Annotated in this window: 51 protein-coding genes and 1 pseudogene (1 of these 52 only partly in view); 25 read left to right on the top strand and 27 right to left on the bottom strand. The window is 71.1% G+C overall.

All coding sequences use genetic code 11. The annotated features are described in order from the left end of the window. A protein-coding gene (locus tag BIU91_RS06220) for an ROK family transcriptional regulator (RefSeq protein ID WP_071404678.1) crosses the window boundary here: on the bottom strand, window positions 1-325 show its start. Its footprint begins 983 nt before the window's first position; only the first 325 of its 1308 coding nucleotides appear in the window; the start codon lies at window positions 323-325; the stop codon falls past the left edge of the window. A gap of 69 nt (window positions 326-394) precedes the next feature. Next, window positions 395-1447 carry a LacI family DNA-binding transcriptional regulator gene (locus BIU91_RS06215; RefSeq protein ID WP_084740744.1) on the bottom strand — a complete coding sequence of 351 codons (1053 nt, stop codon included), beginning with the start codon at window positions 1445-1447 and terminating at the stop codon, window positions 395-397. A 195-nt stretch (window positions 1448-1642) separates the two neighbouring features. Here BIU91_RS06215 and BIU91_RS06210 point away from each other — a divergent pair, with 195 nt between their 5' ends. From BIU91_RS06210 to BIU91_RS06175, 8 genes are all read left to right on the top strand, one after another. Then, window positions 1643-2545: a polysaccharide deacetylase gene (locus BIU91_RS06210; protein ID WP_071404677.1), complete on the top strand. Its 903-nt coding sequence runs from the start codon at window positions 1643-1645 to the stop codon at window positions 2543-2545. Further along, window positions 2545-2919: a hypothetical protein gene (locus BIU91_RS06205; protein ID WP_071404676.1), complete on the top strand. Its 375-nt coding sequence runs from the start codon at window positions 2545-2547 to the stop codon at window positions 2917-2919. Before BIU91_RS06210 ends, BIU91_RS06205 begins: the two co-directional genes overlap by 1 nt. Continuing rightward, window positions 2916-3944: an asparaginase gene (locus BIU91_RS06200; protein WP_071404675.1), complete on the top strand. Its 1029-nt coding sequence runs from the start codon at window positions 2916-2918 to the stop codon at window positions 3942-3944. Before BIU91_RS06205 ends, BIU91_RS06200 begins: the two co-directional genes overlap by 4 nt. 82 nt (window positions 3945-4026) lie before the next feature. After that, entirely contained in the window at window positions 4027-5376 is a 1350-nt protein-coding gene (locus BIU91_RS06195; protein WP_171907790.1) for an MFS transporter, read from the top strand. Continuing rightward, entirely contained in the window at window positions 5373-6170 is a 798-nt protein-coding gene (locus BIU91_RS06190) for an SDR family NAD(P)-dependent oxidoreductase (RefSeq protein ID WP_253183697.1), read from the top strand. Before BIU91_RS06195 ends, BIU91_RS06190 begins: the two co-directional genes overlap by 4 nt. Continuing rightward, the gene (locus tag BIU91_RS06185; RefSeq protein ID WP_071404673.1) at window positions 6170-6919 is read left to right on the top strand and encodes an SDR family NAD(P)-dependent oxidoreductase; all 750 of its coding nucleotides are present in this window, start codon (window positions 6170-6172) and stop codon (window positions 6917-6919) included. The genes BIU91_RS06190 and BIU91_RS06185 overlap by 1 nt, the downstream gene beginning before the upstream one ends. 104 nt (window positions 6920-7023) lie before the next feature. Then, window positions 7024-7479, top strand: a complete 456-nt coding sequence (locus tag BIU91_RS06180) for a GNAT family N-acetyltransferase (protein WP_027466669.1) — start codon at window positions 7024-7026, stop codon at window positions 7477-7479. A gap of 30 nt (window positions 7480-7509) precedes the next feature. Continuing rightward, window positions 7510-7848 (top strand): MGMT family protein, encoded by a 339-nt coding sequence (locus BIU91_RS06175; RefSeq protein WP_071404672.1) that lies wholly within the window; start codon window positions 7510-7512, stop codon window positions 7846-7848. Between the two features lie 50 nt (window positions 7849-7898). Here the strand turns inward: BIU91_RS06175 and BIU91_RS06170 are convergent, their stop codons facing one another. From BIU91_RS06170 to sucC, 8 genes are all read right to left on the bottom strand, one after another. After that, window positions 7899-8327, bottom strand: coding sequence for a DUF805 domain-containing protein (locus BIU91_RS06170; protein WP_071404671.1), 429 nt, complete (start codon window positions 8325-8327; stop codon window positions 7899-7901). Window positions 8328-8364: 37 nt separating this feature from the next. Then, window positions 8365-10164 (bottom strand): ABC transporter ATP-binding protein, encoded by a 1800-nt coding sequence (locus tag BIU91_RS06165; RefSeq protein WP_110863292.1) that lies wholly within the window; start codon window positions 10162-10164, stop codon window positions 8365-8367. Between the two features lie 101 nt (window positions 10165-10265). Continuing rightward, window positions 10266-12074 (bottom strand): ABC transporter ATP-binding protein, encoded by a 1809-nt coding sequence (locus BIU91_RS06160; RefSeq protein WP_027466673.1) that lies wholly within the window; start codon window positions 12072-12074, stop codon window positions 10266-10268. Between the two features lie 576 nt (window positions 12075-12650). After that, window positions 12651-14285 (bottom strand): bifunctional phosphoribosylaminoimidazolecarboxamide formyltransferase/IMP cyclohydrolase, encoded by a 1635-nt coding sequence (gene purH / locus BIU91_RS06155; protein WP_071404670.1) that lies wholly within the window; start codon window positions 14283-14285, stop codon window positions 12651-12653. Then, a complete protein-coding gene (purN, locus tag BIU91_RS06150) occupies window positions 14282-14875 on the bottom strand; it encodes a phosphoribosylglycinamide formyltransferase (protein WP_071404669.1) in 594 nt (197 codons plus the stop codon). Before purN ends, purH begins: the two co-directional genes overlap by 4 nt. 41 nt (window positions 14876-14916) lie before the next feature. After that, a complete protein-coding gene (locus BIU91_RS06145) occupies window positions 14917-16995 on the bottom strand; it encodes a DUF6350 family protein (protein ID WP_071404668.1) in 2079 nt (692 codons plus the stop codon). Between the two features lie 141 nt (window positions 16996-17136). After that, the gene (sucD, locus tag BIU91_RS06140; protein ID WP_071404667.1) at window positions 17137-18024 is read right to left on the bottom strand and encodes a succinate--CoA ligase subunit alpha; all 888 of its coding nucleotides are present in this window, start codon (window positions 18022-18024) and stop codon (window positions 17137-17139) included. Window positions 18025-18035: 11 nt separating this feature from the next. After that, window positions 18036-19205 (bottom strand): ADP-forming succinate--CoA ligase subunit beta, encoded by a 1170-nt coding sequence (sucC, locus tag BIU91_RS06135; RefSeq protein WP_071404666.1) that lies wholly within the window; start codon window positions 19203-19205, stop codon window positions 18036-18038. A gap of 223 nt (window positions 19206-19428) precedes the next feature. Between sucC and BIU91_RS06130 the strand changes: the two genes are divergently transcribed. The 6 genes from BIU91_RS06130 (at window position 19429) to BIU91_RS06105 (ending at window position 24077) form a co-directional block, all read left to right on the top strand. After that, window positions 19429-21060, top strand: a complete 1632-nt coding sequence (locus BIU91_RS06130) for a RecQ family ATP-dependent DNA helicase (RefSeq protein WP_071404665.1) — start codon at window positions 19429-19431, stop codon at window positions 21058-21060. Between the two features lie 233 nt (window positions 21061-21293). Further along, a complete protein-coding gene (locus BIU91_RS06125; RefSeq protein WP_035809242.1) occupies window positions 21294-21593 on the top strand; it encodes a hypothetical protein in 300 nt (99 codons plus the stop codon). Window positions 21594-21650: 57 nt separating this feature from the next. Beyond that, window positions 21651-22016, top strand: a complete 366-nt coding sequence (locus BIU91_RS06120; RefSeq protein WP_139196640.1) for a hypothetical protein — start codon at window positions 21651-21653, stop codon at window positions 22014-22016. Continuing rightward, window positions 22013-22852 (top strand): oxygenase MpaB family protein, encoded by an 840-nt coding sequence (locus BIU91_RS06115; RefSeq protein ID WP_084740742.1) that lies wholly within the window; start codon window positions 22013-22015, stop codon window positions 22850-22852. The genes BIU91_RS06120 and BIU91_RS06115 overlap by 4 nt, the downstream gene beginning before the upstream one ends. A gap of 5 nt (window positions 22853-22857) precedes the next feature. Then, window positions 22858-23466 (top strand): hypothetical protein, encoded by a 609-nt coding sequence (locus BIU91_RS06110; RefSeq protein WP_071404663.1) that lies wholly within the window; start codon window positions 22858-22860, stop codon window positions 23464-23466. Then, complete coding sequence (locus tag BIU91_RS06105; protein ID WP_071404662.1) at window positions 23466-24077, top strand: FHA domain-containing protein; 612 nt, start codon at window positions 23466-23468, stop codon at window positions 24075-24077. Before BIU91_RS06110 ends, BIU91_RS06105 begins: the two co-directional genes overlap by 1 nt. Before the next feature lie 78 nt (window positions 24078-24155). Here BIU91_RS06105 and BIU91_RS06100 read toward each other — a convergent pair whose 3' ends face one another. Beyond that, on the bottom strand, window positions 24156-28571 hold the full coding sequence (locus tag BIU91_RS06100) for an FtsK/SpoIIIE domain-containing protein (protein WP_071404661.1): 4416 nt from the start codon (window positions 28569-28571) through the stop codon (window positions 24156-24158). Window positions 28572-28678: 107 nt separating this feature from the next. Between BIU91_RS06100 and BIU91_RS06095 the strand changes: the two genes are divergently transcribed. The 7 genes from BIU91_RS06095 (at window position 28679) to BIU91_RS06065 (ending at window position 33704) form a co-directional block, all read left to right on the top strand. Beyond that, entirely contained in the window at window positions 28679-28975 is a 297-nt protein-coding gene (locus BIU91_RS06095; RefSeq protein ID WP_071404660.1) for a WXG100 family type VII secretion target, read from the top strand. A gap of 107 nt (window positions 28976-29082) precedes the next feature. Continuing rightward, window positions 29083-29412 carry a hypothetical protein gene (locus BIU91_RS06090; protein WP_128780490.1) on the top strand — a complete coding sequence of 110 codons (330 nt, stop codon included), beginning with the start codon at window positions 29083-29085 and terminating at the stop codon, window positions 29410-29412. Window positions 29413-29414: 2 nt separating this feature from the next. Further along, window positions 29415-31169: a putative T7SS-secreted protein gene (locus tag BIU91_RS06085; protein ID WP_366556895.1), complete on the top strand. Its 1755-nt coding sequence runs from the start codon at window positions 29415-29417 to the stop codon at window positions 31167-31169. 13 nt (window positions 31170-31182) lie between these two features. Further along, complete coding sequence (locus BIU91_RS06080; protein WP_071404657.1) at window positions 31183-31878, top strand: enhanced serine sensitivity protein SseB C-terminal domain-containing protein; 696 nt, start codon at window positions 31183-31185, stop codon at window positions 31876-31878. A gap of 2 nt (window positions 31879-31880) precedes the next feature. After that, window positions 31881-32465 (top strand): hypothetical protein, encoded by a 585-nt coding sequence (locus tag BIU91_RS06075; protein ID WP_139196642.1) that lies wholly within the window; start codon window positions 31881-31883, stop codon window positions 32463-32465. 121 nt (window positions 32466-32586) lie between these two features. Then, window positions 32587-32997, top strand: coding sequence for a hypothetical protein (locus BIU91_RS06070; protein ID WP_071414712.1), 411 nt, complete (start codon window positions 32587-32589; stop codon window positions 32995-32997). 68 nt (window positions 32998-33065) lie between these two features. After that, the gene (locus BIU91_RS06065) at window positions 33066-33704 is read left to right on the top strand and encodes a pyridoxal 5'-phosphate synthase (RefSeq protein ID WP_071404654.1); all 639 of its coding nucleotides are present in this window, start codon (window positions 33066-33068) and stop codon (window positions 33702-33704) included. Between the two features lie 16 nt (window positions 33705-33720). On the opposite strand, the gene BIU91_RS06060 is transcribed toward BIU91_RS06065, so the two are convergent. The 7 genes and pseudogenes from BIU91_RS06060 to BIU91_RS06035 form a co-directional block, all read right to left on the bottom strand. Continuing rightward, window positions 33721-34311 carry a hypothetical protein gene (locus BIU91_RS06060; RefSeq protein WP_139196643.1) on the bottom strand — a complete coding sequence of 197 codons (591 nt, stop codon included), beginning with the start codon at window positions 34309-34311 and terminating at the stop codon, window positions 33721-33723. An 11-nt stretch (window positions 34312-34322) separates the two neighbouring features. Continuing rightward, window positions 34323-36734: a GNAT family N-acetyltransferase gene (locus BIU91_RS06055; protein ID WP_071404652.1), complete on the bottom strand. Its 2412-nt coding sequence runs from the start codon at window positions 36732-36734 to the stop codon at window positions 34323-34325. After that, window positions 36731-38155 (bottom strand): SidA/IucD/PvdA family monooxygenase, encoded by a 1425-nt coding sequence (locus tag BIU91_RS06050; RefSeq protein ID WP_071404651.1) that lies wholly within the window; start codon window positions 38153-38155, stop codon window positions 36731-36733. Before BIU91_RS06050 ends, BIU91_RS06055 begins: the two co-directional genes overlap by 4 nt. Further along, window positions 38152-39576, bottom strand: a complete 1425-nt coding sequence (locus BIU91_RS06045) for a pyridoxal-dependent decarboxylase (RefSeq protein WP_071404650.1) — start codon at window positions 39574-39576, stop codon at window positions 38152-38154. Before BIU91_RS06045 ends, BIU91_RS06050 begins: the two co-directional genes overlap by 4 nt. A gap of 141 nt (window positions 39577-39717) precedes the next feature. Next, the gene (locus tag BIU91_RS19515; RefSeq protein ID WP_366556894.1) at window positions 39718-40479 is read right to left on the bottom strand and encodes a LamG-like jellyroll fold domain-containing protein; all 762 of its coding nucleotides are present in this window, start codon (window positions 40477-40479) and stop codon (window positions 39718-39720) included. 484 nt (window positions 40480-40963) lie between these two features. After that, window positions 40964-41347, bottom strand: a pseudogene (locus BIU91_RS19510) (metallophosphoesterase); the annotation flags it as partial. Window positions 41348-41797: 450 nt separating this feature from the next. Next, the gene (locus BIU91_RS06035; RefSeq protein ID WP_071404649.1) at window positions 41798-44248 is read right to left on the bottom strand and encodes an ATP-dependent helicase; all 2451 of its coding nucleotides are present in this window, start codon (window positions 44246-44248) and stop codon (window positions 41798-41800) included. A 57-nt stretch (window positions 44249-44305) separates the two neighbouring features. Between BIU91_RS06035 and BIU91_RS06030 the strand changes: the two genes are divergently transcribed. Beyond that, entirely contained in the window at window positions 44306-44977 is a 672-nt protein-coding gene (locus BIU91_RS06030) for a hypothetical protein (RefSeq protein ID WP_071404648.1), read from the top strand. Here the strand turns inward: BIU91_RS06030 and BIU91_RS06025 are convergent. Continuing rightward, window positions 44942-45964 carry a glycerophosphodiester phosphodiesterase family protein gene (locus BIU91_RS06025; protein ID WP_071404647.1) on the bottom strand — a complete coding sequence of 341 codons (1023 nt, stop codon included), beginning with the start codon at window positions 45962-45964 and terminating at the stop codon, window positions 44942-44944. The two genes, BIU91_RS06030 and BIU91_RS06025, sit on opposite strands and share 36 nt — an antisense overlap. 106 nt (window positions 45965-46070) lie before the next feature. Here BIU91_RS06025 and BIU91_RS06020 point away from each other — a divergent pair, with 106 nt between their 5' ends. Continuing rightward, complete coding sequence (locus BIU91_RS06020) at window positions 46071-47102, top strand: DUF817 domain-containing protein (RefSeq protein ID WP_071404646.1); 1032 nt, start codon at window positions 46071-46073, stop codon at window positions 47100-47102. Window positions 47103-47133: 31 nt separating this feature from the next. Then, window positions 47134-47997 carry a Bax inhibitor-1/YccA family protein gene (locus tag BIU91_RS06015; protein WP_071404645.1) on the top strand — a complete coding sequence of 288 codons (864 nt, stop codon included), beginning with the start codon at window positions 47134-47136 and terminating at the stop codon, window positions 47995-47997. Between the two features lie 442 nt (window positions 47998-48439). Here the strand turns inward: BIU91_RS06015 and guaA are convergent, their stop codons facing one another. The 5 genes from guaA to BIU91_RS05990 are packed head-to-tail and all read right to left on the bottom strand — an operon-like array spanning window position 48440 to window position 53241. Further along, the gene (gene guaA / locus BIU91_RS06010) at window positions 48440-50020 is read right to left on the bottom strand and encodes a glutamine-hydrolyzing GMP synthase (protein ID WP_071404644.1); all 1581 of its coding nucleotides are present in this window, start codon (window positions 50018-50020) and stop codon (window positions 48440-48442) included. Continuing rightward, window positions 50017-50463, bottom strand: a complete 447-nt coding sequence (locus BIU91_RS06005; protein WP_017885467.1) for a DUF3817 domain-containing protein — start codon at window positions 50461-50463, stop codon at window positions 50017-50019. The genes guaA and BIU91_RS06005 overlap by 4 nt, the downstream gene beginning before the upstream one ends. Before the next feature lie 10 nt (window positions 50464-50473). Next, window positions 50474-51208, bottom strand: a complete 735-nt coding sequence (locus BIU91_RS06000) for an SURF1 family protein (RefSeq protein ID WP_171907789.1) — start codon at window positions 51206-51208, stop codon at window positions 50474-50476. Window positions 51209-51255: 47 nt separating this feature from the next. After that, a complete protein-coding gene (locus BIU91_RS05995; protein ID WP_071404642.1) occupies window positions 51256-52707 on the bottom strand; it encodes a cation:proton antiporter in 1452 nt (483 codons plus the stop codon). 3 nt (window positions 52708-52710) lie between these two features. Continuing rightward, a complete protein-coding gene (locus tag BIU91_RS05990; RefSeq protein WP_017885470.1) occupies window positions 52711-53241 on the bottom strand; it encodes a TrkA C-terminal domain-containing protein in 531 nt (176 codons plus the stop codon). A gap of 75 nt (window positions 53242-53316) precedes the next feature. Between BIU91_RS05990 and BIU91_RS05985 the strand changes: the two genes are divergently transcribed. Further along, on the top strand, window positions 53317-53820 hold the full coding sequence (locus tag BIU91_RS05985) for a hypothetical protein (protein WP_071404641.1): 504 nt from the start codon (window positions 53317-53319) through the stop codon (window positions 53818-53820). Window positions 53821-54058: 238 nt separating this feature from the next. Here the strand turns inward: BIU91_RS05985 and BIU91_RS05980 are convergent, their stop codons facing one another. The 3 genes from BIU91_RS05980 to BIU91_RS18460 all read right to left on the bottom strand — a co-directional run bounded on the left by BIU91_RS05980 (window position 54059) and on the right by BIU91_RS18460 (window position 57517). After that, entirely contained in the window at window positions 54059-55945 is a 1887-nt protein-coding gene (locus BIU91_RS05980; protein ID WP_071404640.1) for a glycerol-3-phosphate dehydrogenase/oxidase, read from the bottom strand. Window positions 55946-56007: 62 nt separating this feature from the next. After that, window positions 56008-57126 (bottom strand): GuaB3 family IMP dehydrogenase-related protein, encoded by a 1119-nt coding sequence (locus BIU91_RS05975; protein ID WP_027466694.1) that lies wholly within the window; start codon window positions 57124-57126, stop codon window positions 56008-56010. Between the two features lie 199 nt (window positions 57127-57325). Further along, on the bottom strand, window positions 57326-57517 hold the full coding sequence (locus BIU91_RS18460) for a hypothetical protein (protein WP_139196644.1): 192 nt from the start codon (window positions 57515-57517) through the stop codon (window positions 57326-57328). Between the last annotated feature and the right edge of the window lie 154 nt (window positions 57518-57671).

The raw sequence follows: 57671 nt of genomic DNA, 5'->3' as shown, positions 1-57671 counted from the left end.
CGACGGTGCCGGCGAGGTCGAGCAGCACGTAGGTGACGACGGCCGGGTCGACGTGCACGCCGACCGCGTACCGGCTGCCCGGTTCGAGCCGCAGGATGGTGCGGGGCTTCCCGCGGCCCGAGACGACGGTGCCGGACTCGACGATCATGCCGGCCTCGATCAGGAACCGGGTGACGTTCGACACGGTCTGCGCGCTCAGGCCGGTGCGGGCGGCGAGTTCGACGCGGCTCAGGCCGTCGGGCGAGCGGCGGACGGCGTCGAGGACCACGGTGCGGTTGAACCCGCCGATCGACGGGAGGTTCGCTCCGCGTCGATGCTCTGCCATGCCGCGACCATACCGCGACGCCGCTCGGGCACCCGCTCGCGTGGTCCGGTCAGAGCGCCCTGTCTTGGATCAGCCCGCCGGACGTCCGGTCGACGACCGCACCACGAGCGAGACCGGGAGCGTCGCTCCCTGCAGTGCCCCGTCGCCGATCGCCGCGAGCAGCCGCTCCACGGCCACGGTGCCCATCAGGGCGGTCGGTGAGTGCACGGTCGTCATGGGCGTGGGCAGCTGCGCCACGACCGAGATGTCGTTGTAGCCGACGATCGACAGGTCGTCGGGCACGCGGAGGCCGCGTTGCCGTGCGGCGCCCATCACGCCGATCGCCGCGGTGTCGTTGACGGCGAAGATCGCGGTCGGCGGGTCCGACAGCGAGAGCAGCGTGTGCGCGCCGACGACGCCTCCCTCGACCTCGAAGTCGCTGTGGACGACGAGCGCGTCGTCCACAGCGAGGTCCCGCTGCTCGTGCGCCAGGCGGAACCCGGCCACCCGCTCCACGGCGGTGCTGGCGTGGCGCGGACCGGCGATGACGCCGATGCGGCGGTGCCCCAGCGCGAGCAGGTGTTCCGTGGCCATCCGGCCGCCCTCGACGTCGTCACCGACCACGGCGGGCATCCAGTCCCCGGGGTGGCGGTTCGTCGCGATGACCGGCACGGGGAGGTCCATCAGCCGAGGGTTCGGGGACGACAGGTGGAGCGAGCTGACGATGAGGCCGTCGACCTGTCGGGAGAGCAGGAAGTCGACCGCATCGAGCTGCGCGCCCATGTCGTCCGGGGGCGTCGTGAGCAACAGCTGGTACCCGGCAGAGCGGGCGGCCGACTCGACGGACTGGCAGATCGTCGCGATGACCGTGTCGGCGAGCCGTGGCATCACGACGCCGATGGTGTTCGACCGCCGGGTCCGGAGCGATGCTGCGAGTCGGTTGGGGCGGTACCCGAGCTCGGCCGCCGCCGCGATCACCCGCTGTGCCGAGGCGCTCCACCCCTTGGTCGGCTCCGCCTGTCGGAGCACGCGCGACGCCGTCGAGATGTGCACGCCGGCGAGCGCAGCGATGGCCTGCAGGTTCACGTCACCACGACGATCCTGCTGACCGTGTCCGGCCGGGTCGTCGCTCGTACTGCCCATCCGTCGAGTCTAGGTGACAGATCGTCGTCACACCGTGCGGCGCGAACGTTTGCAGGTGCCGCGCCCGACGACAGCCCGGACGAGCCGAAACACACTGGTTACACGGTTGGACGTCGATCGAAACAGTCGACTGTCAGGATTCCGGTCAATGCAAACGATTGCACGAATTGCAGCAACGACGAGAGACGGTGTCCCATGGTGAAAGAGATCTTCGTGTCCTTCGGCGTCGACATCGACGCGGTCGCAGGCTGGCTCGGCTCCTACGGAGGGGCGGATTCCCCCTCGGACATCCAGCGCGGGATCTTCGCGGGACAGACCGGCGTCTCCCGTCTGCAGAAGGTGTTCGACCGCGCCGACATCGCAGCGACCTGGTTCATCCCCGGCCACTCGCTCGAGACCTTCCCGGACCAGTGCAAGGCCCTGTTCGACGCCGGCCACGAGATCGGTGCGCACGGGTACAGCCACGAGAACCCCGTGGCGATGACCGAAGCGCAGGAGGACGCGGTGATGGAGCGCTCGGTCGAGCTGATCACGCGACTCACGGGTCAGCAGCCGACGGGCTACGTCGCGCCGTGGTGGGAACTGAGCAGCTACACGCCCACGCTCCTGGAGAAGTTCGGGTTCAGCTACGACCACAGTCAGCAGCACAAGGACTTCGTCCCCTACTACTCGATCGTCGGCGACCAGTGGACACCGATCGACTACTCGCAGGACCCGCACACGTGGATGACGCCGCTCGTCCACGGGAGCGAGATCGACCTCGTCGAGATCGCGGCGAACTGGTACGTCGACGACCTGCCCCCGATGATGTTCATCAAGTCGAGCCCGAACAGCCACGGCTTCGTCAACCCGCGCGACGTCGAGCAGATGTGGAAGGACCAGTTCGACTGGGTGTACCGCGAACTCGACTACGCCGTCTTCCCGATCACGATCCACCCCGACGTCTCCGGCCGGCCGCAGGTCCTGCTCATGATCGAGCGGCTCATCGAGTACATCGGGGGCCACGAGGGCGTCCGGTTCGTCACGATGAACGAGATCGCCGACGACTTCCGCGTCCGCTTCCCGTTCGCGCAGCCCGAGCGTCCACGCGAGTACTGATGTGCGGCGGATGTGGCGGCAACGGCGGGCACCGTGACTGGTACGCCGCCGGTGTCGAGGACACCCCCGCGGCGCGCAAGCGGGCGCAGCTCCGGCTGGCCGCCTGGGCGACCCGGCTCTTCGCGGACGATCGGATCCGCGTCCACGAGGTCCCGGGCACCGTGCGGCTCGTGATCGTCGGGCCGACCGGCAAGCGCGTCGTGGCCCAGGGCGTCGACGGGGTCCTGGACGCGGTCGAACAGGTCGGCGCCGGGCGCACGGACTGGTCGGCCGTCGCCACCCGTGTCCGCAGGGCCGACCCGCGTGACGACACCGACTGGGAACACCGCAGCCTCGCCCGCGCGGTCGATCGACGAAGGGACACCCTGCCGTGACGGACCCCGCGCTCCCCCGGATCGTGTACCTCGCCCTCGGCGGGACCATCGCGAGTGTCACCTCGGGCGATCCGCGCGACTGCGGCGCTGTCCCGCGGATCGCAGCCCGCGACCTCCTCGCCGGTGTGCCGGCCATCGCGCAGGTCGCACGGGTCGAGGCCCGCCAGCTCGGCATGGTGCCCTCGCCCTCGCTCGACTTCGACGACGTGCAGCGAGCGCTCGATGCCGCGCGGGACGCCGTCGGCTCCGGAGCCTCGGGCGTCGTGCTGTCGCAGGGCACGGACACCATCGAGGAGACCGCGTACCTGCTCGACCTCGCCTGGGACCGCCCCGAGCCCCTCGTGGTGACCGGAGCGATGCGCCACGCCTCCTCGCCCGGCGCGGACGGTCCGGCGAACCTGTTGGCGGCCGTGTGCGTGGCCGCGGCACCGGCAGCAGTGGGACGTGGCGTCCTCGTCGTGCTCGACGACGAGGTGCACGCCGCCGGGACCGTACGCAAGACGCACACCTCGTCGACCGGCGCCTTCGCCTCACCGGGTTCCGGTCCGCTCGGACGGGTCACCGAGGGCTCGCCCGTCTTCCACGCTCCGGCGTCCCGAGCACCCGCGCTCACCACACGCGTCGCACCGCTGCCTCCGGTGGCCCTGCACCGGGTCACCCTCGCCGACGACGGCCGGGTCCTGTCGACCCTGGACGGACTCGGGTACCGCGGCGCGGTCATCGAGGGCTTCGGCGGCGGGCACGTCGCCGAGCGCACGGTCGACGCCGTCCGCGCCCTCGCCGCGCAGATGCCGGTCGTGCTGGCGTCGCGGACCGGCGCCGGTGCGACGCTCACGACGACGTACGGCTTCGCGGGCGGCGAGATCGACCTGCTCGGCGCCGGACTCGTCCCCGCCGGCAACCTCGACGGCCTCAAGGCGCGTCTCCTGCTGGCCGCGCTGCTCGCCCTCGACGCCCCGGACGACCGCATCCACGCGGCGTTCGCCGCCCACGGCCGGGGCTCTCCCCCGACCGGCCACCCCTGACCGCACCCACGCTCCGCCTCCGCCCGTCAGCCCGCGCCGCGACACCGTCGCAGCGCCGCACCGCCGTACCGAGAGGAAGACCATGTCCACCACGACCATCCACGAGCCCGAGGACCTCGAGCTCGCCACCGGGACGTTCCCGACGATCGGGCCGAAGGAGACCAAGCGCGGCGCGACCCTGGCGTTCTTCGCCTGGACGCTCGCCGTCTACGACTTCATCATGTTCGGCACGCTCCTCCCCCGCATCGCCGAGGACTTCGGGTGGAACGAACAGACCGCCCTGCTGGCGAACACCCTCGTGAGCGTCGGTGTCTTCGTCGTCGTCGTCCTCGTCGGTCTGTTCGTGGACCGACTCGGCCGGCGCCGCGGCATGATGATCACGATCGGTGGCGCGGCCCTGTCGTCGCTGCTGACAGCGGCGTCGACGGGGGTCGCCTCGCTCGTCGGCTTCCGGGCCCTGAGCGGCTTCGGGATGGCCGAGCAGTCGGTCAACTCCACCTACCTCAACGAGGTCTTCGCGCTCACCGAGCTCGAGGGCGTCAAGAAGCGTCGCGGCTTCTTCTACAGCCTCGTCCAGACCGGGTGGCCGATCGGCGCGCTCCTCGCGGCCGCGTTCATCGCCGGCATCAACGGGCTGTTCGGACAGGAGTCCTGGCGGCTCGCGTTCCTCATCGCCACCGTTCCGGCGCTGTTCGTCCTGTTCCTGCGCAAGGGCATCAAGGAGACGCCGCAGCACCGTCTGAACACGTACCTGCGGCAGCTGCGGAAGTCCGGTCGCGCCGAGGAAGCCACCGAGGTCGCCTCCCGCTTCGGCATCGTCGACGAGGGGCCGAACCCGCTGCGGGCGATCTTCGGCCGACGGTACGCACGCAACACCGTCGTGCTCTCGATCGCGTGGATCGTGAACTACTTCGGCATCACCACCACGAGCGTGCTCGGGACGACGATGCTCGAGGGCGTCAAGGGTGTCGACGCGAGCATGTCGCTGCTCATCATCGTGCTGTCGAACGTGGTCGGCGCCGCCGGCTACCTGTTCCACGGCTGGCTCGGCGACATCATCGGCCGCAAGACCACGATCGTCGTGGGCTGGGTGCTCGCGGGTGTCTGCTGGACCCTCTTCGTGCTCGGTCCGGACGACTTCGGCTACGTCCTGGTCACGTACATGCTGACGCTGTTCTTCCTGCTCGGACCGTACGCGTCGCTGCTCTTCCTGCAGGCGGAGTGCTTCGACTCGAGCTGCCGCGCCACCGGGTCCGCGTTCGTCACCGCGATGGGACAGCCCGGCACCATCATCGGCTCGGCTGTGCTGACGGCCCTCGTCGCCGGGAGCATCGGGCTCGGCCCGGCCGCCCTCATCGTCGGTGCGGGCGGCATGGTCCTCTCCGGTCTGATCATGCTCGGGACGAAGCGCGTGGCGGTGATCGACCATTGAGCGCCACGACACCGACCGGCGTGTACTCCGAGTTCTCGGGGAGCGTGGTCGTCATCACCGGCGCCGCGAGCGGGATCGGCGCGGCCCTCGCCGTGCAGCTCGCCGAGTACGGCGCGAACATCGTCATCCCCGTGTTCGCGGGTGACCCGCACGATCCCGCACCCGTCGTCGACGCCGTCGACGCCGCCGGGGGCAGTGCGCTGACGGTCACCGCGGACGTCCGCAGCACCGAGGACGTCGACGCCGTGTTCCAGGCGGCCGTCGACCGCTGGGGTCGCGTCGACCACGTGGTGGCGGGAGCGGGGGTCCTCCGTCGGCAGCCGCTCGACACCATGACCGACGCGGCGTGGGACGACATCCTGCAGGTGGACCTGCACGGTGTGATGCGCACGCTCCGGGCCGGTGCCCGGCACCTCGACCGGGGCGGGTCGATGGTGGCCGTCTCCTCGATCGCGGGCGGCGTGTACGGCTGGGTCGCACACAGCCACTACGCCGCGTGCAAGGCTGCAGTGATCGGCCTCGCCCGGAGTGCGGCAGCCGAGCTGGCACCGCGCGGGATCCGGGTGAACACCATCGTCCCGGGGCTCATCGAGACCCCCCAGTCCTCGGACGCCCAGAACTCGCTCGGCCCGGCGGGCCTCGCCGCCGCGGGTGCGCGGATCCCGTGGGGTCGTGTCGGCCACGCCGACGAAGCAGCCGCGGCCATCCGGTTCCTGCTCAGCCACGAGGCGCGCTACGTCACCGGGCAGGAACTCGTCGTCGACGGCGGCCTGACCATCCTGATGGCCGACTGATGCCCGACGGGACGGTGTTCGACCTCACCGGGACGACCGCCCTGGTGACGGGTGGCGCGAGCGGCATCGGTCTCGCGATCGTGGAGACCTTCGTCGCCGCCGGAGCGCGGGTCATCGCCGCGGACCTCGACGCCGACGGCCTGGCGGACCTCGCCGAGCGGCTGGGCGTCCGGACCATCGTGCTCGACGTCACCGACGAGGACCGGGTCGAGGCCGCCGTGGCGTCGGTCGACGAGGAGTCCGGCGGGATCCAGGTCCTGGTGAACGCCGCCGGCGTCCTCACGCAGGCTCCGCTCGAGGAGCTCCCCACGGCTGACTGGGCGCGCGTCATCGCGATCGACCTGACCGGGGTCTTCCTGGTGATGCGAGCAGTCGGTCGGCGGATGCTCCGCGACGGGCACGGGCGCATCATCAACCTCGCCTCCCAGCTGGCGATCAAGGGCGGCTCCGAGGTCGCGCACTACGCGGCCGCGAAGGCTGGCGTCATCGCACTGACGAAGAGCGCCGCGATCGAGTGGAGCGGACGGGGCGTGCTCGTCAACGCGATCGCACCCGGCCCGATCGTGTCGCCGATGACCGACCGGATGACGGCGCAGTGGCGGACGGACAAGGCCGCCGAGCTCCCGATCGGACGTTTCGGGGTCCCCGCCGAGGTCGCTCCGACCGCCCTGCTGCTCGCGTCGTCGCCAGCGGGTGACCTGTACACCGGGCAGACGCTCGGCCCGAACTCGGGTGACGTCATGCCGTGAGCACCACACGCCGGTCGGCCGGTCGGTTCCGCCGCGGCAACGGTGCGGTCTCGGTCTGCCCCGGTCTCTGGCTTCCGCAGGGTCTGCACCGTTAGCCTGGCCGCATGTCCGACCTGCGCCTGGAAGAACTCTCCGCGAAGACCGCTGCCGCGGCCAACTCCCTGACGCTCAAGCCGGGCCAGGAACAGTTCGTGCAGCCGACCACCTACGGGGTCGCCGAGTCCGACGTCAAGCCGAGCTCCGCGTGGACCCGTGTCGTCCTCGACGACGACGAGGTCCTCGGCCTGATCATCGGTTCCTTCGACGCCGACAACGCGCAGGAAGAGCTGCGCAGCTGCATCTGGCGCGTCAACGTGGCGGCGAGCGCGCAGGGCCGGGGCGTCGGTCGCTTCGCCGTGCACGGTCTGGCGGACGAGGCACGCAGCCGTGGGTTCGAGCGGCTGACGGTCGTGTACGAGCCGGGCGGCGACGACAGCCCCGAGGCGTTCTTCCGCGCCGTGGGCTTCGAGGTCGTGCGCGAGACCCAGTACGGCGACCACTTCGCGGTCCTGACGCTCTAGCGCTGCCCGTCCGACGTGGCATCCGACACTGTGCCCTTCGAAGACGCGGCCGGCGACTTCGGCGCCGCTGTCGCCGAGGTGGTGCGGATGATCCCGCCGGGGCACGTCATGACGTACGGCGACGTCGCCGCAGCCCTCGGGTCGCGGGCATCGCGTGCCGTCGGCAAGGTGATGGCGCACGAGGGCGCCGACCTGCCGTGGTGGCGCGTGGTGCGCGCGGGTGGGCACCCGCCGCTGCACCACGAGGCCCGGGCGCTCGAGCACTACCGCGTCGAGGGGACGCCGCTCGTGCAGGGGACGACGGCCTGGAGGCTCGACATGCGTCGTGCCCGCTGGTCACCCGCCACGGACGCGGACGACCCGTTCTGATCCCCGGCCGCGCAGGTCGGCCCGCCAGGGTGCACCGTCAGGGTCCACCGTCAGCGGTCGAAGCGCGCACCCTTCGGGTTCGCGGGCAGCAGGCACAGCACGTACACGATCAGTGAGCCGAGGCCCGGCAGCACGTGCAGGAACTGCCAGAAGCCGGACAGGTTGGCGTCGTGCAGCCGTCGGGCGCCGAGGGCGAGCGAGCCGATGAGCGTCGCGAGCACCCACAGCATGAACAGGTACGAGCCGACGGGGTTCTCGAGCACCGGGGTGTCCGGCGTGAACACCTGCGGCACGAGCTGCAGCACGAGCCCGATCGCGAGCGACGTCAGCCACCACCACCAGAACTCGGCGCGCGATGCCCGTCCGGTGAACACGGTGTACTTCCGCCAGAACCGTCGGACGGCCTCGGTGAAGGGGGCACCGTAGAAGGGGTCGTGCAGGGCGACGCCGCCGGGCTGCACCACGCTGTCGTTGCTCATGGAGCAAGCCAACCACGTGGTGCAGCCCGACCGGGGCCTAGACGAGCGAGTCGCGCCAGGCCGCGTGCAGCTGGGCGAACCGCCCGGTGCCGGCGATGAGGTCGGCGGGGGTGCCGTCCTCGACGATCCGGCCGTGCTCCATCACGAGCACCCGGTGGGCGATCGCGACGGTGGACAGCCGGTGCGCGATGATCACCGCGGTGCGGTCGGCGAGCAGGGTCTCCAGGCCCTCTTGCACGAGTCGCTCCGAGGGGATGTCGAGCGACGCCGTGGCCTCGTCGAGGATGAGCACCTTCGGGTCCGCGATGAAGGCCCGCGCGAACGAGAGCAGCTGCCGCTGACCCGCCGAGACACGACCGCCGCGCTTGTTCACGTCGGTGTCGTACCCGTCGGGCAGCGCCATGATGAACTCGTGCGCGCCGACGGCCTTGGCCGACGCCTCGATCTCCTCACGCGACGCACCGGGCTTGCCGAGCGCGATGTTGTCCGCGACGGTGCCGGAGAACAGGTACGCCTCTTGTGTGACCATGACGATCGCGCGGCGCATGTCCTTCGTGTCGAGGTCGCGCAGGTCCACACCGTCGAGCTTGACCGAGCCCTGGGTCGGGTCGTAGAAGCGCGCCATGAGCTTGGCGAGCGTCGACTTGCCGGCACCGGTGGACCCGACGAGGGCGATGGTCTGCCCCGACGGGATGTGCAGGTCGAACTCCGGCAGCACGACCTTGCCCTTGTTGTAGGCGAAGACGACGTCGTCGAAGTCCATCTTCCCGGTGGCGTCCGCCAGACGGGTGGGCTTCACGGGGTCCGGCACGCTCGGCCGTTCCTCGAGGACACCCGAGATCTTCTCCATCGCCGCCGACGCCGACTGGTACCCGTTGTAGAACATCGCCAGTTCCTGCGCCGGGTCGAAGAAGCGCTTGGCGTACAGCGCGACCGCGAGCAGCGCACCGACCTCGAGCGTCCCGCCGACGATCCGGAAACCACCGACGATGACGACCGCGGCGAGCGTGGCGTTGCCGATGAGCACGAGCACCGGGTCGAAGGTCCCGAACAGGTTGAACACCTTCGTGTTCGCCACCCGGTAGTCCTCGACGTAGCCGCCGTACTCGTCACGGTTGCGGGACTCCTTGCGGAACGCCTGCACCGCGCGGATGCCCGTCATCGTCTCGACGAAGTGCACGATGACGCGCGCCGAGGTGACACGGGTGGAGCGGAACAGTGTCTGCGAGTTCGTCTGGAACCAGCGGATCAGGAACCAGAGCGGCACGAGCGACACCGCGAGCACGAGCCCGGACGTCGGGTCGAGCAGCACCAGGGCCACGGCGGTGAACGCCATGTACAGCACGCCCTGGATGAGCTGGTTCAGCCCGGAGTCGAGCAGCTCGCGGATCGAGTCGAGGTCACTCGTCTGGCGCGAGATGATCCGGCCCGACGTGTAGGTCTCGTGGAACTCGAGCGAGAGCCGCTGCGTGTGCAGGAACACCCGCTTGCGGAGGTCGAACAGGATCGCCTGGCTGATCCGTGCCGCGAGCACCGTGTACCACGCGGTGAGCACCGCACCGAGGACGGCCACGACGATGTACGTCGCGACGACCCCGAACGCCGGCACCCAGTCGTTCTGGTCCATCACCGCGGGCAGGGCGTTGTCGATGCCCCACGCGATGAGCGCCGGACCCGCGACGGTGCCGGCGGTCGAGACCACGACCACGATCCCGAGCAGCACCAGCCGGAGCTTCAGCGGTGCGGCGAGGGACCCGAGCAGGGCGAGGGACCGGCGCCGCAGGCGCTTGCTCTCGGCCTTCGTGAAGTCCTCACGCTCCTCGCCGCGCACGCCCATGGTGGTGATCGAGGCGGTGACGGGGGCGGCAGCCTGCTCGTCCGGAGCTTCCTGCGGGACGGACGCCGTGCCTCCCGGCAGGTTCTGGTCGGTCTGCTGGCTCATGCCATCGCCTCCTGTCGTGCGGTCGCGTCGTCGTCGTCGAGCGACGAGATGACGTAGCGGTAGTGCTCGTTGGTGGCCATCAGGTCGTGGTGGGTCCCGACGGCCGTGACGACGCCGTTCTCCATCAGGGCGACCCGGTCGGCCAGCGTCACCGTCGACGGACGGTGCGCCACGATGAGCGACGTGGTGTCGGCGAGCACGCGTCGCAGGCCCGCCTCGACCCGCGCCTCGGTGTCGACGTCGAGCGCCGACAGCGGGTCGTCGAGCACGAGCACCGACGGCCGCGCGGCGATCGCGCGGGCGAGTGCCAGGCGCTGGCGCTGGCCGCCGGACAGCGACAGCCCCTCTTCACCGACCCGGGTGTCGACGCCGTCGGGCAGGTCGTCCACGAAGGACGCCTGCGCGATGTCGAGCGCCTCGCGCATGAGCGCCTCGGCCTCGGCACCCTGCACGTCCGGTCGACCGAGCAGCACGTTCTCACGCACGGTCGACGAGAACAGGGTGGCGTCCTCGAACGCGACGCCGACGTGCCGGCGCAGCTCTTCGCGGGTGAGGTCGCGGATGTCGACCCCGTCGATCGTCACCGAACCGCCGGTCACGTCGTACAGACGCGGCACGAGCGAGAGCAGTGTCGTCTTGCCGCAGCCGGTCAGCCCGACGAGCGCCATGGTCTCGCCCGGCTGCAGCTGCAGTTCCACGCCGTTGATCAGGTCCGGGTACTGCGGTGCGGAGTCCTGGTACCGGAAGTGCACGCCGTTGAACGACAGGGCACCGTGCGGCTCCGCGATCGTCTTCGGGTGCTCCGGGTCCGTGATGGTGTTCTCGGAGTCCATGACCTCGAAGAAGCGGTCGACCGCCGTGCGTGTGTCGAACGTCATCGAGAGCAGGAAGCCGATCGACTCGATCGGGAACCGCAGCACCGTCGCCGTCGCGAAGAACGCGAACAGCTGGCCGACGCTGAGCTGCCCCTGCGACGCCAGCCAGATGCCGGCGAGCAGGCACAGCGCGAACGCGACGTCCGGCACGAGCAGCAGCCACAGCCAGATGCCCGCGATGGCCTTCGCCTTCTTGATCTCGGTGCCGCGCAGGGCCTCGGCCTGCTCGCTGAACTCCTCGAGCTTCGCGCCGCCGCGACCGAACGCCTTGAGCACGCGGATGCCGTGCACCGACTGCTCGACGCTCGTGGCGAGGTCACCGACCTGGTCCTGGCTGCGGCGTGCGACGGCGGAGTACCGGCGCTCGAACAGCAGGCCGTTGATCCACAGCGGGATCGACGCGATCAGGAAGATCAGCCCGAGGATCCACCCGAAGGTGAACAGCACGACGAAGCCGACGACGATCGTCACGATGTTCACGACGAGCAGGACGACGCCGAAGGCCAGCCAGCGCCGGATCAGCGACAGGTCCGACACGGAACGGGACAGCAGCTGCCCGGACTCCCAGCGGTCGTGGAACGCGACCGGCAGGTCCTGCAGCTTCGCGTAGAGCGAGTTGCGCATGCTGGTCTCGATGCGGGTCGAGGGGCGCATCACGAGCCGGCGGCGCGAGGCGATGAAGAACGCCTCGAGCACACCGAGGGCGAGCACCCCGAGCCCGGCGGGCCAGATCTGTGCCGAGTCGCGCGACGACAGCGGACCGTCGACGAGCCACTGCAGCACGTAGGGGATTGCGAGCGCCACCAGGGAGGCTCCCATCGCTGCGGCCATGCCGCCGATGAGGCGCCCCTGGTAGGGCTTCACGTAGGGGTAGATCCGCGCGATCGCGCGGAAGGTGGACGGGCGCGCCGTGGTGGGCGACTTGGACATGCGTTGCGTCCTCATGCGTCTGCCGGGTCCCCGGGTCGCGCTGCGCGGTGCGTGCTCGCTGCTTGCTTGCTGCTTGCTTGCTTGCTTGCTTGCTTGCTTGCTGCTTGCTTGCTCGCGTCGCGCGGCTTCGGCCTGGAGGCTCGGTGTGGCGTTGCGTGGTGATCATCGGCCGGGCGCGTGGTCGCGTCTCCGCCGTCACTCGCGTGACGTCGGTCGGGCCGGAGGCACCGAGGGACAGTCGTCCCCCGGGTTCAGGCGGGTGGTTCGCGGACGCCGGTGGTGCTGCGTCGCGGGGCCGTGGGAACGGCCCGACTAGACGGCGGCCGCGGCGCGGGGCCGCGGTGCGATCAGGGATCGCCGTGCGGGAGTGGTCCCCACGACGGACACGAGACCTGCACGGGCGGCCGTCGCCACGGTTCCGGTCATGTTGTCCATCGTCACTCCAGTCGTCGTCTTCGTCACCGTTGTGTCCGCGGTGCCGCCGGTCCCGAGGGATCGTCGGCTGCCTGCCGCGGAGCCTTACAGACTATTCACAGTGACTCACGGCGCGCAATGGTTCGCCACCGATTGTTCACATCAGTGGAAGAAGTGGCGCTCGCTCGTGAAGTACATCGTGACGCCGGCGGCCTTCGCCGCGGCGATGACCTCGTCGTCGCGGACGCTGCCACCGGGCTGCGCCACCGCACGGACACCGGCGTCGAGCAGCACCTGCAGGCCGTCGGCGAACGGGAAGAACGCGTCCGACGCCGCGACACTGCCGGTCGCACGGTCACCGGCACGGTTCACCGCGAGGTGGCAGGAGTCGACCCGGTTGACCTGGCCCATGCCGACACCGACGCTCGCACCATGGTTCGCCAGCAGGATGGCGTTCGACTTCACCGAACGGCTCGCACGCCACGCGAAGGCCAGGTCGGCGAGGGTCTGCTCGTCGGCGGGCTCGCCGGCGACGAGGGTCCAGGTGGCCTGGTCGAAGCCCGTGAAGCGGTCGGCGTCCTGCACCAGGAAGCCGCCGGAGATCTGCTTGACCTCGCGGTCGGCGAGCGCGAAGTCGGCCGGCAGCGTGAGCAGGCGGATGTTCTTCTTGCGCGACAGGATCTCGAGCGCCTCGGGGTCGAACCCGGGGGCGACGACGACCTCGGTGAAGATGTCCTTCACGGTCTCGGCCATGGCCACCGTGACCGGGCGGTTCGCGGCGATGACCCCGCCGAACGCCGAGAGCGGGTCGCAGGCGTGCGCGGCGGCGTGGGCCGAGGCGATCGGGTCGGCGGCGTCGGCCGGGGCGATCGCGATGCCGCACGGGTTGGCGTGCTTGATGATCGCGACGGCGGGCTCGTCGAAGTCGAAGGCCGCACGGACCGCTGCGTCGGCGTCGACGTAGTTGTTGTACGACATCTCCTTGCCGTGCAGCTGCGTCGCCTGCGCGATGCCGGTGCCGTCCGACGTCGTGTAGAGCGCCGCGGCCTGGTGGGCGTTCTCGCCGTAGCGCAGGGTCGCCGACAGCTCGGCCTCGACCGTCAGGTGCTCGTCGAACGCACCGGGGGTCCGGATCTCGCCGGCGGTCGTCGGGGCCGCAGCGGCGGTGACGACGTCGCTCGCGAAGTAGGACGCCACCGCGGTGTCGTAGGCGGCGGTGTGCGCGAAGGCCTGGGCGGCGAGGCGCTTCCGGAGCTCGAGCGTGGTGCCGCCGGCACGGACGGCCTCGACGACCTCGGGGTAGGACGCCGGGGAGACGACGATCGCCACGTTCGGGTGGTTCTTCGCCGAGGCACGGACCATCGCGGGGCCGCCGATGTCGACGTTCTCGACCACGGTCGCGGTGTCGGCACCCGAGGCCACGGTCTCGACGAACGGGTAGAGGTTCACGACGACGAGCTCGAACGGCGCGATGTCGAGGTCGGCGAGCTGCTGCTCGTGCGACTCGAGCCGGAGGTCGGCGAGCAGGCCGGCGTGCACCGACGGGTGCAGCGTCTTCACGCGACCGTCGAGGGACTCCGGGAACCCGGTGACGCTCGCGACGTCGGTGACGGCGTACCCGGCGTCACGGATGGTCTGGGCGGTGGAGCCGGTCGACACGATCTCGACCCCGGAGTCGGCCAGTGCGCCGGCGAGCTCGAGCAGGCCGGACTTGTCGCTCACCGAGATGAGTGCACGGCGGACCGGGACCACGTCACGGTCGCGGTAGAGGCTGGGGTCGGCTGCGTGCACGCTCATGCGCTCGGGGTGCCCTTCAGGTCGGTGGTGCCGTTGGCGATGTCGAGGATGGTCTGGATGAGCAGGCGGCGCTCGACCGGCTTGATGCGGTCGTGCAGCGTCGACTCGGTGTCCCCCGGCAGCACCGGGATGCGCTCCTGCGCGAGGATCGGCCCCGTGTCGACGCCGTCGTCGACCGCGATGACGCTCGCACCGGTCTCGGTGACCCCGGCGGCCAGGGCATCCCGCACGCCGTGGGCGCCGGGGAACTCGGGCAGGTACGCCGGGTGGGTGTTGATGATCCCCGGGGCGAACTCGGACACCACGGCCGGGGGCAGCAGGCGCATCAGGCCGGAGAGCACCAGCAGGTCGGGCGACCACGGGCGGATCTGCTCCGCCAGGGCCTGGCCCCACTCGGCGCGGGAGTCGTAGCGGGTGAAGGGCACCGTGAAGGTCGGGATCGAGAACTCCTCGCCCAGGCCGAGACCCTCGGCGTCGCGGTCGGCACCGATGGCGACGACACGGGCGGGGTACTCGGCGTCGAAGGTCGCTTCGAGCAGGGCTCGGAGGTTCGACCCGGTACCGGAGATCAGGACGACCAGTTCGAGCACGGCACCAACCCTACCGGCAGGCACGGACCCGACGGGCGCTGTTACCGGTCGTCCTTCGGCTGCCGCCACCAGGGCAGCTCGTCCTCGGGGACCTGGTCGGTGACGTCCCACTTCGCCGGGCGGGACTGCTCCGCCGGCTTCGAGGCGGGCGCTCGGGTGCCGGGCTCGACGTCCACGCGGTCCGCCTCGGCCGTCTCGTCGACGTCATCGCGGCCGGCCACGAACTCCTCGGTGCTCCACGGGAACGCGGGCTGGGCGTCGGTCGGCACCGGGGTGGGTGCGGGTGTGGACGAGGCTGCCTGGGCTGCGGGCCGCTCGGGGCTGGGTCGATCCGGCTCGGCGTCGGAGCCGGTCACGCGGTCGCGGAGTGCACCGGCTCGTCCCCGGACGCCCTCGGCCGCACCGGCCAGGCGGTCGCGGAGGCCACCCAGCGCTGCTCGTCCGGCACTACGGCGCTCCGGTTCGGGCTCGGCGGCCAGGCGGTCGGCGGCCACCGCGTCGGTCTTCGCCCAGTCAGGGAGCTCGATGTCGTGGTCGGTGTCGCCGGCACGCGGTGCGACGGGCGCGGGTGCGGAGGCGGGTCGTGCGGGCGCGGAGGCGGGCCGTGCGGGTGCGGAGGCGGGCCGTGCGGGTGCCGCGTCGGCGGGCTCGCTGCCGATCGGCTCGCCGCTGACCGGTTCGGTCACGTGTTCGGTCGTCGCACGGGGCCGTGCAGCGGTCGACCCGTCGTGGGACTCCTCGACCACGAAGCGGTGTACATCGGTGGTGCGCCCGGCACCGGCCTGGTCGAGCGCGGCGAGCAGGGACCCCTCGCCGACGTCGACCCCGGCGCGCGCCGTGTCGTGGGCATCGTCGGGTTCGTCGGCCTCGGTCCAGCGCTCTCGCGTCCACCCGCGGTCCGGCAGCCGGACCAGGTCACTGCCCGCGGCGAGGGCGATGATCGCCGGCAGGCCGATCTCGAGTGCGGCGAACCCGCCGACCGCGAGGGCGTGCGGACCGACGTCGGCAAGGCGCCCGGGGCCGAACGAACCGGAGGACACCCAGGCGATGAGCCCCGTGAGCACTCCGGCCACGAGTCCTGCGACGACACCGCCGAGCGCACGGTGCAGCGCGGAGTCGGCGGCGCCCAGGGCCCGTACCAACCGCGGCCGCATCGAGCCGCCGATCGCGAACCCGGCGATGACCGGCACGAGGATCCAGACGAGCCCGAAGGTGTGACCAGAAGTCGGCAGCGCGCCGAAGACCGGCAGGCCGGGGATCGGGCCCAGGGTCGTGGCGATCGGGGACACGCTCGACCCGGTGCCGATCGCGAACCCGGGGCCGATCAGCCACGAGGTGGCCCACCCGACGAAGTCCGGCAGGAACGCGAGCTGCCCGACGGTGAGTGCGACGCCGCCGATGACCCCGGCGTGCGACTGCTCGTACAGGGTGATGACCTCGGCGAACGAGGTGAAGAGGAGCAGGCCGACGAGCACTGCGGCAACCCCGACGACCACGGCGGTCGCGGCGGTCCCGGCGCGCAGGCCGAACCCGGCGACGGTCCGCCAGACCGCGGGGATGCGGTCGACCAGGTCGATGACCCGCTGGGTGCCGGCGTCGGCGGGCAGGTCACGGCGACGACGGCAGACCTCGGAGGCGGCGAGCGCGGGGATCCCGAACCAGAGCGCCGGCAGCACCACGGCCTGCCAGAGCGTGGGGCGGGTGGCAGCCGAGGTCGACGACAGTGCGACGGCCAGACCGAGGAGCGCGACGACTGCGGTCCCGACCAGCAGCCCGGTGGTGCGGTGCTCGGTCTCCGCGAACCGACGTCCGGCGCGGGCGCCGAGCCAGGCCGTCACGACCGCGAACCCGAGGGCCGCCAGGGTCACGTGGATGGGGTCGGCTGCGCCGCTGACCCCGGTGCTCTTGGCGAGTGCGGACCCGAGCAGGAACGAGACGTCGACGCCGTGCCCGACCAGCCAGACGCTGCCGGTGGCCTTCCAGAACACGTCCCAGTCGACCTGCAGGCCGTACTCGAACCCCCAGAGCAGCGTCAGGGGCACGAGGGCGATCCCGATGCCGACGCCGACCGTCACGACCGCCTCGATCGCGGCGAGCAGAGCGGTTCCCAGGCGGTTCATCGCAGCGAGGATACGTGCCCCTCGCGCGGCCGCCCCGGAGCCGCGCGGCTGCCGACGCAAAACACCGGTGTTCGCAGGACGAACACGCGCAGGACGCGGTTCAACCGACGAACACCGGTGTTTTGCGGAACGGGCTGGTCGCTAGCGAGCGGCGACGACCTCGCGCAGCAGCGCGGCGGTCTCGGACGGCGTCTTGCCGACCTTGACGCCAGCGGCCTCGAGCGCCTGCTTCTTCGCCTCGGCGGTACCGGCCGAACCGGACACGATCGCGCCGGCGTGCCCCATCGTCTTGCCCTCCGGAGCGGTGAAGCCCGCGACGTAGCCGACGACCGGCTTCGTGACGTGCGCCTTGATGAACTCGGCGGCACGCTCTTCGGCGTCGCCGCCGATCTCGCCGATCATCACGATGGCCTCGGTCTCGGGGTCGGCCTCGAACGCGGCGAGCGCGTCGATGTGCGTGGTGCCGATGACCGGGTCGCCGCCGATGCCGATGGCGGTCGAGAAGCCCAGGTCGCGGAGCTCGTACATCATCTGGTAGGTCAGGGTGCCGGACTTCGAGACGAGCCCGATCGGGCCCTTGCCGGTGATCGTCGCCGGGGTGATGCCGACGAGGGACTCCCCCGGGGTGATGATGCCGGGGCAGTTCGGCCCGATGATCCGGGTCGTGCCGCCCTTCGCCTTGGCGTGCGCCCAGAACTCGGCCGAGTCCTGCACGGGGATGCCCTCGGTGATGACGACGACGAGCGGGATCTCGGCGTCGATGGCCTCCATCACCGCGTCCTTCGCGAACGCCGGCGGGACGAAGACGATCGAGACGTCGGCACCGGTGGTGTCGATGGCCTCGCGCACCGAGCCGAAGACCGGCAGCGACACGTCGCCGTGGGTGACGGTGGTGCCGGCCTTGCGGGCGTTCACGCCGCCGACGACGTTCGTGCCGGCCTTGAGCATCAGGGCGGTGTGCTTCGTGCCCTCGCCACCGGTGATGCCCTGGACGATGACCTTGGAGTCCTTGTTGAGGAAGATCGACATGGTCAGTCCCTTCAGGCCGCTGCGGCGGCGAGTTCGGCGGCCTTCTCGGCCGCATCGTCCATGGTCGCGGCGACGGTGACGAGCGGGTGCGCTGCCTCCGCCAGGATCCGACGACCCTCTTCCACGTTGTTGCCGTCGAGGCGCACGACGAGCGGCTTGGTGGCCGCGTCGCCGAGGATGCCGAGCGCGGCGACGATGCCGTTCGCGACGGCGTCGCACGCGGTGATGCCGCCGAAGACGTTCACGAAGACGCTCTTCACCTGCGGGTCGCCGAGGATGACGTCGAGGCCGTTGGCCATGACCTCGGCCGAGGCGCCGCCGCCGATGTCGAGGAAGTTGGCGGGCTTCACGCCGCCGTGGCGCTCACCGGCGTAGGCGACGACGTCGAGCGTCGACATGACGAGCCCCGCGCCGTTGCCGATGACGCCGACCTGGCCGTCGAGCTTGACGTAGTTCAGCCCGCGGGCCTTCGCCTTGGCCTCGAGCGGGTCCTCGCTGGCGGTGTCCTCGAGGTCCTTGTGGCCCTCGTGGCGGAAGTCGGCGTTCTCGTCGAGCGAGACCTTGCCGTCGAGTGCCAGGATCTGGCCGTCGCCGGTGCGGACGAGGGGGTTCACCTCGACGAGGGTCGCGTCCTCGCCCTTGTAGACGTCGTAGAGCTTGACGAAGACGTCGGCGACGGCGTCCTGCAGCTCCGATGGGAAGTTCGCCTGCCGAGCGATCTCGAGCGCGGCGGCCTTGTCGATGCCCGTCAGCGGGTCGACCTCGACCCGGGCGAGCGCCTCGGGCTTCTCGACGGCGAGCTGCTCGATCTCCATGCCGCCCTCGACGCTGGTGAGCGAGAGGTAGGAGCGGTTGGCCCGGTCGAGCAGCACGGAGAAGTAGAACTCCTCGGCGATGTCCGCACCCTGGGCGACCATGACGCGCTGGACGGTGTGGCCCTTGATGTCGAGGCCGAGGATCGCCTGCGCGTGCTCGAACGCCTCGTCCGGGGTCTTCGCGACCTTCACGCCGCCGGCCTTGCCGCGACCGCCGACCTTCACCTGCGCCTTGACGACCACGACGCCACCGATCTTCTCGGCCGCCGCCTTCGCCTGCTCGGGGGTGTCGGCGATGATCCCCTGCAACACGGGGACGCCGTAGGACTCGAAGAGGTCCCTGGCCTGATACTCGAAAAGATCCACGCTGTTCTTCTTCCCGCACGGTTCGTGCGATCGGCATCGGTTTCCCGGTCGCGCACTCCACATCGAGGGTCGCTCGATGTCGAGACAACGGCCGCCACGCAGCCTAGCGCTGCTCGGTGGACGGCCGGTGCACGGATGCCAGGCCCCGGTCCGCTCCGACGCGCATGAGCCGCTGCGCGCACCGCTGGGACCGGCCCGAGCTGGCGCTCGGCACTGTGGATCGGTGCAACCCGAACTCCGTACCCGCGCCACCGAGGTCTTCGGCTGGAAGCTCCGCCCCGACCAGGAGTCCGTCATCGACGCGGTGCTCGAACACCGCGACGCCCTGGCGGTCATGCCCACCGGATCGGGGAAGTCCGCGATCTACCAGGTCGCCGGCCTCGGACTGGACGGCCTCGTCGTGGTCGTCTCCCCGCTCGTGGCGCTGCAGGAGGACCAGGTGGTCGGGCTCGAGCACCATCCCGACGCCCCCCGAGCCGTCGCGCTGAACGCCACGAAGAAGGCACGGGACGTCGCCGACGCGTGGGACGCCGTCGCCGCGGGCGAGGTCGGCTACGTGTTCCTGGCCCCCGAGCAGCTGGTGAAGGACGACGTGCTCGAGCGCCTCCGCGACGCCGGGGTCGCACTGGTCGCCGTCGACGAGGCGCACTGCATCTCGTCGTGGGGTCATGACTTCCGACCCGACTACCTGGCGCTCGGCGAGGTCGCGGAGCGCCTGGGCCGCCCGCCGGTGCTCGCCCTGACCGCGACGGGGTCCGCTCCGGTGCGGGACGACATCGTCGAGCGGCTCGGCATGCGCGACCCGTTCGTGCTCGCCTCGGGGTTCGACCGTCCCGGCATCCGGCTCGAGGTGGTCCGGCACGCCGAGGACGCCGAGAAGCGCCAGGCCGTGGTCGACCAGGTCGCCGAGCTCGACGGGCCGACGGTCGTCTACGTCGCCACCCGCGCGGCGACGACGGAGTACGCCGACGCCCTCGCCGCCCGCGGTCGTCGTGCGCAGCCGTACCACGCCGGCATGCGGGTGGCGGAGCGCGAGGCCGTGCACACCGGGTTCCTGGACGGCGACGTCGACGTGGTGGTCGCGACGAGTGCGTTCGGCATGGGCATCGACAAGCCCGACGTCCGGTACGTCGTGCACGCCGACGTCCCCGAGTCGATCGACGCCTACTACCAGGAGATCGGGCGGGCCGGGCGGGATGCCGAACCGGCCGGCGCCACTCTGCACTACCGCGCCGAGGACTTCGGCCTGCGCACGTTCTTCGCGTCCGGCTCGCCGCGGCCCGCCTCGGTCCGGGCCGTGTTCGACGCCGTCCCGGCGACCGGCTCGATCGCCCGCTCCGCACTGGTGGAGGCCGCCGGCCTGTCGGCCCGCACCGCCGGTCGAGCACTCAACGCCCTGCTCGACGCCGGCGCCCTGCGCGACGACGTGGACGGTGTCTCCCGGGTGCCCGACGGCCCGCAGGACGCCGACCGTGCGGCACGTGCCACCACCGACCGTGCTGCCGAACGGGAACGGGTCGAGGAGTCCCGCATCGCGATGATGCGCCAGCTCGCCGAGACGACCGGGTGCCGCCGGCAGTTCCTGCTCGGCTACTTCGGCGACGAGCTGCCGGAGCCGTGCGGGAACTGCGACACCTGCTCGTCCGGCACGGCACGCGAGGCCTCCGCCCACGTCGCCGACGGTGCGAACGACGAAGCGTGGCCCCCGGATGCGCGCGTCGAGCACGCCGAGTGGGGCACGGGCGTGGTGATGAGCACGGAAGAGGACCGCATCACGGTGTTCTTCGAGTCCGCCGGCTACCGCACCCTCGCACTCGCCGACGTCGAGCAACGCGACCTGCTCGAACGCGTCTGACAGCGGCACGGACGAAGCGCACCGGCGGCCAGCGGACGGGCCCGGCCGGCCCGGGCGGGGAAGGCGCGGTCGCTCGACCACCCGTCGGCGACCGCGCTCCACTCCCCCGAGCATCGGCGATGCTGCCGTGGCGGTGTGACCGGAAGGTGACGCCCGGGTGAACACGACACGAAACCGGACGGCCGCCAAGCGCCGGCGGGTAGGCAGGAAGCCCGCAACGGAAAGGAACCACCATGAGCGACCCCGGCATCAGCCCCGTCGACGACTTCGAGTCCCAGCAGCGTCGCGACGACGACATCGATCGTGAGCACGTCGGCCCGTACGAGGTGGACGAGGCCGAGGAGTCTCTCGAGACGGTGACGAACGACGCGGTCGCCGGCGAGACGGTGGAGCCGCAGCCCGGTGACGGCTCCGACGACGGTCCGACCGGCGGGTCCCCGCGCGAGGGCTCGCCCGACCTGTGGGAGCACGAGAACGAGCAGGACGAGGACCGCGCCGACCTCGGCAACGACCTCGGCACGAAGCCGCTCTGAGCGCTGATCTCTGAGCTGATCAGGCTCCCCCGGAACACGGCTCGGTAGCATCGGGCCGTGTTCCGACGAGTCCGCTCCAGCGTCCGCAGCATGCCCTCGGCGGCGCGGCTGCTGGCGGTCGCGGCGATGCTGCTGGTCGCCGCCGCGGCACACCTCGCCGCCCGCTCGGAGCCCGGTGGCCGCTGGGTCCCGCTCCTCGTCGTCGGCGTCGTCGGTGCGGTCGTCACCGGATCACCGACCCGCCTCTGGCCGCTCCCCGCGATCTGGCTCGTCGCGACGCTCCTCGCCCTGACCGGTGACGCACCCGTCGACGCCTCGTCCGCACTGGTCGCCCTGGTCGTCGGCGCCGTCGCGCTCCTGGCGGCGATCGCCGTGGACCTGAGACCCGTCCTGCGGGCGCGACGCCGACGGGGTGCGGCGTGACCACCCCACGGCCTGGAGGCGCGACACACGACCCGCACCGTGCCTCCCGTCCGCCTGCTGGTCGCGTCCACGACCGTCACCTGCGTCGGTTCCTCGCCGACAGCACACCCGTGGCCGCGGGCGGCCGCGCCATCCTGCTGCAGATCGCCGACCCGGTCGTCGCGGCCGGTGTCCGACGGCACTCGGACTTCGCCCGACGACCCCAGCAGCGGCTCGCGCACACCCTGATGTTCGTCTACGCCGTCGTCATCGGCACGGAGACCGACTCGGCGACCGCGGCCGGCTTCGTCAACCGTGCGCACCGGCCCGTCGCCGGCGCCGACGACGTCGACCGGCAGCTCTGGGTGGCCGCGACCCTGTTCGACTCCGCCCGCCGGGCGCACGACCTGTTCGGCACACGCGTCTCCCCGGCCCGAGCCGAGCAGGTCCTCGCCGCCTACGCCCCGATCGCGACCGCGCTGCGGGTGCCGCCGGAGCGTTGGCCGACCTCGGTGGCGGCGTTCGACCGGTACTGGCAGCGGACGCTGGAGGGGCTCGAGGTCACCGACGACGCCCGTGGGGTCGTCCGTGACCTGCTGCACCCGCGGTTCGCGCCGCTGTGGGTGCGGGCGGCGATGCCCCTCGTCCGCATCGTGACCGTGGGGATGCTGCCGGAACGGGTGCGCACGGCGTACGGCTTCGCGTGGGGGCCGCGGGAGGAACGGCGCTTCCGGCGCACCGTCCGGGTGGTGGCCGGGGTGCGGGCGCTGGTGCCGGGGGCCCTGCTGCGGCTGCCGGGGCCGCTGCTGCTGCGGGCGATGCGGCGGACCGCGAGGCGACACGCCACGGTACGGTAGCGGGCATGTCGGTCGACCACTTCGCCATCACGGTCCCGCGGTCCTGGTTCGAGCTCCCGGTCGAACCGGAACGCCGCGACGACCGGATCAGCGCCCTCGTGCAGGAACGCATCGAGGACCACCGGGAACTGTGGGACCACCGCACCGAGATCGTCCGGGTGCTCCGCCGGTTCGCCCGCTCGGCGTGGGACAGCGGCGCGCGGTACTGCGCCGCGTTCGCCGAGCCGAGCGAGGACGGCATCGTCTCCGGTGCCCTCACCGTGACGGTCCTGCCCGCGCCCGAGGCCGGCGGCGACCCGCTCGCCGCGCTCACCGACCACGTCGCAGCACTCGGCGGTGACGACGACGGCATGCACGTCGACGTGCACGAGGTCCCCCGCGTCGGCCGGGTGCCGCGCGTCTGGGGTGTCTCGACGGTGCAGGCACCGGACGGCCGCGGGTCGTTCGACGTCGTGCTCATGCAGACGTTCGTGCCGGCCGGCGACCAGGTCGCCCTGGTCAGCGTCTCGTCGCCCGCGACCGACCTGGCCGAGCCCCTGTACGAACTGTTCGAGACCGTGACCGACACCTTCGAGCTCATCGACTCCGCCGCGGTCGGCAGCGAGGCGTCCTGATGCGCCTCTGGCCGTTCCGGAAGAAGCGCAAGGTCGTCGAACCCGTCGTCGAACGGGTCGACGAGCGTGACCTGGCACAGATGGCGCAGCGTGGCGAGCTCGCCCGGTCGGTCACCACACCGCCCCCTGCTCCGCGTGCGAGTGCCGACCGGGTCCGGGCGACCGTGGCGCAGCTGCCCGGCCGACCGCTCGGATCGTCCGGCGGCACCACCGCCCGTCGTGACGCCGCCCCCGCCCGCCAGGCAGCGGCTGCCGTGCTCGTCCTCGACGGCGCCCAGCGGGTGACCGTGTCGGGTGGCGGGCTGATCGGCCGTGACCCCGCGAGCGCCCACCCGGACGGCGGACACGCCCACATGATCGCTCTGGAGGACCCGGAGCGGCTGCTCAGCCGCACCCACCTGGAGTTCGGGTTCGGCGCCGAGGGCTCCCTCTGGGTGCTCGACACCGCGTCGGCGAACGGCGTCGAGCTGCAGCGTCCGGGGTTCCCCGCGGCGATGCTCGTGCCGTCGCAGCGCACGACCGTGCAGCCCGGCGACACCGTGGTGTTCGGCGGGCACACGCTCCGCGCCGAACCCGCCGTCGGACTCGTCAGCGAGACGCCGCTGGGCTGAGCAGGCCCCGGACCGGGCCGGATCCGGGCTGCGCAGGCTCCGGCTCCACCCCCGAGGCCGGCGCCCCCGCTGCCGGCGTTAGTCGCCCGCCGGTACCTGCACGAGTCGGAGCGCCTGGTCGGCGTCGTTCAGCAGCGCCCGACCCGCGACGCGGTCCTGGGTGACGAGGCTCTTCGACAGCTTCGTGCCGATCAGGTCGCCGTCGACGGTGCTGAGCGGTGCGAGGAGCATGCCCCGACGCGCCTTCTTCGCGTCGACCTGCCAGCCGCGGAACCCGCTCGCCACGCCCTCGACGTCACCGGCCAGGACGAGCCCGACCGAACGACCCCGGTCGGAGTCCATGATCGCCCGGAACACCGGTTCGGCCGGCGACTCCTTCAGGGCCTCGGCGTCGTCGACCAGCACGAGCGTGAAGCCGTCCGAGCCGGTGTCGATCGCGGCGGACAACCCCTCGGCCCCGATGGCGCCGTCGGTCACCACCGTGACGCGGGGTGCTCCGTCGAGTGCTCGGAGCGGGGACTCACGCGGTGTCACCGCGACGACCGACCCACCCGCCGACAGCACGTGGCGGGCCATCGCGACGAGCGCGGTGCTCTTGCCCGAGCGGGGGCTGCCGCCGACGATGAAGACCGGGGTGTCCTGCACGAAGTCGTGCGTGAACAGCCGGAGCTCGTCGCCGCCGACGCCGAGTGCGACCCGGCCCACCGATGCCTCGGCCGACGGCAGGTACCGCACGGCGTCCGCGAAGGTGATGGAGCGCGGGAGCACGTCGATCCGGAACGGCTTCGGGGCGTCGGCCGGCACGTGCGCACGGACCTCGTCACCGATGCCCCGCAGCGCGGCGGCCTGGTCGCGGCCCCCGAGTCCGCCGGGCAGCACGGCGACCTGGGTCTCCGTCGCCGTGGCGTTGCGGAACCCGCGCCCGGGTGGGATCGACTCCGGCAGCTTCTTGCCGTTGATGCCCTCGTAGTTGTAGTCGCCACGGTCGGCCAGGGCGAGCAGCAGCTTCCGCTCCACCTGGCTCGACATCCGGCCGGACGTCAGGGTGCGGTCGCCGGAGACGACCAGGTGCACGCCGACGCCGACGCCCTCGCGCAGCAGGGTCTGGACGGCATCGTGCAGCGCACCGTTCTCGGCGTCCGCCAGGGTCGCCATGAAGCTCTCCCACTGGTCGAGGAACACGACGATGTGCGGCATCGGCACGGTGCCCGCGTCGGTCCGCTGCTCGGCGATCGACGAGTACCCGCCGGCGGCGAAGGCGGCCTGGCGCTCCTGCACCGTGCGGAGCAGGATGCCGAGCAGCCGCGAGACCCGGTCGGGTTCGTGCCGCTGCACCACGGCACCGCAGTGCGGCAGCGCCCCGAGGGCCAGCAGCGCGCCGTTGCCGCAGTCGATCCCGTACATGTGCACGTCGCCGACGCCGAGCCGCAGGGCCATCGCCCCCGCCAAGGTGCGGAGCGTCTGGCTGCGGCCCGAGCGCGGCGAGCCGATGACGAACAGGTGGCCGTCCGCGTCGAGGTCGAACACCGCCGGGCGCTGCCGCTGGTCACCCGGGTGGTCCTCGACGCCCCAGGCGACCGCCAGCGGTGCCAGGTCGGCGGTGCCGGTCGACTCGACGTCGTCGAGCCCGACGACCTCGCCGAGCGGCGGCAACCAGGGCTTCCGCTGCTCGGGGGTGCCGAGGGCGCGGGTGGCGTCGTCGATCGACGCGACGAGGACGCTCAGGTCGGTGACCTCCACGTCGCTGGCCGCGGCCTCGACGGCAGCCGGGCGGGGGGCTGGATCGCTGTACGAGGCGAACGTGAGCTCGCGGACCAGGGCGGGGCGGGCCTCCTGGTCGTCCGAGCCGGGCCGGCGCCCACCCACACGACCGGACTGGAACGGCAGCAGCGAGGCAGCGCCGAGCCGCACGTAGGCCCGCCCCGGGGTCGACTTGGCGATCCGCGCGGCGTCGTTCGCGCCGATGACGTCCTGGCTCTCCGACTGGTCGGTGACGCGCAGCGCGATCCGGAGGTTCGTGTTCGCGCGGATCTCGGGCGACACGACACCGCCCGGTCGCTGCGTGGCGAGGATCAGGTGGATGCCGAGCGAGCGACCGCGCTGGGCGATGTTCACCAGGCCCTTCACGAAGTCGGGTAGCTCGCGGGCGAGCGAGGCGAACTCGTCGATGACGATGAGCAGCCGCGGCAGGCTCGGGATCGTGTCCCCGTTCGCCGCGCGCTTGGCCTGCAGGTCCTGGTAGTCCTCCAGGTCCTTCGCACCGACCTCGGCCAGAGCGTGCTCGCGGGTGCGCAGCTCGGCGCCGAGCGACTCGAGCGCGCGCTCGACCTGGTGCGTGTCGAGGTCGGTGACCATGCCGACCGTGTGCGGCAGGTCGACGCAGTCCTTGAAGGCCGCGCCGCCCTTGTAGTCGACGAGCACGAAGTTCATCTCGTCCGGCCGGTTCGCCACGGCGAGGGACGCCACGATCGTCTGCAGCAGCTCCGACTTGCCGGAACCGGTGGTCCCGGCGACCAGGCCGTGCGGGCCGTCGTTCCGCAGGTCGATCGCGAACGGCCCGTCGATCGACGCCCCCACCACGGCGGTGGTGCTGCGGCCGCCGAGCAGCCAGCGTGCCTGCACGGCCTCGGACGTCGGCGGTTCGAGCTGGAGCACGTCGAGCAGGCGAGCGGACGACGGGATGGCGCCGTCCTGCACGTCCGGGCTGGCGTCGACGATCGGCGACAGCGACCGGGCGACCCACTCGAGCCAGTCCTGGTCGACCAGGTCCGGGCGTGCGTCGTCGATGCGCTCGCTGCGCTGCTGGGTGACCCGCACCCGGTCGTCGCGGACGACCACCACGGCGTCGCACTCCTCGGGCAGGAGCCGCTCGTCCAGGTCGAGGCAGATGCTGAACACCCCGACCGACGGCCCCTCCTTGAGCACCTGCACGAGCGAAGGCATCGCGCGGAGCCGGCGCGCGCCGTCCATCACGACGACGATCTCGTCGGCCGGCGGGGTCTTCTTGCCGATCCCGGCTTCCTTGCGGGCGTCGATGATCGCGGCGAGCTCGGCGATCGCCCGCGCGGTCGACGCGGCGTTCGAGGCGATGCTCGTCATCGGCTGGTCCGCACCGTCACGGCGGACGTGCGGCAGCCAGGACATCCACTCCCACAGCGACGTGCGTGTGGTGTCGGTGAGCAGCGTGAAGGTGACGTCCTTCGGACTCTGCAGCGTCGCGAGCTGCGCGACCACCCAGTTCGCGAGTCGTCGGGCGTCATCGTCCGGACCGGCGATGCCGATCACGCCGCGCTCGGCCAGGCGGATGCGCACCGGCACGTCCGTCGCGTCCCACGCGACGGTCCGCTTGTGGGACAGCTGCTCCGGGTCCTCGATGGTGACCTCGGAGCGCTGCGTCGCCGTGCCGACGCGGACCAGCAGGTGGTCCGGGTCCGTCCGGCGTCGCTCCCACAGGCGCGGCAGGGGCGTGACCGCCGTCTCGTAGACGGCGGCGGGGTCCGGCGCGCTCGCGATCCAGCGTGCACGTTCGGACTGGAGGCTCTCGGTCGCGTCCGCCTCGATCCGCGCCTTGGTGTCCTCGTACTCCACGACGCGTTGCCGGTACGTCTTCTTGCCCTGCCGGCGGCCCTGGAGGCCCGTGATGATCATCAGGATCGGCGACAGCAGGGCGATGAGCAGGTAGATCCACCGCCCGGTGGTCGACACGAACATGACCGCCATGCCCATCGGCGCCAGCGCCATCAGGATGGGGAGCGCCCGGGCCGGGGGCTCGGTCGGCGGCGGGGGCAGCTGGTAGCGGGTGTGCTCGTCCGGCGGCAGGATGCGCGGCGGCCGGTTGTACTCGAGCGACATGCCGTCGTCCGCCAGGGACAGGTGGGCGCCGCGGTTCGGGGCGCGGCCGAAGCCGAGCAGGACCCCGCCGACCGCGAGCTGTGCGGTCTCGGGCCAGTCGGTCTCCTCGGTGACCGGCTCGCCGTCCAGCAGCGCGCCGGAGAAGCCGTTCGCCGGGCGCACCTTCGCGCCGTCGGCCGTCACCGTGACGAGCAGGGCGATGTCCGGCACCGTGTCGGACCCCGACGCCTCGGCCTCGACCTCGTCCGTGGTGCTCACCGGCACCCGCACGTGCGCGGACGGCGACGTACCGATGGTCACCGTGCCGGTGCTGACCCGCACGATCGTCCCCGCGTGCAGCCCGGACACGATCCGGACCTCGGCGTCGGTCAGCGGGCGGAGCGGCGGCGGCGGCACCTGCTCGAGGCTCCGGCGCACCACCACGCCCTCGCGGACGCCCGACTCGGCGACCGACGCCGAGAGGTCGAGCGGCTGCTCCCCGACGAAGTACACCGGGGTCCGGCCGGAGGCGACGACGTCCGTGGCGATGAGGCGCTCGGCCTCGGCCACCAGCTCGCGCACCGCCCGGGAGTCGTCGCCGTCCACGTAGACGTTCGCGGTCTGGCCGCTCTCGCGGTCGACCATCGTGAACGTGAAGGTCATGGCATTCCCCCGTAGCGTTGACTTCGTGTCGCAGGACGATGGTAGTGTCCCCTGCAACACGCCCCGTTGGGGGGACAAACGAAACTCCGGGGAAAGGGAGTCACACCGTGGCGAACATCAACGTCTCGTACGCAGACCTCGAGGCAGCAGCCTCCGACCTCAAGGCGGGCCAGGCAGACATCGAAGACCGTCTGTCGGCACTGCAGCGCAAGATCCAGCAGCTCATCTCGGACGGCTACGTCACCGACAAGTCGTCGGTCGCGTTCGGCGAGTCCTACGACGAGTTCAACCGTGGCGTGACCCAGACGGTCCAGGGGCTCGAGGGCCTCTCCACGTTCCTCTCCAAGGCCTCGCAGACCCTGTCCGAGACGGACGAGTCGCTGGCCTCCGGCCTCAAGGGCTGACACCGTCGTCGACCCCGTGCCCCGCGATCGCGTGGGGCACGGGGTCGTCGCGGTTCCTGTGGCGCCGTCCTGACGGCGCCGGTTCGTGATCGGGGAGGGATTGTTCCGTGGCAGGCAAACTGCTGGTTGACCTGATGGGGCTCGGGGAGCTCCAGAACGACCTGACGACCGTGCACAGCACGCTCGAGCAGGCGCACAAGCGTGTCGACGCGTCCGACGACGAGATCGGTTCGGGGACGGTGCAGAACGCTCTGCACGACTTCGACCACCGCTGGGGCGACAAGCGGGACAAGATCAGCGAGTCGACGAAGGCGTTGGCGGACATGCTGAGCTCGTCCATCGAGACCTACACCGAGACCGACGAGCAGCTGGCACAGGCCCTGCAGGTCAACGACGAGAACGGCGGCGGCGGACCCGCTGCCTCGAGGGCGCAGTAGTCGTGGGGCGGCCGTCGGGGTGGGACGTTGTCGATCAGGGTGATGATCCGGTCAAGGGTGATCCGTCGACGTTGCGGATGATGGCGCGGGAGTACCAGCGCATCTCCGACGCAGCCGATGACGCCTCGACCCGGCTGAAGTCGGTGAAGGGGTCCGGGTGGCTGACCGACTGGGAGGGTGAGGCCGCGGATGTGTTCGTCGACGCGATCGAGGACACCCCGTCGGACCTGACGAAGCTCGTCGATTCGTACGAACTCGCCGCGACGGCGTTGTCGGGGTGGGCTGACACGGTCGATGACACCCAGTACCGGGCTGATGGTGCGTTGGCGGACGCGAAGGACGCCACCGGGGACCTCGCCGCGGCGCAGGACCGGTTGGCGGATGCGCAGTCGACGTTGTCGCACTACGAGTCCGCGTCGAAGGACCTGTCGAAGGTCGCGGACAAGTACCCGGCAGGTTCCGACGTGCCGGACGGGGTGGATGTTCCCTCGCCGGCGCAGTTGCGGGCAGCGTCCGACAACGCTTCCGTCGCACAGGGGTCCGTGAGCTCGGCGCAGGGGGACATCTCGGCGGCGCAGTCGCGGATCGATGCGGCGAAGCGGCTCGTGGCGGACGCGAAGAGTGATTGGCAGGACGCGGAGCAGCGGACCGCGACGAAGATCGGTGAAGCTGCCGACGCGGGCCTCGGGAAGCAGTCCACGTGGGACAAGATCTTCGGGTCCGAGGCGTGGGAGACCATCGTGTCGGTGGCGAAGGTCGTCGTCGCTGTCGGCGGCATCATCGCGATGATCATCCCGGGGCCGTGGACGTTGATCATCGCGGCGATCGCGCTCGTGGTGTTGGCGGACACGTTGTACAAGATGAGCAAGGGCGAAGCCGACGGGTGGGACCTCGCGTTCTCCCTGCTCGACTGCGTCCCCGCAGGCGGGGCAGTCGCCGCGGCGCTCAAGGGAACGCGAGCCGCGACCGCGATCGCGAAGTCGACGAACGCGATCGGTTCGCTCGGCGCCGTCCGCGTGGTGCGTTCACTCGCCGGAGGCGCGGCCCGCGCGACCACTTCGGCAGCAAGCCGTGCCGCGTACCGCTTCGGGCAGAAGGTCGACGGCGTCGCTCTCGCAGCGAAACGATCCGATCGGGTTCAGGACGCGTACATCGCAGCCCGCTCCACCATCCACCGGCTCCGGGGAGGGCAGTTCACCGATCAGGGGAACATCATCATCCACCGGTGGACCCCCGTCGAACGTGGCCCACTGAGTGGTGAAGTCGCGGACACTGCACACACCTTCCGGTCGGGCACGTACAACGAGGTGCTCGTCACCAACCGTGAGAGCACGCTCTACCGGAGTGTGAACGGCGACTCCAAGTACCCGATCGGAGAGTTCTGGGGGAAGACGGAGCCGAGCGGACCGTTCGCGACGCAGCAGGAGTTCGCTCTGCGGCCCGAATGGCACGCCGACCCCACGACGCCCGGCGTCAACACTCCGCTCCCGCAAGCCGACCAGTACCTGCAGGCCGACATGCCAGTGGGGACCCGTGTCTACGAGGGCCCCGCGGCGCCCCAGTCATCGATGTCGTGGAGCCCGGACACCGACAGCACCCTGTACGGGAACGCGTTCCAGCAGACTCCGGGCGGCAAGGAGCAGGTCTACCTGCCACGCAACGCGTTCGGCGACCAGGCGGCGGCAGCAGAACGGCTCGGTCTACCGTGGAATGATGCGCTGAACCGTCCGGCGACCCTGCCCGTGGTCCGCGACTGAACAAAGGAACACCGTGACCTTCCCCTCGAACGAGCTGGAGCAGGTACTGCTCGCCGCGAGCCGCAACGAGACCGGTATCGATTCGTTCCTCGATCAGCTGCTCGCGTCGGCCGTGTTCGTGCCGTCGAGTGCTGCGCCGGACGGTGGGCGCGCACTGGACATCACGTCGATCGACAACCGCGCCTACGTCACGGTGTTCACATCACCCGATCAGGCTGACTCGGCGTCGGCCTCCGGTGAGCTTGCCGAGGTACCAGCGTCGAGCCTCCTCGAGATGATTCCGGAACACGTCGGTTTCGCGGTGAATCCCGGCGGCGACCTGGGACTGCCCGTGTACGCGGAGACGCTCCGACAGGCAGCGCACGGTTCCACAAGACTCACCGCGGGGACGCGCATCCGGATCGGCCACCCCGCAGAGGAGCCAACGGCGTTCCTGGAAGCGGCCGCGGCTGAGTTCCGCCAACTGGGGCCGGTGCGATCTGCCCGTCGCGCATGGGCTGCTGTGGACGATCAGGCCCCAGGTCTCGTCATCGGTGTCGACGTCGATCCCGACAGTCCCGACACTCGCGCCTCGGTCGTCGACGTCATCGGGCGAACAGCCAGGTCTCTCGGAACCCCTTTCACTGTCGATGCCGTCTTCACGAACGATCGCGACAGTTTCACGGAGTGGATGCAGAGCGATACGCGCCCGTTCTACACGGATCACTGATCTTGGAACGTATCCCCGCGGTAGCTGTCCCCGACATGCTCCACCTTGCAGTCGGCTCAAGCGGTGAGCGAGTCACCGAACCGTACGACCGGGGCATCTTGGTGGAGTTCGCCTACTCGATCGCAGGCGATCGGCCCGCTGGGCGGGGCACGTCCACTCGGCAGGTGAGCCGTCAATCACTCATCGACGATGAGACCAGCGGTCGGTACATCGTCCAAGTCGACGCAGCAGCTGATCGCTTCGAGGGGCTCCCAGTCGTGGACCGACCCGTTCGTCATCATGGGCTCCTGCCGATCCCGACCCGCGTAGTTCATGCACTGCCGATCACAGCGATCCAGGGGATCTGGGCCGAGATCGTCCGCGACACGGCACGACCGCAGTCGGCCTGGCGGTTGTTCGAGTCTGCTTCCCGTCCAACGCTGAACCTGGTGATCGACCGCGATCCTGCCGAGTGGCGGGCGCGGGCGACCACGGCGCTGGGGCGGAGGCCGCACCCGGAGATAACCGTCGTCGAGGACCTGGACGAAGTTCCGCGAATCTGGCGCAAGGCCGCGCGTGATCTCCTGGCCGCCGAGGTGAGCGCTTGACGCCCTCCACATTCGAGCGCCGACGACGCGCAGGCTGGAGACGAGTTGTCGATCTCGGTTTGTGGGTGGTCGGGACGGAAGACGGTGCGCGCCGTGGTCTCGCTGCGGCTCGGTGCGTGACATGACGACCTACGAACGAACCGCTCACCGGAACGGCACGAGCGCGCCGGCGACCGTGATCGTCGAGATGGACCTGACGAACCCCGATCATCAGGTGCGCTACACCGTGACCGTGTTGCTGCTGGGCGCAGAGCACACGGCCACGGCGTACGACGCCTTCGAGGCGCTGAGCCTGGTGCGCGAGGCGCTCGACGACGAGGGCTGGCTCCTGGGCGTGCAGGGGGCACGCGTCGACGTGTGGCCGAGTGGGATGGCGCGACAGCAGGGCGGTGGCATGCGGGCGTACCGACTCCGCCGCGGTCGTCGGCCTCGGTTCAAGGACCTCGTCGATGTGTTCGCCCCGGCCGACGAACACCTCGGCACCGTGCAGGCGCAACGCGCGTTCGTCGAAGCGAAGTTCCCCGACGCCTGACCGGGTGCCGGCGACGACCGGCCGTGACTCCCTGAACACCGAGCCCCCGTGCACGGTTGGGTGGGTACATGTCCTCTGCCCCGCTCTCCGGTGACGACTCCCTGCACCTGCCCGAGTTCGACAACCCGCCGGCGTCTCCGCTCGACCTCGCTCGCGAGTGGCTGTCCGCGGCGAAGGACCGGGAGGTCTCCGAGCCGCTCTCGATGACCCTCGCCACGGCCGGCGCCGACGGCCGCGTGTCTGCTCGCACCGTCGACGTGAAGCGGATTGCGACCAACGGACTGGTCTTCGGGACGTCGGAGGACAGCCCGAAGGGCCGGCAGCTCGCCGAGAACCCGCACGCAGCCCTGCAGGCGTACTGGCGCGAGACGATGCAGCAGCTCCGGTTCGAGGGCCACGTGGTCCGGCTGTCGGATGCCGAGTCCGACGCCCTGTTCGCGGACCGCTCCCCGAAGTCACGCGCCGCGACGGCCATCGCCGACCAGTCCGCCGTGCTCGAACCTCGCACCCTGCAGGACCTGATCGACGACGCGAACGACCTGCTCGACGACTCCGGCGACGACGTCCCCCGACCTGCACGATGGGTTGCCTGGCGTCTCGAGCCCGACATCGTGGAGTTCTGGCACGGCAGCCGTGACCGGATGCACCGGCGACTGCAGTACGCACTCGCCGAGGGTGCCTGGACGGCCGCACGCCTCCAGCCCTGAGGCCGACGGTCGGTGTTCAGTCCCTGGACCACCACGCCGGCTGAGCGGGTTCGACTCGGACGGTGAGCGTTCGAGCATCGTTCGATCGCTCCGCGATCACGAAGTGGCTCTCAGCGGGGTCGACGGTACCGATCCGCCACACCGGCCACGAGTGCGGCCCGAGTTTGGGATCGAACCACGGCGCGGGCCCGTTGTCGTCCTCGCGCAACGCGCGCCGGACGCTCTTCGGATCGAGCTCCGGGAATCCCCCGGCGCGCGCTGCCGCGATCATGCGCTCTGCTGCGGCATCGACGGCGGCGGACCGTTCCGCCCGTGGGTTCCGGGTGATCCAGTAGGCGGCGAGGTACCCGATCACCACGAGGCCGATCGCCGCAAGGGTCACGGCCCACGGTCCAGCGTCGGGATCGACCGTGGGGATGCGATCGATGCCGGAGACCCCGACGATGAACCCCAGGACGCCGAGCACCCATCCGATGCCCGCGACGCGTTCGGCACGGTGCGACGCTCGAGCGAGAACGCAGCGTGCCTCGGCGACGTCCTCGATCGCAACCGAGATCGCCCCCACACCCGCGCCCGCACCGGTCTCCATCGGACCAGTCTCGCTCACGCCGCGCGCCCCTACGGGCCGATCGGGTTCACCATCTCCCCCGCCCGGATGAGCGACGCCGACTGGTCCGCCAGGTCGACCATCGACAGCGTGTTCCGCAGCTGCAACCGGTTCAGGCACGAGTGCTCGAACGTCGGCACCCGCAGGTCCAGGGGACGCCGGCGGTCCGGGTGCGCGGCGGCGTGGTCGTCGATGCACTCCCCCACGACCTGCCAGAAGCGGGACTCCGGCAGCACCGCGTCGTCGTCGAGGATCGCGGCGACGAACCGCAGCACCCCGTCGAACACGTCGGTGAACACCGCCAGCGCGGCCTCGTCGTCGGACACGGGGTGCACGATCCGGTCGATGTCGTCGGGTACGGGGCGGTCGTCGTGCCGACCGAGCACCGCGGCCTCCTCGCCGATGTCCTTCATCACGGCGCGGACCACGACGCCGTCGCGCACGACGAGCACCAGGTTCTCGCCGTGCGGCATGAACACCAGGTCGTGCACGGTCAGGCAGTGCACGACCGGCAGCAGGTAGGCGTCGAGCCAGCGCCGGACCCAGACGTCGGCGGGCAGACCGGAGGCCTCGATCAGCGCCGAGACCACGGCGTTCCCCGAGGCGTCCCGGTGCAGCAGCGCCGCCATCGTCAGCAGTCGCTCGCCGTCCGCCACCCGCGGCAGCGGACTCTCCCGCCACAGGGCCGCGAGCATCTTGCGCTGCGGCGAGGACACGTCGACCCGGTGGTAGGCGTCGCCCGTGTAGCCGATGGCGGCGTGCTCCCGGAGCACCGAGAACCCGGCGGCGGCGAGCGTGGGGTCGGCGGAGACGATCGACTCGACCCAGTCGTTCACGGCCGGGGTGTTCCGCATGTAGGCGGGCGACATCCCCCGCAGGAACCCCATGTTCTGCACGGCGAGCGCCGTCTTCACGTACGAGCGTGCCGGGTCGGTGCGGTTGAACGCGGTGCGGATGGACTGCTGCGGCTGGTACTCGTCGGGTCCCTCGCCCAGGTCGACCAGGTCCTGTCGGCCCAGGTCGGGCGCGAAGGTCACGGCGATCCGGTGCTGCCACTGCCACGGGTGCACGGGCAGCCAGACGTAGTCGTCGGGGTCGAGCCCGCGACGCTCCAGCGTGGCACGGAACCCGGCCACGACCGCCGCCGACAGCTCGGACTCCCAGTGCGCCTGTTCGGTCCGGTCCGCGGCGAGCGCCAGGTGCGTGTGCTCGCGTCGGGCGGCGAGCCACCGGTACCGGAACCGGCCGCCGGACTCGGGCGCGAACGCCCGGTACTCGTCGAGCCCGAACCCGATCCGCCCGTTGGCGGCGACGAACGCCGGGTGCCCCTCGGTCATCGCCGCCTCGACGTCCTGGAACGACGCGACGACGTCCTCGACGGCCCCGGACGAACCGGCCGCACCGGACGAAACGGACGCCCCGCCCGACCCGGCCCCGCCCCGCCCCCGCGCCAGCTGCCCGGCCGACGGTCCGCCCCGCCGGTGCTTCGCCGCCGCACTCGCCAGCGTCGACGCGATCTCCTCCAGGTACGTGCCGAGCAACTCGTCGGGGATCCCGAGCACCTCGTGCAGTTCGAGCACGAGCTCCTGCGCGCTGAGCGGCGCCGGCGCCCCCGCACGGGTCCGCGTCAGCGAGGCCTCGTCCATCGACCAGTGCTCGAGCACGTGCTGCCGGGCGCGGAACCGGTAGGTCGACTCCCCCGCCTCGAGCCGCCACTTGTCCCCGTCCGGTACAGGTGCGATCAGCCGTTCGTGGGTGAACTCCGCGATCGCCTTCGCGACGAGGTGCCGTTCTGCGGGCTCCAGGTGCTCGGGCCGCAGGTGCGCGGCCGGCCCGTCGTCATCGGCAACGCCGATGCGATCGGTGTCGAGCACCGACAGCAGGGCCCGCTTGCCGTCGACGTCCACCTGGCGCAGCGCGCGGAACCCGACCTCGGCGTTCTTCGCCTGCACGGCGGTGTTCCGCACGTCCGGTTCGACGACGACCCGACGGGCGCCGAGGGCGTCCCGGCAGTGCTCGACGACGGTACGCATCACCGCGCTGGTCAGGCCGTGCACGCGACGGTCAGCGGGCACCGGCGCGACGAGCAGGTGCATGCCGACGTCGCCGGGTTCGGCCGCCCACACGTCGGTGAGCAGGACGGCGGAGGGGTCGTAGGTCTCCGCCAGGAAGCACGGTTCACCGTTCCGGCGGCCGAGCCACGCTGCCTGCGCGGGGTCCGCCTGCACGCCGGCCAGGTAGGTGCGCACGGCGTCCACGTCGAGGTCGCCCATCTCCCACCACGACGACGCCGGGTGGGCGAGCCACGACTGCACGACGGCGGCGTCGCGTTCCGGGTCCACGGGTTCGACGGTCAGGAGGCCCGGCTCGGCTCCCCCAGGCGCGGTCGCGTCCGGCTCCGTGGTGGTCACGGTCGTGCTCATGCGGAGACCTCCGCGCGCTCGGTCGCGGGCCGGGCCGGCGCGCGCTCCGCCGCGCCGGGGTGGGCGGTGGACGGCGCTGCTGTTGACGGCCCCGAGGCGGGCAGGCCGAACTCCTGGAAGGCGATCCGGGCCTCCAGGCCGTACACGGGGCGACCCGTGACGGACCGGATGATCGACGCGTTCCGCCACGCACCCATGCCGAGGTCGGGCGCGGTCAGGCCGTGCGTGTGCTCCTCGGCGTTCTGCACCCAGATGCGTCCGCCCAGGGTGTCGACGTGGTGGTCGCGGGCGACCGCCAGGCGACCGCGGGAGTCGCGGGCGACGAGGTGCTCGACCGGGTCGAGGAACCGCGGGACCCGCGGGGTGTACCCGGTGGCCAGCACCAGCTGCTCGACCTCGTGCTCGTACGTCTGGTCGAGCTGCTCGTGGCGGAGCGTCAGCCGGTAGGTGCCGCGGTCGGCGAGCCAGGCGGCGTCGACGACGCTCGTCTCGGTCCGGAGCGTCGTCGGGACGGGGCCGCGCGCACTGATCCGGTAGAGCTGGTCGTACAGGTCGTCGACCAGGTCGGCGCTGATGCCCTTGTACAGGCCGCGCTGCTCCCGCCCCAGGCGGTCGCGGACGGCTTCGGGCAGCCCGTGGAAGTGGTCCGTGTACTCCGGGCTCGTCATCTCGAGGGTGAGCTTGGTGTCCTCCATCGGGAAGAACCGGGGCGACCGCGTGATCCAGTCGAGGCGGTAGCCGTCCTGCCGGATGTCCTCGAGCAGTTCGCGGTAGACCTCGGCGGCGGACTGCCCGCTGCCGACGACGGCGATCGACCCGGCGTCGCGCAGGGCGTCGCGGTTCGGCAGGAACTCGGCGGAGTGCACGGCCGGCCCGCCGATCCCACGCAGCGGGGCGGGGACGGACGGCTCGGTGCCGATCCCCACGACGACGTGGTGCGCGCGGTACGTCTCGGGACCCTGATCGGTCTCGGCGTGCACCGTGAACGTGTCGGTGACCGGGTCGTGCTCGACGGTGGTCACCCGGCGGCCCCACCGCAGGGTGTCGAGCCGGTCGGCGGCCCAGCGGCAGTAGGCGTCGTACTCGCTGCGCAGTGGGTGGAAGTCCTCGCGGATGTAGAACGGGTACAGGCGCCCGGTCTCCTTGAGCCACGCGAGGAACGAGAACCGCGAGGTCGGGTCGGCCATCGTCACCAGGTCGGCGAGGAACGGTACCTGGATCGTGGCGTCGTCGAGCATCATGCCGTGGTGCCAGGCGAAGCCGTCAGCCGCGTCGAGGAAGACCGCGTCGAGGTCGGCGATCGGGTCCGTCAGGCAGGCGAGGCCGAGGTTGAACGGGCCGATGCCGATGCCGACGACGTCGTGCACGGCGGGGTCGGCGGTGGCGCGGGTGCGGTCGGCGGCGGTGCGGTCGGCGGTCATCGGTTCGCTCCCTCGGTCTCGGTGGTGGCGGCTCGGACGCGCGCGGCCCTCGCGACGACGTGCTCCAGCGACGCGCGCATCTGCTCCGGCGTCGTCTCGGGGTTGAGCAGCGTGAGCTTGTTGCACGGTCGGCCGTCGATGACCGTCTTGGCGATGAGCACGCGGCCATCGGCGAGCAGGGCCGAGCGGATCGGGGCGACCAGCGCGTCGGCGGCCTCGTCCGTCATGCCGGCGGGCTGCCAGCGGAACAGCACCGTGCTGAGCTGCGTCGGCGCGACGAGCACCAGGTCGGGGTGCTCCTCGACGATCCGGTGGGTGGCCGCGGCGAGGTCGATGACGGCGTCGAACGCGGCACCGATCGCGTCGGCGCCGGTCGCCCGCAGGGTGGCCCAGAGCTTCAGGGCGTCGAACCGGCGGGTGGTCTGCAGCGACTTGTCGACCTGGTTCGGCTCGGCGGCGTCCTCGGGGTTCAGGTAGTCGGCGTACCACGCGGTGCGCCGCAGGTCCTCCGGGCGCTGCACGAGCAGGGCGCTCGACGACACCGGCTGGAAGAACGACTTGTGCAGGTCGGCGGTCACGCTCCGGGCCCGTTCGACGCCGTCGAGCAGGTGCCGGCGGGTCGGGGACACGAGCAGCCCGCAGCCGTACGCGGCGTCGACGTGCAGCCACACTCCCTCCAGATCACAGACGTCCGCGATCGGCTCGAGCGGGTCGATCACCCCGCGGTCGGTGGTGCCGGCGGTGGCGACGACGGCCATCGGCGTCTGCCCGGCTGCGCGGGCGGCGGCGATCGCCTCGGCGAGGGCAGCGGGCACCATCCGGCCGGCGTGGTCGGTGGCGACGGCGACCACGGCCTCGAGCCCGAGCAGCCGTGCCGACTTCGCGATGCTGAAGTGGGTCTCCGCGGTCGTGAACACGGTGCCGCTGCTGCCGAGGGCCTCGCGCGCCAGCAGCAGGGCCTGCAGGTTCGACTGCGAGCCGCCCGAGGTGAAGATGCCGTCCCCCGCGGCGAACCCGATCCGACCGGCGAGCCAGGCGACGACGTGGCGCTCGATCTCGGTGCCGATGCGGGACTGGTCCCAGGTGTCGACCGACGGGTTCACGGCGGCCAGGACCGATTCGGCGGCGACCGCGGGCAGCGCGACCGGGCAGTTCAGGTGCGCGAGGTACGCCGGGTCGTGGAACCAGACGGCCTCGCGGACGAACAGCTCGTCGAGTTCGGCGAGCGCGCGGTCCGTCCCGAGGGGTTCGGCGTCGAGGTCGACGTCCTGCACCCGGGCCCGGAGGACCTCGGGAGCAGTGTCGGTCGTCGGACGGTCGGCGGCGGCGAAGCGGTCGGCCAGACGGTCCACCGTGGACGTCACGGCGGAGCGGTAGCGCTCGGCGGTGGCGGTGGTCAGGAGTTCGATGGAAGGTGTCACGTTAGGTAAGGCTAACCTCACTAACCGTCATCGTGCCACCTAAACGAGGGGCGCGCCGAACGGCCGGGCGTGTCAGACGCACGTCTGCCCGGCAGCCCGAGCCCCCACCCACCGCGCGGGCCAGGCGTCCGCCGCCGGACGTCAGGCGTTCATGAACTCGCTCGGCTGCAGGGCCCGGCCGACGATGCGCACGTCGCCGATCGACCCGACGAACACGTTGTCGAGCTTGTCGCCGTAGCGGTACCCACCGAGCAGCCACGGCTTCCCGATCGTGCTGAGACCGCGGTTCGGGGTGGATGGGTTGCGCACGACCGGGCACCCGTCGACGTACAGCACGGTGTGCGTCCCGTCGTTCACCACGGCCACGTGCCACCAGGCGCCGAGCGGCAACTCGTGCCCCCAGTTCGTCAGCGATCCGTCCTGGCTCGTCGGGTACACGCACCACTGCAGTTCGCGGTCCCCCGACAGGCTCAGCGTCATCGCGGGTTCGTCCGGGTCACCGTCGGCTCCGGTCGCCTTCCCCACCTGGCCGGCGCTCGAGTACTGCGACAGCAGGGCACTGAACCCGTTCGTCCTCGGGTCGAACGTGGTCGGCAGCGCGAAGAACGCCTCGACCGTGTAGCCACGGGGGAAGTGGGTCCGGTTGAGCGGTGCCGTGTCGACGGTCTGCAGGTGGTCGCCGCCGGTCTTGCCGCCCTGCAGTGCGAGGCTGCCGGCGCCCGGCTGGTCGGGGTGGTGTGCGGCGGTCCAGCGCAGCGCCCCTGCGACGGCGCCGGTCCGGCGGGCGACCACCAGGTCGTTGCCCTTGCCGCTGTGGTCGCGCACCCGCGTCGTCGGCGCGAGCGCCGCCCCGTCCGGGTTGCCGTCGAACCGCCAGTACGCGAGCGTCCCCGGCACCAGCATGCGTGCCGCCGGCCGGGAGGCCCGTGGTGCGACCGGCGCGAAGCCCGCGAAAACGCGCGTCGAAGTCCACGGCCATGGTGAAGCGGTCGACGTCGCCGCTGAGCGCGGTCTCCTGGGCCGCGAGTTCGTTCACGTCGCCGAGACCGCCGGCGAGCAGGAACGGCGACAGCGTCTCGACGTCGATGACGTTCCGCTCGAGGTCGACGTGGTACAGCCGGATCATGGCCGCGCCGCCGTAGTAGCGGTTCTGGTAGTTGGTCAGGTGGAGTGCGACGTCGTGCCCCACGGCGTTCTTCGCCGTCGTGCGGCCCGGACCCCAGTAGTGCCCGTTGAGCGTCAGGAACACCTGGTCGTGCTTCGAGATGAAGGAGTCCCAGAGCTGCTGGCCGTAGGGGTCGAACGCCGCTCCACCGCTGGCGTCCGAGTCGACGAGGGCGTGCGTCGTGAGGATGACCGGGGCGTGCGGCCGGGCCGCGAGCACGGAGCTGGCCCAGGCGAGCCCGCTCGCGCTCGTCCGCCAGTCGAGTGCCAGGACGACCCACTCGCGGCCGGCCGCGGTGAACCGGTGGGCGGTGTTGTAGCCGTCGGGGCTCGAACCGATCCAGCCCGGGGCCTTCCGGAACCGCTGCGGACCGAACACGTCGAGGTACGGGGTGCGGCCGCGCTGGTCGTCGGTCGAGGAGTCGACGTCGTGGTTGCCGGCGAGCACGCTGTAGGGCGCCCCGGCTCGGTCGAGCACGTCGAAGACCGCACCGGACGCGCGCATCTCGGACGCCGCACCGTTCTGGGTCAGGTCGCCGAGGTGCACGAGGAACACCGTGTTGTGCCGGGCCTGCTCGCGGACGACGTACTCGAGCGAGGCGCGCATCGGTGCCTGGTCGACCGCGGCGCCGTCGAACATGTACTGCGTGTCCGGCATCACCGCGACGGTGAAGCGCGGCGAGGTCGTGTCCGGGTGCCACCGTCCGGTGTGTCCGCGCGCCACCGCTGCCTGCGCGGCCGCGGCCGATCCGCCGAGCGCTGCCGGGGCCACGGCGGGTGCCGCGGTCAGCGCATCGGCGACGGCCGGGGCGCTGCCGAAGCCGTTCGACGCCACGAGTCCGGCGGCACCGGCGAGTCCGGATCCGACCAGGAAGCCCCGGCGGGAGACCGGGATGCGCTTGCTGCGCTCTCCGGCGTGGTCGTGGGCGTCGTCGCGGTCGTCAGGGCTGTTCTGCACAGCACCGCACCGTACGGATCGCGGGGGAACGCCCCGGGTCCGTTCCGTGAACTCCAGACCGGCCGCGACTGCCGGTTCGGTGTGGACCGGTGAGGGCTCCTACAGCTTCTCGATCGGGGCGATCTTGATGAGGAGCTTCTTGCGGCCCGCGGAGTCGAACGCGATCTCGGCGATGCGCTTGGCGCCCTGCCCCGTCACCGCGGACACCGTGCCCTCGCCGAAGTCGACGTGCTTGATGCGGTCGCCGGCGACGAGTTCCATGTCGCCGTTGTCGCGCACCTGCCCGGACACCCGGTTCGCCCACTCGGTCTTCGGACGGGTCTTCGAGGCCGCTGCTGCACGGTCGTACGAGCCGCCGCCCCAGCCACCACCACCGCGGTAGCCACCGCCGCCGCCGCCACCGCCGCCGAAGCCGCCGTCACGCTTGGCGTTCAGGGCGCGGGGCTGCGTGCCACCGCGGCTGTTCGCCATGCCCGGGGACTGCTTCCACTCGATGAGCCCCTCGGGGATCTCCTGCAGGAAGCGCGAGGGCATCGCCACGTTGACGTCACCGAACTGGGCACGGGTCATCGCGAGGGACAGGAACAGGACCTTCTTGGCGCGGGTGATGCCCACGTAGAACAGCCGGCGCTCTTCCGACGGGCCGCCGGGTTCGTTGGCGGACATCCGGTGCGGGAGCAGGTCTTCCTCGACGCCGGTCAGGAACACCGCGTCGTACTCCAGGCCCTTCGCGGTGTGCAGCGTCATCAGCGACACCGTGCCCGACGAGTCGTCGAGCTCGTCCGCGGCGGCGACCAGCGAGACCTCGGTCAGGAAGTCCGACAGCGTGCCCTCGGGGTTGTTCTTCTGGAACTCACGCGTCACGGCCACGAGCTCGTCGATGTTGTCGGCACGGGCGGCGTCCTGCGCGTCGGGCGACTTCCGCAGGTTGTCGAGCAGTCCGGAGCCGTCGAGCAGCTGCGTCAGGGTGTCGACCACCGGCTGCGTCGGGGCCTTCTCGGACACGGCGTCGAGCAGCGCCGCGAACTCGGTGATGGCGTTCCGCACCTTCGGCCCGAACCCGAGCTCGCCCGCGTGCCGCAGGGCGTCGCGCATCGTGGTCTCGTGCACGTCGGCGTAGCGCTGCAGCGTGGTCTCGGTGACCGAGCCGATGCCGCGCTTGGGCACGTTGAGGATGCGGCGCAGGGCCATCGGGTCGGCCGGGTTGGCGACCGTGATCAGGTACGCCATGGCGTCCTTGATCTCGGCACGCTCGTAGAACTTGGTGCCACCGAGCACCCGGTACGGGATCGCCGCACGGATGAAGATCTCCTCCAGCGCACGGGTCTGCGAGTTGGTCCGGTAGAACACGGCCATGTCGCGGTAGTCCATGCCGTCTTCACGCAGGCGCTGGATCTCGTCGGCGACGAACTGCGCCTCGTCGTGGCCGGTGTACCCGGTGAAGCCGACGATCTTCTCGCCGGCGCCGACGTCGGTGAACAGGCTCTTCGCCTGGCGGTCGAAGTTGTTCGCGATGACCGCGTTCGCCGCGTCGAGGATGTTCTGGGTCGAGCGGTAGTTCTGCTCGAGCAGGATCGTCTTGGAGTTCGGGAAGTCCCGCTCGAACTCGACGATGTTGCGGATGTCCGCCCCGCGGAAGGCGTAGATGGACTGGTCGGAGTCGCCCACCACCGTCAGGGACGCGGGGGCGATCGACCCGTCGGTCTCCCGCATCCGGGCGACGTGCTGGCCGGAGTCCTCGAGCTTGTCGACCTGTTCGACCGGAACCGGGCGGGTGAGCTCACGGATCAGGGCGTACTGGGCGTGGTTCGTGTCCTGGTACTCGTCGACCAGGATGTACCGGAAGCGGCGCTGGTACAGGGCGGCGACGTCGGGGAAGGCCCGGAACAGGAACACCGTCTGCCCGATGAGGTCGTCGAAGTCGAACGCGTTCGCCCGGCGGAGTTCGTTCGTGTAGCGCCGGAACACCTCGGTGAACATGACCTCTTGCGGGTCGTTCACGTTGATGTTGCGCGCGTAGGTGTCGATGTCCTGCAGCTCGTTCTTGAGCTTCGAGATCTTCGACGCCGCGGCACCGACGGTCAGCCCGAGGGAGTCGGCCTCGAGCTCCTTGATGATCCGCTTCAACAGCGCCTTGGAGTCGGCGGAGTCGTAGATCGTGAACGACTGCGGGAACCCGAACCGCTCGGCTTCGCGCCGCAGGATGCGCACGCACGCCGAGTGGAACGTGGAGATCCACATCCCCTCGGCCTCGCCACCGACCAGGGCCCGGACGCGCTCGCGCATCTCGGCGGCGGCCTTGTTCGTGAACGTGATCGCCAGGATCTGCGACGGCCAGGCTTCGCGGTTGGCGAGCAGCAGCGCGATGCGGCGGGTGAGCACGCTCGTCTTGCCGGAACCGGCGCCGGCAACGATCAGCAGGGACTCGCCGCGGTACTCGACGGCTTCCTTCTGCTGGGGGTTCAGACCCGCGGTGAACGGGTCTTCGTACGCGCGGGCACCGGCGCCCGGCTCGGGCGTCGATTCGAAGGGGTCGAGCACGATCGTCATGTTCGGGACATTCTAGGCGAGACCCCCGACAGCGACCTCGTGCGGCAGGATGGCGCCGTGGCGATCACACCGGACCGACCTGACGTCTTCGTGCTCCCTGCGACGTCGGCCGCGATCCCCACCACGCAGGACGTCCTCTGCATCCTGCCTCCGGACGGGCGTGACGACCCCGCCGCGATCATCGAGAGCCACCGTCGGGCCCGTGCTCAGCGGTCTCGACAGGACACGGCGGGGTGCCTGGTCCCGCTGTCGGTCGGCCTGGTCACCGCTGGGCTGTGCCTGGCCGTACTCGGGGCCCTCGCTGTGGCGACGTTCCCGAGGAGTGCCCGGCTCCTCGTCGCCGTCGTGGTGTTCCTCGTCGTCTCGTCCGCCGTCGCGGTCCTCGTCGATCGACGGCGGCGCCGACAGCCACCGGTGCAGGCCCTCCCGGTGACACCGATCGACCCTCGGGTCGCCCGTCTCGCGCCCGGGGACCTGCCCGCGGCCGAGGTCATCCGTGCCTCGGCAGTCCTGCAGGCGCTCGACCGTGCGCGTGCCGACCTCCGGAAGGGCGAACACGACGCCGACCTGACGGACGCGCAACGGACGGTCTCGCCCGGCGACCGGAGCTCGTGGTTCTACCGGCCCGAGGACCTGGCCGGGCTCCGCGCCGCTGCCACGTCCGCACGCGAGGAGGCCACCGAGGTCCTCCGGTCAACCGGCATCCCGCTCGAGGCGCTCGAGGACTGACCGGGCACGCACCGCCAGGTCGGGGTGGTCGGCGAACACCCCGTCGAGCCCGGTGCGGATCACGGACGTGAACCACCGCTCCCAGTCGCCGAAGGCCGCGACGTCGCCACCACGACGCAGCGGCGACGGCAGGAACCGGTTCTCCGGCCGGAGAGTCCACGTGTACACCGCGAGCCCGGCGGCGTGGGCGCGGTCGACGATTGCGCTGCGCACCGGCGTCGGGTCGTCGAGCGCGACGCTGTCGACGCCGGCCATCAGGGTGCCGAGGTCGACGCTGATGCCGTGGAACTCGGTCGCGAACGACGCGAGCGCGTCCTCGGAGCGCTCGGCGGCGTAGGTGGGGGCGAGCGATCCGTGGGACGCGACCTCGTCCGCGGCGCTGCCACGGGCCTCCTGGAGGTACACGAGCCGACCACCGGTCCCCCGCTCGCGCAGGTCGCGCAGCACGCCCTTCTCGAAGCTCTCCACCGTGAGCCGCTCGTCCTGCCGCCACCCGGCCTCGCCGAGCGCGGCGTCGACGAGTGCACCCATCGGGAACCCGGCGCGGTCGAAGGACGCGGCGTGCTTCACCTCGGCGACGAGCCCGACCGGGCGGGGCGCCGCGTCGAGGATCGCGAGCAGGTCGACGAGCCGCAGGATCGGCTGCGCACCGTCGTGCTCGGCCGATCCCGGACGCAGCACCGGCAGGCGCTCGCGGGTGCGGAGCGTCTGCAGCTCGGCCCACGTGAAGTCCTCGGTGAACCAGCCGGTCAGGGTCTGGCCGTCGACGGTCTTCGTCGTGCGCAGGTGCCGGAACTCGGGGTGGTCGGCGACGTCCGTGGTGCCCGAGACCTCGTTCTCGTGCCGGAGTACCAGCACGCCGTCCTTCGTGGGCACCAGGTCCGGTTCGATCGCGTCGGCGCCGAGTTCGATCGCGAGCTCGTACGCGCTCCGCGAGTGCTCGGGACGGTAGCCGGACGCACCGCGGTGGGCGATCACGAGGGTCATGGCGCGACCCTACTGGCCGCGGGTGACCAGCGGGGCACCTGTGTCGCGGGACACACCCGGCGTTCCGAGGCCCGTCGTTCCCAGCGACGACGCCGACCATCACCGCATGACCGTCCGTTCGCTCTCCACCGCCGTCGAGGCTCGGATCGACCGCGCCGCTCGCCGCCTGCTCGACGCCGGGCACCAGCCGCACCGGCCCGTCCGGGTGTTCGTCACCGAGTTCCTGGTGTTCGGCGCGAAGCAGGCCTGGGCGTGCGCGTTCGGGGCGCTGCTGCTCGCGACCATGGCGGTGGTGCACCTGACCGTGCCCGCGGCGATGCGGAACGACGTCCTGACGATCGCGGCCGTGCTGCTGCAGGTCGGGATGCTCGTGTTCGGGCTCGAGACCGTGCGGGAGCTCCGGGTCGTCCTGCTGTTCCACGTCGTCGGCACGGTGATGGAGGTGTTCAAGACCCACATGAGCTCGTGGACCTACGAGCCGGGTGGGCTGTTCGTCGTCGCCGGGGTGCCGCTGTTCTCGGGGTTCATGTACGGCGCCGTCGGGTCGTACATGGTGCGGGTCTACCGGCTGTTCGACCTGCGGTTCGACCGGTACCCGCGGCAGTGGCTGCTGGCGGTCGTGGCGGGCGGGATCTACCTGAACTTCTTCGGCCACCACTTCGTCGCCGACGCCCGGTACGTGCTGCTCGCGCTCGTGCTGCTGCTCTTCGCCCGCACGACCATGCACGTCCGGATCCACCGGGCGACGCTGCGGATGCCCGTCCTCGTGGCGATGGCCCTCGTCGCGGTGTTCATCTGGGCGGCGGAGAACGTCGCGACCTGGGCCGGGGCGTGGAGCTACCCGGCGCAGCTCGCGGCGTGGCAGCCGGTGGCACCGACCAAGATCGTGGCGTGGTTCCTGCTCATGACGATCTCGGTCGCGCTCGTCACGTGGCTCTACCCGGCGCTGCCGTCGGGACGGGCGCGCTCGACGGGCTCGACGGGCTCGACGGGCTCGACGGGCTCGACGGCGGACTCTCGACGTCCTCGGGGCGCGCGTGCAGCGGGCGACCCTAGGCTTCCCTCGACGGAGCCCGCTGGGCCCGCGTCCGCTCGCCGCGAATCCTCAGCCTTCCGCGACCGAGCGCCCCTAGGCTGAGAGGACTCGAATCTCCTAGGAAGAGGACACCATGGCCTTCAAGCCCGGTTTCGACCAGTCCCCCGCCTTCAACGCACAGGGGGCAAACACCTGGGGCGGGCGCGGTGCTGGTCAGCAGCAGGCCGGCTGGGGACAGACCCCGCAGCAGGCCCAGGGCGGCATGACCCCCGAGCAGCTGCAGTACATGTACGACCGTCCGACTGCGTCCCCGGTGGACACCGACCGCATGTCGTACGAAGACACCATCGTCAAGACGCTGCTCGCGTTCGGCGTGCTCGTCGTCGGCGCGGTGGCCGGTTGGAACCTGCCGCCGGTCGTCTGGATCGTCGCGGCGGTCGTCGGCCTCGTGCTCGGCCTCGTGAACACCTTCAAGAAGAAGCCGTCACCGGGTCTGATCCTGACGTACTCGTTCGTCCAGGGTCTGTTCGTCGGTGGCATCTCCGGCGCGTACAACTCGATGTGGGGTGGCATCGTCACCCAGGCGGTGTTCGGGACGCTCGGTGTCTTCGCCGTGACGCTCGCGCTGTTCGCATCGGGCAAGGTCCGCGCTACGCCGAAGGCCACGCGCTTCTTCCTCGTCGCGATGGTCGGGTACATGGTGTTCTCGCTCATCAACCTGGTCCTGATGTGGACCGGGGTGACGGACACCGCGTTCGGCGCACTCGGGATCACGATCTTCGGCATCCCGCTCGGCGTGATCATCGGCATCCTCGTCGTGGTCATGGCGGCGTACTCGCTGATCCTCGACTTCGACCAGATCCAGACCGGTGTCCGTCGTGGTGCTCCTCGCATCTACGCCTGGACCGCGGCGTTCGGCCTGATCGTGACGATCGTCTGGCTGTACCTCGAGATCCTGCGCATCCTCGCCATCGTCGCGAGCAGCTCGCGCAACTAGTACCACCGCACACACGAAGGGCCCCGGCGCTGCCGGGGCCCTTCGTCGTTCCCGGGCCGGTGGAAGCGAGAGCGGCGGCCGGCGGTCCCGGCGGCGCTCCCAGTGGTCACAACACCCCGCCGAACGCCCGCCGAGAGGTCACGAAGTGTCCTCCGGGCCGGGGCCAGCCGACAGTTCGTGACCCCTCGGCACCGGGCCCGCGGGGTGTCGTGACCACTCGACGGCCGCGGCAGTGCCCACGCCCACGCCCACGCCCCCGACTCCAGCCGGCCGAGGTCACACAACACGCCGCACGTCTAGCGCCCGGGTCGCGCGAACTGCCGTCCGACGTCCCGGCAGACGGCAGTTCGTGCGACTCCGGCACCGACCCCGGGACGCCCCCGGACGCACGAAGGCCCGGCACGCGTGACGCGTACCGGGCCTTCCGTTGCTCAGGGGAGCCCTACTCCCACTCGATCGTCCCCGGCGGCTTCGACGTGACGTCGAGCACGACCCGGTTGACGTCGGGCACCTCGTTCGTGATGCGGTTCGAGATCTTCGCGAGGGTGTCGTACGGCAGACGCGTCCAGTCGGCGGTCATGGCGTCCTCGGACGAGACCGGACGGAGCACGATCGGGTGCCCGTAGGTCCGGCCGTCGCCCTGCACGCCCACGGAGCGGACGTCGGCGAGCAGCACGACCGGGCACTGCCAGATCTCCTGGTCGAGACCGGCCGCGGTGAGCTCTTCGCGCGCGATCTTGTCAGCCGAGCGGAGCAGTTCGAGCCGCTCCTTCGTGACCTCGCCGACGATGCGGATGCCCAGGCCCGGGCCGGGGAACGGCTGGCGACCGACGATGACCTCGGGCAGCCCGAGCTCGCGACCGACCGCACGGACCTCGTCCTTGAACAGGGTGCGCAGCGGCTCGACGAGCTCGAACGTCATGTCCTCGGGCAGGCCGCCGACGTTGTGGTGCGACTTGATGTTGGCGGTGCCTGCTCCGCCGCCGGACTCGACGACGTCGGGGTAGAGCGTGCCCTGCACGAGGAACTTGACCTCGGCATCGGAGTCGGACGCCTGGGCCTCGAGCACGAGTGCCTCGGCCGCGCCCTCGAACGTGCGGATGAACTCGCGCCCGATGATCTTGCGCTTCTGCTCGGGGTCGCTCACGCCGGCGAGGGCGTCGAGGAACTGCTGCTCGGCGTCGATCGTGATGAGCCGGACGCCGGTGGAGGCGACGTAGTCCTCTTCCACCTGCTTCCGCTCGTCGGCACGCAGGAGCCCGTGGTCGACGAAGACGCAGGTCAGCTGGTCGCCGACGGCCTTGTGCACCAGTGCTGCGGCGACGGCGGAGTCCACACCACCGGAGAGCCCGGCGATGACCCGCGCGGAACCGACCTGCTCGCGGATGCGGGCGACCTGCTCCTCGATGACGTTGCTGGAGTTCCAGTCGCCGGGCAGGCCCGCGGCACGGTGCAGGAAGTTCTCGAGCACGGCCTGGCCGTACACGGAGTGCTTGACCTCGGGGTGCCACTGCACGCCGTAGAGCTTGCGCTCGTCGGACGCGAACGCCGCGACGGGCGTCGATGCGCTCGAGGCGAGCACCTCGAAGCCGGCCGGTGCCTTGGCCACGGAGTCGCCGTGCGACATCCACGTCACCTGGTCCGCCGGCTGGTCGCCGAGCAGGGTGCTGGTGCCGGGGGCGAGCGTCACGTCGGTGGCGCCGTACTCGCGCAGACCGGTGTTCGCGACCTCGCCGCCGAGGGCGGTCGCCATGGCCTGGAAGCCGTAGCAGATGCCGAGCACGGGGACGCCGAGGTCGAGGATGTCACCGTCGAGGGACGGCGCGCCTTCTTCGTACACGGACGACGGACCACCGGACAGCACGATGGCCGCCGGGTCCTTGGCGCGGACCTCGTCCGCGGTGATGGAGTGCGGCACGATCTCGCTGTAGACGTTCGCTTCACGGACCCGACGCGCGATGAGCTGCGCGTACTGGGCCCCGAAGTCGACGACGAGGACGGGACGCTGTTCGGTCTCGCTCACCGAGCGGCCTCCTTCTCACGCTGCTGGGCAGCGATCAGCTCGTGGTAGGTGTCCATGGCCCGCTGCTGCATGCGGTGTTCGACCACGAAGGACATGAACGGGATGATGCCCCCGAGGGCGATGAGCAGGAAGCGCGACGGCCTCCAGCGCATGATGCTCCACAGACGGAAGTCCGTGAAGAGGTAGAGCACGTACAGCCAGCCGTGGGCGATGAGGATCGCGATCGACAGGTTGAACGTGCCCGGGGTCTCGCCCGCCGTGCCGTTGGGCACGAAGAACGGACCGTTGCCGAGCTGCATCTCGAGCTGCAGCGGCGTGTACTTGATGATGACCTCGACCACCAGGGCGAGCAGCAGCACACCGGTGATGTACGCCGAGACGCGGTACCACTTCACCGCCCCCGGGATCTTGGGGATGTCACGGGTTCGGACGGTCAGGGCCATGCCGGCAATCCTACCGTCGGAGCGCGTCGGCTTCGGTGGCGAGGGCTGCCTCGCGCTCCTCTTCCTGCTCGCGCTCCCAGGCGTCCTTCACGAACCGGTACCAGAGGAACACGGCGAAGCCGGCGAAGACGACCCACTCGATCGCGTAGAACAGGTTGAGCCAGTCGAACTGGACCTCGCGCGACGGTGCACGGTCGGCGATGGTGCCGAGGTCGGCGGCCTTCGCGGTGGTGCCGTCGGCGACGACGTACCCGAGGTACATGCGGTCGTCGAAGGCCTGCCAGGTGTTCACGAAGCGGGCGGGGGCGACGGCGGAGTACTCGCCCTTCTTGTAGGCGTCCTGGTCGGGCGACTCCGCCGGGTAGTAGCGGCCCTGGATCGTGAGCGTCTGGCCGTCCGCCAGGCGCTCGCCCCCGGCCACGGCGGCCGGCCGCTGGTCGGACCACCCGATGACGACCGGGAGGCTCGCCCCACCGTCCGAGTCCACCAGGTGACCGACGGTCTGGTACTTCCCACCCCCGGTGCGGCCGGTCAGGACGGTGGTGTCGTCGGCGACGAAGGTCCCGGTGACGGTGACCTTCTGCCCGGCGAGACTCTCGCTGACGGGGCGCTCGGGGGTGGTGACCGCCTCGAGCGTGCGGCGGGTCTCGGTGGTCGCCGGCAGGGGCTTGCCGTTGGCGATCGACCGCTCCAGCTGCCACTTGCCCAGCCCGGCGAACACCGCCGCCAGCACGAGCGCCAGCAACAGCAGCGCGATCCACCTCGGTCGTCGGGCAACGGCCCACATCTGTATCAGTACTCCGGATCGCGCTGTCGGACCGGGCGCTCGGGGCGCTCGGCGGGGATCTCGACCGGCGACGTCACGGGGGCGGACGTCGGGTGGGACCCCTCATTGTCTCGCTCGTCCCTGCCAGCCGCCTCGACGAGCGCGAACTCCTCGGCGAACTGGCGGTCCCGCTCGGCCTTCCGCGCCGCGGCGGTGGCGTCCGCCTCGGCCTCGGCCGCTTCGGCGCTCTCGGCAGCGGCTGCCGCGGCGACGGCGCGTCGGCCGCCCAGGCGTCCGCGCAGCCGGATGAGCCGGCCCGGGCGCACCACGAGGCGGCCGATCCGGTCCGAGTTCACCGCGAGCAGCGGCCCGAGGACGGCCATGCAGAGGACGTAGAGGCCCGCGAAGGCGGTGATCCGCGCCTCCAGCCCGGCGGCAGCCGACAGCGTCGCGAGGATCAGCGCGAACTCGCCACGGTTCACCAGGATGACGGCGGTGTTGATGCCCTGCTGGACGTTGAAGCCGTTCATCCGCGCGACGATCTGGCCGGCGACCGCGTTGAGCACGACCGTCATGCCGATGGCGCCGAGGACGGGCCAGAGCACCTCGCCGAAGGTCGACAGGTCGAGGCCGAGCCCGAAGTTCACGAAGAAGAACGCGGCGAAGACGTCGCGCATCGGCAGGGCGAGCTGTTCGATGCGGTCGCGGTACCGGGTCGCCCCGCAGAGCAGGCCGATGACGAAGGCACCGATGGCGTCGGTCACGCCGAGCAGGTCGCCGATGCCACCGAACATGACCGCGAGTCCGAAGAACAGCACCGTGAACAGTTCGTCGTCACGGGTGGCGAAGATCTTCGAGACCCACTTGCCCGCGAAGCGCGCGAGCGTGAACATCACGATGAGGAACCCGAACGCGAGTGCCAGCTTGCCGACGACGGCCCAGACGTTGGTGTCGCCGGACAGCACGACGGAGACGATCGCCAGGTAGACGGCGATGAAGACGTCCTCGATCACGGTGACGCCGAGGATCATCGGGGTCTCGTCGTTCGCCAGGCGCCGGAGCTCGATGAGGAGCTTCGTCACGATGGCGCTCGAGGACGTCGCCGTCATGCCCGCGATGATCAGGGCTTCACGGGTGCCCCAGCCGAGCGAGAACCCGAAGGCGAACCCGACGCCCATGTTGATGACGACGTAGGTGCCGCCCGACACCAGGAGCTTGCCGGCGTTGCCGTAGAACTCCTCTTGGTCGAACTCGAGCCCGAGGTTGAACAGCAGCAGGATGAGCCCGAACGTCGCGATGAGCTCGATCGTGTGGGACTCGACGCTCAGCCCGAACCACGGGGTGTTCGGACTCGCGACGAGTCCGACCACCATGTAGATCGGGATGGCCGGCAGACCGATGGTCTTGCCGAGCCGGCCCAGGACGTAGGCGATGACGAAGAGCACACCGATGGTGAGCAGCTCACCACCCAGGTGCATGCGCTAGCTCTTCCGCGGGGCCTCGGCCGAGGCGGCCGCAAGCTCTCCGCTGCGGTAGAAGGAGAACGCCTTGGCGACCTTCTCGGGGGATCCGGCGACGACGATCGTGTCTCCGGGGAAGACGACGAAGTCCGACGAGGGCGCCGGGTTGGCGCTGTCGCCACGGACCACGGCGACGACGGTCAGGCCGATGAAGCCGGAGTCGTGCAGGTCGCCGAGGGGCTTGCCCGCGATGGCGTCGTCGTAGTCGACGGAGAACCAGTCGATGGACAGCCCCGGGATCTCGTCGAGCTTGTCGAGGCCCTCGGTGATCCGGGTACCGCCGAGGAGTTCGGCGAGCGTGTGCGCTTCGTCTTCGCTGAGACGCAGCGAGACCTTCTCGGACTTGTCCGCGCCGTCGGAGACGTCGGCGAACGAGATGAGGTCGGAGTGCCCCGACCGGTGCGTGATGACACCGCACTTGCCACCGTCGTCGGTGTAGAAGCTGTGCAGCACGCCGACTCCGGGGAGTTTGACGCGATGGACGTCGACCATGATGGCTCCCTCTTCGAGTACCCCCATGCTAACCACCCGGTGGCCCCGCGCATTCCTCCCGCTACTGTTCTGTGGATGGGGAGAACACGGATCGTCGTGGCCGTCGTCGGGGTGCTGGTCGTCGCGCTGTACGCAGCGCTGCTGGCGGTGGACGCACTGGTGCTGGACCCGCTCGCCGCGGTCCCCGGTGCGAGCCTGGCGGAGATCCACGCCGAGCTCTCGGAGCAGGGCTTCTCGGTCGGAGCGGACATCGCGACCGTCATCGGGATCGCCGTCGTCGGTGTCCTGTTCGCCGCGGGGCTGTCGGTGCTGCTGCTCATCACCCGGGCGAGGGCGCACGTCATCGCGGCGGTGCTGCTCGCCGTCGTCGTGATGGGGACGCCGATGTCGTTCGTGGCGGCGTTCACCCTCGGCATGGACGTCGCGGACGCCTACGGGGTCGGCGGCGGTGACCACACGATCTGGTCGGGCGTGCTGTACGTGACGAGCCTCGTCGCGCTGATCGGGATCCCGGTGGTGCTCGTGGTCGGCCAGGCGGCGCACGTGCGCCGCGCCGCCCTGCGGGCGCACGCCGCCTGACGGACGAACCACGGGCCTCCAGTCCGGTCTTCCATCCTTCCGGTCTGGAGGCACGGGTGGACTCCGCAAGACGCCGTCGTCTTGTCGAGACGCCTCGTCGACACCGAGACGCCGCCGGATCCGGCGGCGTCTCGACGACCAGACGGCGTCGACACGACACGACGGCGTCTTGTTCAACCCGCAGACGCCGGCGTCTCGGTGACACGACGGCGTCTGCTGGCCTCGCTACTCCGGCTCGCTACTCCGGCTCGCTCGTCTTCTCGCCGACGACCTGCTCGTCGGACGCCTTCGCGCCCTCGGCGCCGTCCGAACGGCCGCCGCCCACGACCACGTCGTCCTCGTCGAAACCGAACGCGATGTCCGGGGCCTCGAGCCGCACGCGGTCCGCGCTCTCGTCGTCGGGCTGCAGCTGCGACTCCCGTTCGGCGGCGACGCGCTTCAGGTAGTTCGCGACCTCGTGCTCGGTCGTCTCCTGGTCCCAGCCGAGCACGTCCGCCATGAGCTTCGCGGCGACGGGCGCCGCTGACTCGCCGCGGTCCCAGGCCTCGATGGAGATGCGGGTTCGGCGGGCGAGGACGTCCTCCAGGTGCAGGGCGCCCTCGTGCGAGGCGGCGTAGACGACCTCGGCGCCGATGTAGTCATCGGCCCCCGGCAGCGGCTCGGCGAGTGCCGGGTCCTGCTCGACGAGCTGCAGCACCTCGGTCGCGAGGGTCCCGTACCGGTTGAGCAGGTGCTCGATGCGGACCTTGTGCACGTTGAAGCTCCGTGCGGTGCGGGCGCGTCGGTTCCACGCGGCGGGGTAGCCCTCGGCGCCGAGGAGCGGGATGTCCTCGGTCGTCGACTCCGGGATCCTGCCGTCCATGGCCGCGACGGCCTCGTCGATGGCGTCCTTGCCCATCACGCGGTACGTCGTCCACTTGCCGCCGGCGACCACGACGAGCCCGGGCACGGTGTGCGCGACGACGTGCTCGCGGCTGAGCTGCGAGGTCTGGTCGGACTCCCCCGCCAGCAGCGGGCGGAGGCCGGCGTAGACGCCCTCGACGTCCTCGCGGGTGAGCGGGACGGCGAGCACCTTGTTGACGTGCTCGAGGATGTAGTCGATGTCCGCCGCGGTCGCTGCCGGGTGCGCCTTGTCGAGGTACCAGTCGGTGTCGGTCGTGCCGACGAGCCAGTGCCGGCCCCACGGGATGACGAAGAGCACGCTCTTCTCGGTGCGCAGGATCATGCCCGTGTTCGACTGGAACCGGTCACGGGGGATGACGAGGTGGACGCCCTTCGACGCCCGCACCTTGAACTGGCCGCGGGTGCCGATCATCGCCTGGGTGTCGTCGGTCCAGACACCGGTGGCGTTGACGACCTGCTTCGCGCGGATCTCGAACCGTTCGCCGGTCTGGATGTCGTGGGCCTGCGCGCCGACCACGCGCTCCCCGACCTTGATGAACCCCTCGATGCGGACGCGACTCGCTGCCTCGGCACCGTATGAGGCGGCGGTCCGCACGAGCGACGCGACGTAGCGCGCGTCGTCGACCTGGGCGTCGTAGTACGTCATGCCGCCGACGAAGGCGTCCTTCTTGAGCCCGGGCATGTTCCTGAGCACCTGCTTCCGGCTGAGGTGCCGGTGGTGCGGGACGCCGGGCGGACGGCCGCCGGACCAGCTGAACACGTCGTACATCGCCATGCCGATGCCGATGTAGAAGCGCTCCCAGACCCGGTGGTTGAGCGGGTAGAGGAAGCGCACGGGCTTCACCAGGTGCGGGGCGATGCGCTGCAGCAGCAGGCCGCGTTCGATGAGGGCCTCGCGGACGAGTGCGAAGTTGAGCTGCTCGAGGTAGCGGATGCCGCCGTGCACGAGCTTCGACGAACGGCTCGACGTCCCCGAGCCCCAGTCGCGGGCCTCGACGATGCCGACGCTCAGGCCACGGGTCACGGCGTCGAGCGCACTGCCGGCACCGACGATCCCGCCGCCGACGACCAGGACGTCGAGCTCCTTGGTCTTCAGCGTCTCGATCGCGGCCGCACGTTCGTCCGGCCCGAGCTTCGCCGCGGGGTCGAACCCCACGCCGGGCGTGACGTCACGCGGACGTCCGGCCGTGCTGGTCTGCTTCGTCGTGCTGGACTTGGCCATCGTCGCCTCCGGGTCACGGTCGGCGCCGTGGCGTCACCCGGGGTCGTGCCCGGGTGCCACCGTCACTGGTGGTACGGCGCCACGACCACTTCTACTCGCTGGAACTCCTTGGCGTCGGAGTATCCGGTCGTCGCCATCGAGCGGCGGAGGGCACCGACCAGGTTCGCGCGGCCGTCGTGGGTCGGCGTCGGACCGTTCAGGACGTTCTCGAGCGGGGCGATCGTGCCCACCTCGACCCGGCGGCCGCGGGGCAGCTCGGGGTGGTGCGCCTCGGCACCCCAGTGGTAGCCGCCACCCGGGGCCTCGGTCGCACGGGCGAGCGCGGTGCCGAGCATGACGGCGTCGGCACCAACGGCGATGGCCTTGACGATGTCGCCCGCGGTGTCGAGCCCGCCGTCGGCGATGACGTGCACGTAGCGGCCGCCCGACTCGTCGAGGTAGTCACGACGGGCACCGGCGACGTCCGCGACGGCGGTCGCCATCGGGGCGTGGATGCCGAGCGCGGCGCGGGTGGTCGACGCTGCGCCACCACCGAAGCCGACGAGCACACCGGCGGCACCGGTCCGCATGAGGTGCAGCGCCGACGTGTACGTCGAAGCACCGCCCACGATCACCGGGACGTCGAGCTCGTAGATGAACTTCTTGAGGTTGAGGGGTTCCTCGGTCTGGGAGACGTGCTCGGCGGAGACCGTGGTGCCGCGGATGACGAACAGGTCGACACCGGCGTCGACGACCGTCTTCGAGAACTCCTGGGTGCGCTGCGGGCTGAGCGAACCGGCGACCGGCACCCCGGCTGCGCGGATCTCCGCCAGGCGTGCGGTGATCAGCTCGGCCTTGATCGGCTCGGAGTAGATCTCCTGCATGCGCTTCGTGACGTTGCCGTCGGTGAGCGACTTGATCTCGTCGTAGTACGGGGTCGGGTCCTCGTAGCGGGTCCACAGACCTTCGAGGTCGAGCACACCGAGGATGCCGAGCTTGCCCATCTGGATGACCGTCGCCGGCGAGGACACGGAGTCCATCGGTGCCGACAGGATCGGCGACGCGAACGTGAACGCGTCGATCGACCACTGCACGCTGACGTCGCGCGGGTCACGCGTCCGCCTGGAGGGGACCACCGCGATGTCGTCGAACGCGTACGCCCGACGTCCGCGCTTGCCTGCACCGATCTCGACTTCGCTCACTCGGACAGCCTACCGGGCGGGCTCTGCGGCGTGCACGGGCCGGACGGTGCGGGCGGCGGGCAACCTCGCACCGTGCGAGGGCTGCCGCGTACGGTGCGAGGGCTGCCGCGTACGGTGCGAGGTTCCGTGTTCGGTGCGATGTCTCGAGGGTCGCACGACGTGCGGAACCTCGCACCACGCAGCCGTCACCGCGGAGTCGTCAGCGCGGGCGGCGCGGCGCCCGTCGGCGCTTCCGGAGCGCCCGCAGCACGAAGCCGAGCAGGAGCGCGAGCGCCACGAGGACGACGAGCAGCACGGCCGCGACCTTGACGAGCAGCGCCGCGCCGACGAAGAGCGCGATGAACACGAGCCAGACGAGGGCGTCGAGCACGAGGGGTCCAGAGGTGCGCACCCGCGGAACGATACCGACCCGCGCGGGGCGAGCCGCGCCTCCTGGCCGGGTACAGGAGCGGGGCCGTGCGGCGCGAAGCGACCACGCACGGCCCCACCCGTCACGGATACCACCCCCACAGCGGTACCCGTAGCCGACGCACAGCGCTAGCGCT

The sequence above is a fragment of the Curtobacterium sp. MMLR14_002 genome, from assembly GCF_001864975.1.
GTDB lineage: Bacteria > Actinomycetota > Actinomycetes > Actinomycetales > Microbacteriaceae > Curtobacterium > Curtobacterium flaccumfaciens.
This window is presented reverse-complemented; position numbering and strand designations above follow the sequence as displayed.

What these genes read in the sequence shown, in the direction of transcription:
- BIU91_RS06215 (WP_084740744.1), bottom strand. Translation starts at nt 1,447, where the DNA reads ATGGGCAGTACGAGCGACGACCCGGCCGGACACGGTCAGCAGGATCGT.
- BIU91_RS06210 (WP_071404677.1), top strand. Translation starts at nt 1,643, where the DNA reads ATGGTGAAAGAGATCTTCGTGTCCTTCGGCGTCGACATCGACGCGGTC.
- BIU91_RS06205 (WP_071404676.1), top strand. Translation starts at nt 2,545, where the DNA reads ATGTGCGGCGGATGTGGCGGCAACGGCGGGCACCGTGACTGGTACGCC.
- BIU91_RS06195 (WP_171907790.1), top strand. Translation starts at nt 4,027, where the DNA reads ATGTCCACCACGACCATCCACGAGCCCGAGGACCTCGAGCTCGCCACC.
- BIU91_RS06185 (WP_071404673.1), top strand. Translation starts at nt 6,170, where the DNA reads ATGCCCGACGGGACGGTGTTCGACCTCACCGGGACGACCGCCCTGGTG.
- BIU91_RS06180 (WP_027466669.1), top strand. Translation starts at nt 7,024, where the DNA reads ATGTCCGACCTGCGCCTGGAAGAACTCTCCGCGAAGACCGCTGCCGCG.
- BIU91_RS06170 (WP_071404671.1), bottom strand. Translation starts at nt 8,327, where the DNA reads ATGAGCAACGACAGCGTGGTGCAGCCCGGCGGCGTCGCCCTGCACGAC.
- BIU91_RS06165 (WP_110863292.1), bottom strand. Translation starts at nt 10,164, where the DNA reads ATGGGCGTGCGCGGCGAGGAGCGTGAGGACTTCACGAAGGCCGAGAGC.
- BIU91_RS06160 (WP_027466673.1), bottom strand. Translation starts at nt 12,074, where the DNA reads ATGTCCAAGTCGCCCACCACGGCGCGCCCGTCCACCTTCCGCGCGATC.
- purH (WP_071404670.1), bottom strand. Translation starts at nt 14,285, where the DNA reads ATGAGCGTGCACGCAGCCGACCCCAGCCTCTACCGCGACCGTGACGTG.
- BIU91_RS06145 (WP_071404668.1), bottom strand. Translation starts at nt 16,995, where the DNA reads ATGAACCGCCTGGGAACCGCTCTGCTCGCCGCGATCGAGGCGGTCGTG.
- sucD (WP_071404667.1), bottom strand. Translation starts at nt 18,024, where the DNA reads ATGTCGATCTTCCTCAACAAGGACTCCAAGGTCATCGTCCAGGGCATC.
- BIU91_RS06125 (WP_035809242.1), top strand. Translation starts at nt 21,294, where the DNA reads ATGAGCGACCCCGGCATCAGCCCCGTCGACGACTTCGAGTCCCAGCAG.
- BIU91_RS06110 (WP_071404663.1), top strand. Translation starts at nt 22,858, where the DNA reads ATGTCGGTCGACCACTTCGCCATCACGGTCCCGCGGTCCTGGTTCGAG.
- BIU91_RS06105 (WP_071404662.1), top strand. Translation starts at nt 23,466, where the DNA reads ATGCGCCTCTGGCCGTTCCGGAAGAAGCGCAAGGTCGTCGAACCCGTC.
- BIU91_RS06100 (WP_071404661.1), bottom strand. Translation starts at nt 28,571, where the DNA reads ATGACCTTCACGTTCACGATGGTCGACCGCGAGAGCGGCCAGACCGCG.
- BIU91_RS06070 (WP_071414712.1), top strand. Translation starts at nt 32,587, where the DNA reads ATGACGACCTACGAACGAACCGCTCACCGGAACGGCACGAGCGCGCCG.
- BIU91_RS06065 (WP_071404654.1), top strand. Translation starts at nt 33,066, where the DNA reads ATGTCCTCTGCCCCGCTCTCCGGTGACGACTCCCTGCACCTGCCCGAG.
- BIU91_RS06055 (WP_071404652.1), bottom strand. Translation starts at nt 36,734, where the DNA reads ATGAGCACGACCGTGACCACCACGGAGCCGGACGCGACCGCGCCTGGG.
- BIU91_RS06050 (WP_071404651.1), bottom strand. Translation starts at nt 38,155, where the DNA reads ATGACCGCCGACCGCACCGCCGCCGACCGCACCCGCGCCACCGCCGAC.
- BIU91_RS19515 (WP_366556894.1), bottom strand. Translation starts at nt 40,479, where the DNA reads ATGCTGGTGCCGGGGACGCTCGCGTACTGGCGGTTCGACGGCAACCCG.
- BIU91_RS06035 (WP_071404649.1), bottom strand. Translation starts at nt 44,248, where the DNA reads ATGACGATCGTGCTCGACCCCTTCGAATCGACGCCCGAGCCGGGCGCC.
- BIU91_RS06025 (WP_071404647.1), bottom strand. Translation starts at nt 45,964, where the DNA reads ATGACCCTCGTGATCGCCCACCGCGGTGCGTCCGGCTACCGTCCCGAG.
- BIU91_RS06020 (WP_071404646.1), top strand. Translation starts at nt 46,071, where the DNA reads ATGACCGTCCGTTCGCTCTCCACCGCCGTCGAGGCTCGGATCGACCGC.
- BIU91_RS06015 (WP_071404645.1), top strand. Translation starts at nt 47,134, where the DNA reads ATGGCCTTCAAGCCCGGTTTCGACCAGTCCCCCGCCTTCAACGCACAG.
- BIU91_RS06005 (WP_017885467.1), bottom strand. Translation starts at nt 50,463, where the DNA reads ATGGCCCTGACCGTCCGAACCCGTGACATCCCCAAGATCCCGGGGGCG.
- BIU91_RS05995 (WP_071404642.1), bottom strand. Translation starts at nt 52,707, where the DNA reads ATGCACCTGGGTGGTGAGCTGCTCACCATCGGTGTGCTCTTCGTCATC.
- BIU91_RS05990 (WP_017885470.1), bottom strand. Translation starts at nt 53,241, where the DNA reads ATGGTCGACGTCCATCGCGTCAAACTCCCCGGAGTCGGCGTGCTGCAC.
- BIU91_RS05985 (WP_071404641.1), top strand. Translation starts at nt 53,317, where the DNA reads ATGGGGAGAACACGGATCGTCGTGGCCGTCGTCGGGGTGCTGGTCGTC.
- BIU91_RS05980 (WP_071404640.1), bottom strand. Translation starts at nt 55,945, where the DNA reads ATGGCCAAGTCCAGCACGACGAAGCAGACCAGCACGGCCGGACGTCCG.